The organism is Gorillibacterium sp. sgz306347, from assembly GCF_059735245.1.
The window spans coordinates 1-48096 of sequence record NZ_JCAPET010000035.1 but is presented as its reverse complement, the minus strand read 5'-3'; the positions used below and the strand labels follow the sequence as shown (position 1 = coordinate 48096).

The 48096-nt window shown below is 57.6% G+C and carries 21 protein-coding genes, 1 pseudogene and 2 riboswitches; of the genes and pseudogenes, 2 read left to right on the top strand and 20 right to left on the bottom strand.

Features of this window, described 5'->3' with window-relative positions; all coding sequences use genetic code 11:
- Positions 1-1165: 1165 nt before the first annotated feature.
- The 14 genes from AC6I6H_RS17025 to AC6I6H_RS16960 all read right to left on the bottom strand — a co-directional run bounded on the left by AC6I6H_RS17025 (position 1166) and on the right by AC6I6H_RS16960 (position 35794).
- Complete coding sequence (locus AC6I6H_RS17025; protein WP_497955180.1) at positions 1166-2518, bottom strand: hypothetical protein; 1353 nt, start codon at positions 2516-2518, stop codon at positions 1166-1168.
- A gap of 133 nt (positions 2519-2651) precedes the next feature.
- The gene (locus tag AC6I6H_RS17020) at positions 2652-2960 is read right to left on the bottom strand and encodes a NucA/NucB deoxyribonuclease domain-containing protein (RefSeq protein WP_497955179.1); all 309 of its coding nucleotides are present in this window, start codon (positions 2958-2960) and stop codon (positions 2652-2654) included.
- 791 nt (positions 2961-3751) lie between these two features.
- A complete protein-coding gene (locus tag AC6I6H_RS17015; RefSeq protein WP_497955178.1) occupies positions 3752-4207 on the bottom strand; it encodes a hypothetical protein in 456 nt (151 codons plus the stop codon).
- Between the two features lie 75 nt (positions 4208-4282).
- Positions 4283-14134, bottom strand: a complete 9852-nt coding sequence (locus tag AC6I6H_RS17010; RefSeq protein ID WP_497955177.1) for an RHS repeat-associated core domain-containing protein — start codon at positions 14132-14134, stop codon at positions 4283-4285.
- A gap of 42 nt (positions 14135-14176) precedes the next feature.
- Positions 14177-15073: a hypothetical protein gene (locus AC6I6H_RS17005; RefSeq protein WP_497955176.1), complete on the bottom strand. Its 897-nt coding sequence runs from the start codon at positions 15071-15073 to the stop codon at positions 14177-14179.
- Between the two features lie 15 nt (positions 15074-15088).
- A complete protein-coding gene (locus AC6I6H_RS17000; RefSeq protein ID WP_497955175.1) occupies positions 15089-16033 on the bottom strand; it encodes a hypothetical protein in 945 nt (314 codons plus the stop codon).
- Positions 16034-16061: 28 nt separating this feature from the next.
- Positions 16062-19439: a fibronectin type III domain-containing protein gene (locus AC6I6H_RS16995; RefSeq protein ID WP_497955174.1), complete on the bottom strand. Its 3378-nt coding sequence runs from the start codon at positions 19437-19439 to the stop codon at positions 16062-16064.
- An 18-nt stretch (positions 19440-19457) separates the two neighbouring features.
- A complete protein-coding gene (locus AC6I6H_RS16990; RefSeq protein WP_497955173.1) occupies positions 19458-23567 on the bottom strand; it encodes a fibronectin type III domain-containing protein in 4110 nt (1369 codons plus the stop codon).
- A gap of 45 nt (positions 23568-23612) precedes the next feature.
- Positions 23613-23710, bottom strand: a riboswitch (cyclic di-GMP riboswitch).
- A gap of 501 nt (positions 23711-24211) precedes the next feature.
- The gene (locus tag AC6I6H_RS16985; RefSeq protein ID WP_497955172.1) at positions 24212-24850 is read right to left on the bottom strand and encodes a Vat family streptogramin A O-acetyltransferase; all 639 of its coding nucleotides are present in this window, start codon (positions 24848-24850) and stop codon (positions 24212-24214) included.
- Positions 24851-25792: 942 nt separating this feature from the next.
- Positions 25793-26464: an ECF transporter S component gene (locus tag AC6I6H_RS16980; RefSeq protein WP_497955171.1), complete on the bottom strand. Its 672-nt coding sequence runs from the start codon at positions 26462-26464 to the stop codon at positions 25793-25795.
- Positions 26465-26499: 35 nt separating this feature from the next.
- Complete coding sequence (locus AC6I6H_RS16975; RefSeq protein WP_497955170.1) at positions 26500-28479, bottom strand: ABC transporter ATP-binding protein; 1980 nt, start codon at positions 28477-28479, stop codon at positions 26500-26502.
- Positions 28452-29342, bottom strand: a complete 891-nt coding sequence (locus AC6I6H_RS16970; RefSeq protein ID WP_497955169.1) for an energy-coupling factor transporter transmembrane component T — start codon at positions 29340-29342, stop codon at positions 28452-28454. The genes AC6I6H_RS16975 and AC6I6H_RS16970 overlap by 28 nt, the downstream gene beginning before the upstream one ends.
- A 4-nt stretch (positions 29343-29346) precedes the next feature.
- Positions 29347-30603: a DUF4430 domain-containing protein gene (locus tag AC6I6H_RS16965; protein ID WP_497955168.1), complete on the bottom strand. Its 1257-nt coding sequence runs from the start codon at positions 30601-30603 to the stop codon at positions 29347-29349.
- Between the two features lie 4 nt (positions 30604-30607).
- Positions 30608-35794, bottom strand: a complete 5187-nt coding sequence (locus tag AC6I6H_RS16960; RefSeq protein ID WP_497955167.1) for an S-layer homology domain-containing protein — start codon at positions 35792-35794, stop codon at positions 30608-30610.
- Between the two features lie 164 nt (positions 35795-35958).
- Positions 35959-36160: riboswitch (cobalamin riboswitch) on the bottom strand.
- 162 nt (positions 36161-36322) lie between these two features.
- On the opposite strand from AC6I6H_RS16960, the gene AC6I6H_RS16955 reads away from it, so the two are divergent.
- A complete protein-coding gene (locus AC6I6H_RS16955; RefSeq protein ID WP_497955166.1) occupies positions 36323-37591 on the top strand; it encodes an MFS transporter in 1269 nt (422 codons plus the stop codon).
- A 462-nt stretch (positions 37592-38053) separates the two neighbouring features.
- Here AC6I6H_RS16955 and AC6I6H_RS16950 read toward each other — a convergent pair whose 3' ends face one another.
- The 5 genes and pseudogenes from AC6I6H_RS16950 to AC6I6H_RS16930 all read right to left on the bottom strand — a co-directional run bounded on the left by AC6I6H_RS16950 (position 38054) and on the right by AC6I6H_RS16930 (position 44526).
- Positions 38054-39172: an SLC13 family permease gene (locus tag AC6I6H_RS16950; RefSeq protein WP_497955165.1), complete on the bottom strand. Its 1119-nt coding sequence runs from the start codon at positions 39170-39172 to the stop codon at positions 38054-38056.
- 117 nt (positions 39173-39289) lie between these two features.
- Positions 39290-39808 (bottom strand): annotated as a pseudogene (locus AC6I6H_RS16945) (DUF4872 domain-containing protein); the annotation flags it as partial.
- Positions 39809-40529: 721 nt separating this feature from the next.
- Entirely contained in the window at positions 40530-40910 is a 381-nt protein-coding gene (locus tag AC6I6H_RS16940) for an iron chaperone (protein WP_497955164.1), read from the bottom strand.
- A gap of 58 nt (positions 40911-40968) precedes the next feature.
- Positions 40969-42066, bottom strand: a complete 1098-nt coding sequence (locus tag AC6I6H_RS16935; RefSeq protein WP_497955163.1) for a suppressor of fused domain protein — start codon at positions 42064-42066, stop codon at positions 40969-40971.
- A gap of 66 nt (positions 42067-42132) precedes the next feature.
- Positions 42133-44526 carry a GH36-type glycosyl hydrolase domain-containing protein gene (locus AC6I6H_RS16930; RefSeq protein WP_497955162.1) on the bottom strand — a complete coding sequence of 798 codons (2394 nt, stop codon included), beginning with the start codon at positions 44524-44526 and terminating at the stop codon, positions 42133-42135.
- Between the two features lie 135 nt (positions 44527-44661).
- Between AC6I6H_RS16930 and AC6I6H_RS16925 the strand changes: the two genes are divergently transcribed.
- Positions 44662-46008 carry a hypothetical protein gene (locus AC6I6H_RS16925; protein WP_497955161.1) on the top strand — a complete coding sequence of 449 codons (1347 nt, stop codon included), beginning with the start codon at positions 44662-44664 and terminating at the stop codon, positions 46006-46008.
- A gap of 481 nt (positions 46009-46489) precedes the next feature.
- On the opposite strand, the gene AC6I6H_RS16920 is transcribed toward AC6I6H_RS16925, so the two are convergent.
- Entirely contained in the window at positions 46490-47539 is a 1050-nt protein-coding gene (locus tag AC6I6H_RS16920; RefSeq protein WP_497955160.1) for a glycoside hydrolase family 18 protein, read from the bottom strand.
- Between the last annotated feature and the right edge of the window lie 557 nt (positions 47540-48096).

The window sequence follows — 48096 nt, the reverse complement described above, 5'->3', positions numbered from 1 at the left end:
CGCTCGCTCAACCCGCCGATATTCTTCTGATCGCGCTTTACTAATTCGTTGAAGCATCTCACGATCCACATCGGAAAGCTGGAGTTTATCTTTTTTGGATTTAAAGGGCATGGTTTCTCTCCGTTCGAACTGGTCTACGAAGATTATACCACAATGTACTGGAATATAGTTACATTATTTAAGGATCATTATACTAGTGTATCTTTCGTTGCTTTTTTTTCAAGACATGCTCTTTTGCCATTTTCAGCTTAGCGTCATCGTATTTCTCCGTTAATCCGCCCCCTCCACATTCATCTGAGGATTCAAACGTCAGAAACGGGGGAGCCGATCCGGGCAATCCTGCCTTCACCAGAAAGTTCTTTGATTCCTGAGACAAATTCAAGGAATCTACTGCTTTCTTATCATATGCGACGAGACCGTAAGTTTCCTTATCCAACTGTCCAAAAACTCTTGTGGCGTTATCATCTCAACCTCCGCTTTTTTTGCTCCATGCTCTCGACAATTCCTTCAAATGAATGGCGTTTCAAATAGGTGCAAATCATTATTTATTTCCGGTGCTATTGGGGATTATCGCGAAATAATAACATACACGCAACTATTCCCGAGTAAAGAAGGGATAATCGGAGAAAACGGGATAAATAAGTGTTTCTGTGCATCTATTTGCCCAAAAACAGCGTATCTCGGTACCATTAGGTGTATTTTTGCACTTCCCGCCTACTCTCCGAACGGGAGAGCTCAAGAAAGGCCGGCATTTCGGTTTATACTGCCCTTTTGCCAACTAACGGCCACAACCGGGTTTCCTTCTTTTCCAGCCGGCGGTATCACCCCGATATATGACGTACACCGCCTGTCGTCAAATCTTTTTTGTTCTGGACCTACGAGATGGGGAATTTACTCTAAATTCTCGACCCATGCTTCTAAAGTTGCTTAAAATTTCTATCATGCTTTTTGTAACCATCTTACGGCGGTTCCACAAGCAATTAAAACATCGTGGTGGTTAAAGGACTCGATTTTCGCGGTCTGCTCAAGTTGCTATTTCATTCCCCTCATATGTCCTCCTGCTCTTAAGTGCGGGTCTTGGCTTCCCGGGGAGGCTGCAAACAAAAGCAGGTCAATCATAGTTTTTCCCACCACGATTGACCCGCTCCGTTCAGCACCAATCCTTTTACAGCTTGACAGATACCTGGTTATCGCCCTTCTTATTAATCAAAGAGACTTCCTCATCTGATAACCACTTCAATTCACCAAGGTGCTTTGCATAAGCAAACTCATCCGGCAGTTCGGACAATACTTGCTCCCTTCGCACCTCCGCCCCCTCTTTCTGCTTAACCAACAGAGAAATGTTCATGCTCTTCACTTCATGCTGCATGAGCACTTCTGCGCTAAGAAGCCCGGAGGGACTCTTCACCGCTTTTTTCCACACCCACTCGTTGACAAACCCCGCTTGTTCGATTCGCGAGAAGGTTTCCCGAAAGGGTTCCGGCGCCCAGCCTTTGTGGACGCATACCTTCTCAACCCCCTTCATCAGAAGTCCCAAAGCGGCTCTCTTTTTCTGCATGTCGCCGAGCGACTGGAAGTCGCCAAGACGAAACGCAGCTTGTACCGTAACAACACCGGAAAAATTCAAAATCTTTTCTTCGGTTACGGTTTCCACACACTCCACAAGAACCTTCCAGGCATCTTCCGTCTCCATCTTGCCGAAAAGTCGTTCGAACATCGCGGTCATACAACGGGTTTCCTGCCGAAAGGAACGGCGCTTTTCCTTCCAGTTCAGGTTATAATCCATGCGCGTTGCATCTTGCCGGACAACGCCATTGTTGCTCATGATCGAGTTTATCTTTTCTTCGTCCGGAACATAGGGCAAATCCAGATCAAACTCGATTAAATCCACGCTCCGCACTCCTTGCTCCTTGTAGACACGGTGAGAATCGCTGACCGACAACATACATGAGATTAACTCTTTGGAGTTCCAATAGGCAACGCCGGGATTTAGGCTTGATCCTATTGCCCCCTCTTTCTCAAAATCATAATCCAGGTAACCGTCAGAATCCAAAAAGTATACGGACTGCTTATAGAACTCTATAAGTGTTTCAAAGAACTTTTCCGAAGACTGAAATAATAATGAAAACTCACTATTTTCACGCGTAACTAAGTATATCCCATACTGCTCTTCCTTCTTCACATAACAAATATAATCACTTGAATAGTTGGACAAGAGCGGCAAAACCAGATCTACTTTCTGATCTGAGCCTATAAAGGTATTTAAAATATGTTGATTCTCTTTTAGCTCATCAATATGCACCAAGCGGTAGCCTGGTATAAAATCCATCAATTTTTGATCTTGAATATCTCTCTTGGTTCCTCGAACAGTACTATAGATTGTTTTAAACAATTCCGGAACTTCCATTCCTGAGAAAAAATTCCCCCAATCCCTTGCCGCTTTCCCGAGGCTCTCCGGATAAGCAGGTCTAAGTCTCCCGGACTGCTCAATAAATTCATGAAATTGCTCTTTACTCATTTTGCACCTTCTTTTTTCGCTGAAAGAAGGCTTAAAAGCCTTCTTTCAGCGAACTGGATTAATCTTTGATTTTCACGTTAAAGCTATCATTAGGTCCGATTCCGTGTTTCTTGTAAAATTGGCCTAAATCTCTTCAGACTGCCTGATTTTCTTGACTAGGAACAGGTTCTACATGAGCCCCGTTTCCTCCTTGTTTTGTTGAGGCATAAGGAAAACTCATCGTAATCGTATCCCTTCGGCGGTGTCCTTGGTCTTTTCTTATTTGCTTTTGCGCTTCATAGCGATTTTTTTGAGCGGCACGTGTTCCATCCCCCCTTGTTAGATTAGTGTACTTGGTGGTCTGCGCCTGATAATCGTTCTTGGATTGCTTGGCGGTTTTCTCGCGGAGCAGGCCGTCGCCGTCGTAGCGGTACTCGACCGTTGCCCGGGTGCTCGCCTTCACCCTCTGCACGCTCTTCAACCGGTTGAAGCCATCATAGGTGACGGGTAACCTTCTCAAGCAGGGCGGCGATTTCTCCTACGGCGGTGCCGCCGTTCACGGAGCCTCCGGTAGAAGGACGCGCGCTATTTTTGTGAGGCCGGGTATAACTGACCTTTTGACTGAGCTCGTTGCCGTTCGGATCGTACAGGTACGAGGTCGTCTACAGCAGGTATTCGATCGGCACGCCTCTTGGGGATCGCTGTACCCGCTCGGCTGCGCCGAAGTACACGTCTCCTACATCGAGAGCCTGTTGCTTGCGCCGTCGTAAGCATATACGGTCGTCTTGCCCGGCGTTTCGACTCGGGTGATCCTTCCGTCCGCATCGTAAGCCTAGCCCGTTTTGCCGTGCCCGTCCTTCTTCTCGGTCTGCCAACCGGCAGCTTCATAGGTAATGGAAGTCCGAAATCGTATCCCCATCCGGGCTCTTGTTGGTCAACTGGACGATCCGGTTGTTCTTGTCGTATGCGTATGCGGTTTTTACTCCGCATAGCAACCGTAGTCGGCGTAGATACAGTTGTGAAAAAAATAAAAAACCTGTGAGAAACTGATGGTAAAAAAAGCAGGTCAATCATGGCGGTATCTGACCATAATTAACCTGTTTCATGTAAGGGAATAGCGTTATTTAGGATATAAAACTTCGTGCTTTTCGTACGTACAAACGAAATGACGAAATCTATATACCGGTATCACATGGGTTATTCGTGTTATTGGTTGAATGATGGGTTCATTCGTCACTGGGTAGCCCCCTGTGATTATTCTGTCTCAAAAACAGTAATAAACATTGACTCCCATTCTTCATAAACTTCTACAGCAATATTCCTGGAAGGAAATCTCTGTTTGAAACTCATAGACCAAAATAATTTTATTACTTCGCCAAGGATTGGTATTTGCATTGAAATATCTTCATCATCGTTTACATTAATGTGAAAGAAATCTTTCAATTCGTACAGGTTCATCATCTTTTCAACGGAGCACTTATCACCTTGACAACTAACTTTCCACTTCTCTAATAATTCATCACTGTACTTATCTTTAAGTAAGAAGTATTTTCCCACCTCAATAACTTCAGGATAATAGAACTTCGCAAATGCTAGGGCTGTCTGTAGGTCAGCTTTGATATTTACATAATTCCACCAACTAAAATTTCGTGGGTTAGCTAACTTGTACTCCATGTATTCTTTTATAGTTTCATCAGTAAATAACTCCATAAGGAAATTTCAACCCTTTCTTAACTGGCTACGAGTCATCATAATTTACTTGATGACTCGCAGCAAGCTAAAATACTATTTTCTTGAACTTGGTATTTCATCAGGATTAGCAGGACGAACCTGATACCCATTTTGGAATTGCTCACCTGTCTTTGGATTGGTGTTAAATGTTGGCTCTTTCACATTTGGTCTAGGAATTGAGCCATGGTCTTTGCCATCAATCCTGACTTCTTTTACAATTTTTCCATCCGGCCCATACGTTGTGTATTTTGTAATGTTCCCGTTTGCATCTCTATCAATTTTTGTTGAATTAGGTGTGCCTGCATCGGCAGGATTACTGCGACTCTTTTTAGCCGCTGATGTAGCATCTCCCGTCCCATTATTCGGAGTACTGGAAGTGCTTGGCGTCTTGCCATCCGAACCCCCTCCGGATTTAAACTCCTGAATCAGACTCTTGGCATCGTCCAGGAAGCTCATGCCGCTTTTGACGCCGGTTGTGATTCCCGCCCCGGCGACGGCGACTCCGGCTGTAGCTATGGCTGGTGCGGCGACAACGGTCGGCCCTCCCGCGATGGTAAGCACAGATCCGCCAACCATGCCTGAGCCGCCTGTGAATTCGATGCCCCCCACGACAATTCCCAGAATATCACCGACCAAACGTCCGGCCAGGTACGTTTTCTGGTTCTTGTCCCTATACGTGTTATCCGGTTGGATGAGGCCCATGGACACATTTGCTACTGTCGCGTCCGCCGCCCCGGAGATGAACGAACCGGCGTACGAACCGGCGGTTTTCAACGCTTGCTTGACTTGGCCCGCAGCCGAGCTGATCGACTTGCCGGCGCTGACCGCCATCGTTTTGGCGCTGCTGACGGCCGCCTTGGCGGTGTTCGTGACATTCTTGGCCGTGCTGACTGCCACGTTCTTCACGGTGGTAATGGCCGATTTTGCCGTCGTTACCGCGCTTTTTGTCGCATTGGCTACGGTTTTGGCCGTACTCACCGCGGCTTTGACTGTGCTGGTGACGGCCTTCTTCGCCGCGGCTGCGGTTGTCTTCACCGCGGCTGTAGCTGTCTTGGCAACCGCCGCTGCGGTTTTCTTCACCGCTGCCGTTGTCGTCTTTACGGCGGCCGTGGCGGTCTTCGCCACCGTCGATGCGGTTTTCTTCACCGCAGCGGTTGTCGTCTTCACGGCGGCCGTGGCGGTCTTCGCCACCGTCGTCGCCGTTTTCTTCACGGCGGCGGTCGTCGTCTTCACCGCAGCCGTGGCGGTCTTCGCCACCGTCGTCGCCGCCTTTTTCACGGTGGTTGTCGCACTTTTCACCACGGAAGTCGTTGTCTTGACCACGTTGCTCACGGTCTTCGTTACGGTGGAGGTAACGGATTTTGCCGTGCTGGTAACGGCCTTAGTGACGTTAGAAACCGTTGACTTGGCAGCCGAAACCGTCTTGGATACCGCGCTGGTAAATTTGCTGAACACCGACCAATGTCCATTCGGATCCGCGAACAGGATCGGATTGTTCTCCGCATAGGTGTACAGGTTCAGACTAAGCGGATTCTTGGCGTTCCCCGCATAGGTATCCTCGGTAATGAAGCGGCCTACATAAGGATCATAATACCGGGCGCGGAGATAGTACAGCCCCGTGTCGGTGTCGAAGAACTCGCCGGCGTACCGGATGGACTCTTCCCGGGATTCGAGCGCCAGCGTCGTGTTTCCGAACGCGTCGTAATCGTATTGGTTTTCAATTTGGCCCTTGGAGGTGACCGTCTGCACGACGTCTCCGTGGCCGTTGTACAGGTAGTCGCTGATCTTCTCGCCCAAACCGATCCGCGCTATGTAATCGATGCCCCGGATGTAGCGCGTGACCGTTTTGCCCTCCCCGTTCGCCTCCAGGATGACATGCTGCCGGTCATAGGCGTACCGGGTCGTCTGCGCCTGATAACCATCCTTGGAGCGCTTGACGGTTTTCTCGCGCAGCAAACCGTCGCCGTCATAGCGGTACTCGACCGTTGCCCGGGTGCCGGCCTTCACCTTCTGCACGCTTTTCAACCGGTTGAAGCCGTCGTAGGTGCGGGTGACCTTCTCCAGAAGAGCCGCGATTTCGCCTGCTGCGGCATCGCCGTATACCGAGCCTCCGGTGGAAGGACGCGCTCCGTTTTTGTGCGGCCGGGTATAGCTGACCTTTTGACTCAGCTCGTTGCCGTTCGCATCGTACAGGTACAAGGTCGTCTTCAGCAGCAATTCCTTGCTGTCGGCGTCCAGCATCCGTTCCTCCAATTGAACCAGCTGGTTGGAGGCGGAGTAGACGTAATCGCTCTTCTTCAGCAGATACTCGAGCGCTGCGCCGGTTTGCGGATCGCTGTAGCCGCTTGGCTGTGCCGAGGTGTACGTCTCCTGCATCGACAGCCGGTTGCTTGCGCCGTCGTATGCATAGACGGTCGTCTTGCCGGGCGTTTCGATCCGGGTGATTCTTCCGTCCGCATCGTAGCCGTAGGCGGTCTTGCCATAGCCGTCCGTCTTGTCGGTCTGCTGGCCTGCGGCGTCATAGGTGTAGCGGAAGTCGGAGATCACTTCTCCGTCCGGGCTCTTGTTGGTCAACCGGACAACCCGGTTGTTTTTGTCGTAGGCGTATGCGGTTTTTACTCCGCCCTCGTACGTCAGCGAGATCCGGTTGCCGTTTAAATCGTACGCATACACCGCCGTTTTACCGTCGAATGCCACCTGCTCCATCCGGTCGGTTTTGTCGTACGTGTAGGACGTTTCGCGGTTTTGGCCGTCTGTCACGCGTGTGACATTGCCGACGGCGTCGTAGGCGTAAGCGAGCTCCGCCGCCCCGTCTTTTGTGATCCGGGTCAAGCGGTTCAGTTCATTGTAGCTGTAAGCACGGGACCCGCTTTCATCGGTCATGCCCGTCCGGTTGCCCGTTTCGTCATAGGTATACCGAATGCGGTCGCCGGTTTCCGCAACCCGGGTTTCGGTCAGCAAATTCCGCTCGTCGTAGACATACAGCGTTTGATTCCCCGCCCGGTCCGTCATGGACACCCGGTTCAAGGCCAAGTCGTACGAATAGCGCACGGTCTTGTTGTCCGCATTCGTCACGCTGCGCAGCACGCCGAAGGAACCGTAGCTGTACTGCGTTACCTTGCCCCGCCCGTCCTTCATGGCGATTTTGTTTCCGGCCCCGTCGTATTCATAGCGGGTAACGGTTTCCGTCGAGCTGGTGACGCTCAGCAGATGACCGGCCGGATCATAGCCGTATCGGGTCGTGTTGCCAAGCGCGTCCGTCTCCACGGACACGCGGCCGAGCGCGTCGTATTCATAACGCGTGGTAATTCCTTTTACCGCAGCCAGCTCCGGCTCCTGTACCGTCAGAACTTGGTTGGCCAGGTTGTAGGTGTACACCGTGCCGTACCGCGCTTCGTCGGTATCCGCCGAAGCGTACCCTTTGGCGTCGATGACCTTGATGACGTTTCCGTTTGCATCGTAGCTGTTTGTCTTCACCACGATGTCATGAGCGTTTCGGGTGGACAGATGGCGGTTCAGCTTGTCGTACGTATAAGACGTCCGGTTGCCGTTCCGGTCCGTTTCCGCCGTTTTGTTACCCGCCAGGTCGTATTCCGAAGAAGAGCTGCGGCCTGCGGCATCCGTTATAACCGACAACCGGTCCAGAACATCGTACGTGTAGCGCGTCGTGTTGCCTCGTTCATCGGTTGCCGTCAGCTTGTTTCCGTTCTCGTCATACGTATACTGCCGGGTCAGCTCCTTCCCGTTTGCACGCGTCACGATCTTCTCGACGCGTCCGAGCAAGTCGTAGCTGTACCGCGTCGTGTAGGCCGCACGGCCCGCTTCGTCCGGGGACGGCAAGCCGTAAGCCCGGGGATCCGTTTCGCTGATTTTATTGCCCATGGCGTCATAGGCAAAGCCCGTAATCAGCTGCACCTTGTCCGGGTATTCCGGGTCTTTCAACAGGTCCGGATCAGGCAAACCGGCCGCTTCGCTTAGATCCTCACGGTCCAGCAGGCGAATGCTGCGAACGAGCCGATTGGTAACATCGTAAGCGTACTTGCGGATATCGCTCCCGCTTGCATTTCGCACTTGCACAGTCCTGACCAGGTTGCCGTTCTTGTCGTATTCGTTGCGGATGTCGTAGCCGCTGTTATCGGCTACCGTTTTCACGAGATTGTTGTCATAGTACGTGTAGCCGGTTTCCAGGCGAACGGAGCTGTTCTTGGAACCCGTCACGATCTTCCGCAGAAGATTGCCGGCTTCATCGTACCGGTAGCTCTCGACCGTATAGAGTTTGTTCCCGCTGGCGTCCAGGTCGGCCGGCGTCCGTTTTTCGGCCAGGCGGTCGTTTGCGTCGTATTTGAATAGAGTAACGCTCCCCCGCTTGTCCTTTTCCGAGATCAGATTGCCCTTCCGGTCATAGCGGGACTCCACGGTAAAGCCATAGGCGTCTTTCACGAATTTCAGTTTGCCGAAGGCGTTATAGCCGTAAGCCGTCGTATTCCCGAGCGGGTCGGTTTCGGAAATTTTCCGGCCCAGCTTGTCGTAAACGAACGAAATGCTGCCTCCGTCGGCGAACGCCGTTTTTGTCAGGGCGCCGTCGGGCTGATACGTGAAAGCGGTCGAGTGGCCGCGCGCGTCCGTTTCCTTGACCGCGCGTCCGAGCACATCGTATTCAAACACGGTGGCGTTTCCGAGCGCATCGGTTTTGCGAAGCACATTGTCCACGGCGTCATACTCGTAAACCGTGCCTTTGGAATCCACAACGCTGCCTTTGAACTGGTTGCCGTCTACACTTTTGATCATGCGCCCGTTAAGGTCGTACGCATAGTAAGCAACGCCTTTGCCGTCCGGACCGGTTGTGGAGAGCAGCCGGTTCATCAAGTCGTACGCGTGTACGGTGGCCGGAAGCTCCGCCAAAGTTTCCGGCTTGTCCTTGGCGGCGTCGTATTGATTAGGCGCGATCTCCCGGACCAGGTTCCCCATGACATCGTACACATACCGGGTAATCGCGGCTTCGCTGCCCGCCGATGGAGCGGCCTTGCGGATCAGGCGGTTGACTTCATTGTAGTCGTAGCGGGTTTCCGCTCCTCTGGCGTTGATTTCCTTCACGAGATTCCCGGCATAATCGTATTCGTACCGGGTCGCGTTTTCCGCTGCATCGATCATCCTTACCTTGTTGCCGTCCAGGTCATACTCAAGGCGTATCGTATGCCCGTTGGCATCGGTTTCCCCAACCAGCTGATCACTCTTGTCGTACGCATAGCGCGTGTTGGAAAGCACCCGGTCGGCGTATTCCGAATCGAATTTCGCGCCGTTCAGGTATTCCGGGGCCAGATCGGCCGTTTTGACCAAAAGGGACTTGCCGACAAGGCGGTTCCGCGAATCGTATTCCATCCGCACGATTTCCGCGTCGTCGTCTCCCGTTTTACTCCATTCCGTGACGGGATTGCCGGCCCGGTCGTATTCCGTTCGGGTTTCCCGTCCGACCGGACCGGTTACGCGGATCAGACGGCCCGCCTTGTCGTAGGCGTTCTCCACCCGGTCCCCGGCGGACACCCGGTTGGTTTCCTTGCCGCCTTTTTCCGCGACAGAGAGAAAGGTTTCGCTGCCGGTCGGTTGCCCCGCTTCATTAAATTCCGTCCGGACAAGCCGGTAATAGTCGTTCGTGCCGTCCGACCGGATAAACGCCCGGCTTGCGGTCAGGTTGCCGGCGGCGTCGTATTCATGGAAGACGGACTGCCCAAGCGCATCCGTTTCTTCAAGCAGCTCTCCTTTAGCGGAATAACGGAACCGCTCCTTCGAGCCGTCCGGGTATTCCTTTAAATAAGGGTCGCCGTACACCGTATTGTACTGTTTGGTAACGCGGCCCGCCCGGTCGGTGGTTTGGACAAAAGCCTCCCCGGTCAAGTCATAATCGAACGATTCGCTGCTTCCGTCCGGGTACTCCGTTTTCCGCAGCTTCCCGCTCAGATCATACTCGTAGCGGGTTGTCCGGCCGAGCGCATCCGTTTCGCTCCGGACATTGCCCGATCCGTCGTAGGTTTTCACCGAAGTCGCGAGCGCCGTGCCCTGGCGGCCGTTGATCTCGGACAGCCGGGCGGAAACGACGGTAACCGGCAAATCCAACACATTGTACGTATATTCGGTGCCCGTCGAGGCCGCCGGGTCATCTGCGTTGTAGCCTTCTCCGTCGGCCTCCATGGCCACAAGCTCGCTGTTGTCCGCGTATTCCGCGTACCGGATTACCTCGCGGGTTTTGCCGTCAAAGGCGACCGACTTGACTAACCGGTTGAGCGCGTCATACTCATGCTCCGTTCCGGGCGCCGCTTCCAGATCGGTTCCGTAGTAGCGGGGATCGACCTCCTTCCGCAGGTTGCCCTCCGCGTCATAGGCGTACCGGGTTGTGTTGCCCAGCGGATCGGTCTCGGCGGTCAAGCGGTTCATTCCGTCATAAGCAAAGGAAGCGGTTTGCGGAACGCCCTGCACGACGGCCGTTTCCGAGGTTTTGTTTCCGGTTTTGTCATAAGCATATTCCGTTTTGCGCGTTGCCCCTTCATGAAAAGGGGCGGTTTCCGTCAGCAAAAGGTTCCGGTAGTCGTACGCATAGGTGGTCGTATCATAGCCAGCCCCGTTAAATTGATGCGAAGCGATCAGGTTACCGGCATAATCGTAGACGTATTTCTCGTCGGCCGCGCCGTGCTCGACCGCCGTCCCGTCGCTCCGAATCTCGCGGAGCAGCGACGTTTCCCTGGTTACGCGGTCGTCGAAGTCATACTCCATCGTGTGCACGCGCACAAGGCTGCCGTCGGCTTTGCCATACTCGAAAAGCTTCGTATTGTTGCCGTTGGCGTCGTATTCGTAATGCAAGCGGCCGGTTTGGCCGGCATCGATGGCAGGATACTCGTCCACTTTCTGGTTGTACGCGTCGTAGGCAAAGGAAACGCTGGAGGACTCGCGGCGCGCTCCGCCGCTGAACAGCCCTTCCGTTTGCTTGAGTACGTTCCCCGCTGCGTCATACTCGGTGGTTGAATAGAAATAGTCGGCTGATCCTTTCTCGTAAACCTTCTGGAACACTTCTCTGCCAAGCTCGTCATAGGTGTTTTCCGTGATTTTGTTTCCCGGCTCCTGCTGGACAAGAATGTCGTCTTCGGCGTTGTAGGTCCAGACGGTTTTATACCCGAGCGCATCGGTTTGGGCGACCGTCCGGCCCAAATGGTCGAACGCATAGCGGGTGGTGCGGTTCAGCGCGTCGGTTTCGCTGATCCGGTTGCCCGCGTAGTCGTAGGCGTACTGCGCTGCATAAAAGGTCTTGTTGTCCGGCGTCGTCTCCTGCTTCACAAGCCGGTCGAGGATGTCGTACGATTCCTTTTGCACATAGCCTTCTTCGTCCGTAATTGTGATGACCGTCGGAGCCGCTTTGTCGGCTGTCAGCTGATAAGCGACGGTCATCAAGCCTTTGGCGACCTTGTCAGCCTCATAGGCCGTTTTCTTCGTCAGCCGCTGGCTGCTGTCGTATTCGTAACGGACGCTATGCCCGTTGGCGTCGGTCTCCTTCGTCGTATTGCCGAAGGCGTCGTATTCCACCGCGCTGAGGGTATGCCAGGCGCCTTGGTCCCAAATGCTGTTTTTGACCATCGCCCCTTGAATGTCATATTCGTACAAGAACTTGTTTTTGCCCGGATCGGTCAATTGAACCCGGAAGTTACTGTACGGGTTGTCTTCATATACATAGTCAATAGTCCGGTCCGCCCCGGGCATCTTTTTCTTCACCCGGTAGAGCGCGTCGTATTCATAGGCGGTTTTAATGCCCCTGGCGTCGGTTTCAAACGCCACGTTCCCCGTGTTCATGTCGTACGCATAGGTTCTCGCGGCTTCTTTCCCGTTCCAGGCTTGATATTCCTTCGTAAGGTAAGCCCCTTTGGTGTCGCTGCCCGCTGCATCCGTTCCGTACTCGTAAAACGTCACCCGGTCGCGGTCGCTGTGCACCGTCGTCCGGATCATGTTTCCGTAGCTGTCGTAGGCATAGTCGGTGGTCTCCCACGGACGCTCCGGGTCGGAATTGGACCGGTCTTCCCGTATCACGTTCCCCAGGTCATCCAGCGTATACTTGATCTGGCAGGTCGTGTCCGCATCCTGCTTCCAGGTTTTTTGCGTCAGGGCGTGGAATTTGTCATAGGCGTACGAATAAACCACCAAATGCTCATTGTCCAGCGGATTGCCTTTGTCGTCGCGTTCCGCCTCCGGTCCGACGTAATTGATCAGATTCCCGTATTCGTCGTAGCGGAAATTGGTGATTTTGCGGACCGGCTCGCCCGACGGTTTCCCGTCCGCCACCGGATACTCATCGGTTTGCTGCTTCTTGACGAGCTTCAGTTCATCGTACTCGCTGGTCACGACCTCGCGGTGGTCCTTGCCCTGCTTTTCCGTCAGGATCAGTTCCTGCTTGCCGTTGTACGTGTATTTCACCGTGCTGCCGCCCGGGTCCGTGATCACCGTGTAATACCGGTACGTGTTCTTCAAGTAATCGTCGTCGTTCGGTTTATAATCGGCGGTGCCATAACCGTCGGCTTCATTCGTATAGGCATAGGTGTCTTTGTATTTTACATCGGCCTGAAACCGGTCCAGGAAGTTGGAGGCTGAGGCATCGTAGCCTTTTTTGGCCAAATCCTGCCGCTCGAAAATTTTCCGGTACTGCATGCTGCCGCCGTCATTCAGGCGTTTGGTGTAGCTGTTGTAAACGTAGCGCTTGACCTTGTTCGAGGCCACTTCGCTGATTTGCACCAAATTTTCGTACCGGTTGTATGCCGAATACTGTTTTCCGTTGAAATAGGTAAAGCCGAGGTCCGGCTGCTCGTACCAGAAGTGATATTTCGGCTTGGAATCCGTTCCGTAAACCCGTTGCAGCCGGGTCCGGACCACATGCTTGGAGGGCGAAAGCAGCACGGCGGACTTGTCGTACACCACCGTCTGCCCGCCCGGCAGACGGACCACCACCTGGTATTTCCCCTGCAGATCGCCCGAATCCGTGCTGTTCGGGTTTTGCGACGCGTTGTAATAGTCGTCCGGTCCGTAATGGGTTTGTTTGATCGGCCCCGCCGTGAAGGCGTGATCTTCGGGATATTCCATCGTGACCACCCGGCCGATGGTATCGGTGATTTTGGAAATCAGCCGTTTGGTGACGGCCTTGCCGTCGGTGGAATAACTGAGGGTGGAATATTCGAACTGGATTTTGTTCCCGTAGCGGTCGACAATCCCCAGAACCCGGCCGTCTTCGGCAAAATACGTCTTTTTGCCTTCCTTGTTGGTCATCAGGTATTTGGAGGTTCCGTCCGTCTGGCCGTTGGAGAAGGCCGACGATTCCCGGACCGTCACGTCCTTAACCGTCTGTCCTTCGGGCAGAAATACGGTGGCCCCATTCTCCCGGAACTCGCCGAGCGTGTAAATGTCCCCGCTTTCGGTATGCAGAAATTTATGGCTGGTGCCGTCATCGTTTTTGCGGATTTCCATGCCCGGAAACGCAAACCGCATGCCGATCCCCAGGTTGTACCGGTCTTCGTAAAAGGAGGAAGTGGCCGCGTCCGAGTATACATAGTCGACCCAGGCTCCGTCCACGTATTTGACCTTCATGTCCTGCACATTGGACGTTTCGTTCTTGTAGATCCGCTTGAGCTCCAGATCCAGCCCGTTGCGGCCGGGCAGCACATAATCCGTCTGGGTGACGGTCAAGGTGCCGCTCTGCGGGCTGATCTCTTCCTCGGTCGTATTCATCCGCAAATAGACCGGCGAAAGCATAGTGTTGTACTGTTCCTTTGGTCCGACCAGATTATTCAAACGCTCCTGCAGAGTTTCCGCGTACGCGGAAGGGAGAACCAGGAGAAATAAGAACATCGTAAGCAGCAACGCGCGAATGGATGTTTTCAAAGCTTGCACCTCCGGCAAAGTCGAAACTGACAAAGCAAGGCCCTATTTTTCATACTTTTTCACATACAAGTCCGCCAGTACGGCGTTTTCCGTTTGGCCCGCCTTCATTTTCTTGATGACTGTCTCCGGAGCTTGACCGACTTTTTGGGCGATGACAAACGCCTTCACGACTTGCTCTTCCGTAAATTTGCCGGGGACGGCATACTTGCCGAGGTCTTCTTCGGTGACCGAAACCCGCGGCAGCCGGACCGGATTCTGCAAAATTCCGTTCTTGACGCAGACCGCTCCCCACCCATCGGCGGTCAGCCGGTCGGCGACGACGGCATCGATGGACTTCCCGGTCACAAACGAAAGGCGATCGGCGATCATGATGTCGTCCGCGGTCAGCGCGGCGGAGTCCATCAGCTCCTCCAGCTTTTCCGGGTCAAAGCTGCGCGGCTCAAAAGCCTCATGGTCCTCACGGTAACGGTCAAACAGCTCCGCCCAGCCGCGTCCCGATTTTTTCTCGTCCAGCAGCGGCTTCCATTCGTTTTTGCGGCCGTAATTCTGATACAAAAAATCATAGGCGATCAGCACATCCTGCTTGGCATAGCCTTGAGCGAGCAGCGCGTCGGCCTCTTGCTTGTACACCTTTTGCATGCCTGTCTCGGAGATCAGCTTGTCGAACGCCGCGTCCCCGGTCCCGGCCTCCGCCGGTTCGGCGTCCTTCGGGGCGCTTTGCTGGGCGGGATCGACCGCCGCTGCGGCACCCTTCTCTCCGGCAGGCGGAGAAGAAGGAGCCGGCACCACCGGGTCCGTCCGGTCCAGGCTGGCCACGGACGCTTCCTTGCGGCTGATGAGCCGGGCCACGCCGGAATAGGCGAGAACGCCGGTCTGCACGATGAACACCGCCGCCAAAGCCAGGATGAGCGACCTCTTTGACAACCGTCGTTTCCTCATAGATAAGCTCCTTCGCTATCGTTGATTGGGATTCACCGCGTCCAATTCCCGCCTGATTTCGTCGGCCGGGTTTGCCGGCTTCACCTGAACCGCGTCCGGCTTTGGAACATCCGGAAGGGCGGATTTCGTTTCTTCATCCAAACCGGCCGCACCCGCGGGCTTGGAGCCGGGCACTGCTTTGCTTTCCTCTTCCGCCCGGCTTTGCAGCTTTTCCAGCATGTCGGATTCGAGCTTGTCCAGCGTGATGATGGCGTCGGGGTTCAGCGCGGCTTTGCGCGATTCCTTCTCCTTCCGGTAGCTGTCCGGGTCATTGCGATAGTCCTCCAGGTTCATATCAAGCTGTAGGGAGAGCAGGTATTCGTCCAGTACCGCTTGCACCGATCCGAGCTCGTTCTCCAGCTCCAGTGCAAAAACCAGGGCGGAATCCGCCTCGAAGCCGTCCAGCAGCTTGCGGTAGGCCTCCTGCCGCTCCGCCTTGTCTTCGTCTGTCGAAAGCGCGGACACGACCGGCTTGACAGCGGGCGCGGGCGCGTCGCCGCTTCCCGCCACCTCCCCCAATTGTTGCGCCGTCCGCTCCACCAATAGCTTGGCGTCAGCGACTTCTTCCTTTGTGAAGCCTTCATTCTCCAGCAGGGTCTGTGTTTCCTCAGCGATGCCGGAATCGGCCAGCCGGCCGCTCCGGTTTTCTTTGTTGGCCTCTAGCTTAACGGGCGTCATCCGTTTGAGCGTCTCGGATACCTGGAGCCAGCTTTGGCCGGACTGTTTCATGTCCAGAATGGCGCTTACCGGCTGCCCTGTCAGGTTGGACAGTTCCGCCGCCGCCTGGCGGTCTTCGGCTGTGATCGGCATGCCCCCGCGGTCTTTTCCGGTCAGCAGCGGTATAAAGCTCAGCGAAAGCTGCGCCATAAGCGCCAAGCCGGCCGCGATGGCGATGGCCTTCGTGACGGTTTTTCGTTTCACGTTTTGTTCATCCTCCCGTTTCCGGTCTTTATTCCGCCTGCACATTTACGGTAGCCGTTCCGTCGAATTTGCCTTTAAACAAAACGGTTGTGATTTCACCGGACCAGGAGGTGCCGGGTACTACATTCTGGTTCATGCGGAACGTGATTTTCCCGGGCGTATAGGTCACGCTCAAGGGAGATCCCTCGATAGAACCGTTTGCCAAATCCAGTTTTGGCGTAAAGTCATACAGATCCACGACCTCCAATTGGGCCGGATCGTATGTCACCGTAAAGGTCAGCTCGCTGAAATCCTGCACATTCGAAGCCAGGAGAGACACGTCCAAGAGCTGGCCGGCCTTCACTTGAGTTTGAAATGCCGGACTGGTCGTGCTTTTCTCCACGGACGGACTCCAGGCAGTCACGCCTGTGACGTTCTTGGCGCGGACCCGGTAAATGTGGCTGGTCCCGGAAGGAAGCGATCCGTGCAGGTACGTTGTGTTGCTGCCGACGTCAATGGTTTTCCCGTCGATTTCCAGTTCGTAGCCTGTCGCACCCTCGATTTTCTCCCAGCGCAGCTCGATCTGCTTATCGTAGGCGTAAGCTTCTACCTGGGCCGGTGCATCCGGCAGGTCTGGCAGAGTGGACAGGGACAGCACGGCCACCCAATCCCCGGTTCCGGTCGAATCCTTGGCCCGGATTTTGTAGACATGGAATTCCTCTGCCTTGAGGCCGCTGTGCTGGTAGACGGTGTTTTTTCCGTTGTCCTGCAGCACCCCGTCCACTTCGACGTCATACCGGGCGTCGGGGGCGACCGCATCCCAGGAAAGCAAAATCGATTTGTTGGTAACAACGGCGACAATGTTTGTCAGGGACAAGGCGCTAGCTTCCTGCGGCATCGTAAGGATGGTTACCGGCTTGGACCAGTCGCTGTCTCCACTGATGTTTTTCGCGCGAATCCGGTAAACGTGTTTCGTATCCGGAAGCAGCTCGTCCTGCACGAACGAATTGCCCGGCACATTGACGATGGTTTTGCCGTCGATTTCGATGTCGTAGCTCTCGGCGTTCGGTACGAGATACCACATCGCCTGGACTTTGGTATCCGTCGACGTGGTGATGATGTTCGTCGGAACAACCGGCTTTTCGGGATGGGTGGTTATATCGAGCGGCGCGCTCCAAGGGCTCTTGCCCCCGATGTTTTTGGCGCGCACGCGGTAGGTATGGCCCGTGAGCGGCTCCAATCCCTCATGCGTGTATTCGGTCTTGCCGCCAGTGTCCACAATGGCGCCGTCGGCTTCGATTTCATAACCCGTCGCTCTGTCCATCTCATCCCAGCGGACCGTAACGGTATGGATCAATGGAGCGGCGCTTACCCGGGTAGGCGTTTCCGGCGGGTCGGGCAGCGTCTTCTGAGTGAACGGAGCGCTCCATTCGCCGCTTCCGCCCGCGTTGACGCCGCGTACGCGGAAGCTGTGCTCGGTGTCGGCCGTAAGCCCGGGCAAGGTGAAGCGGTTTTGGGTTCCCGCGTCATGTACCGCGCCGTCCGCTTCCACTTCGTAGCGGTCGGCGCGCGCCACCAGATCCCAGGTTAACGCGATTTCCGTTTGGGTCGGGACGGCCGACAGATGGACCGGCCTGTCCGGCGGATACGGGAGGGTCTGCCGCGTCATCAGCGGACCCCATTTTCCCGTTCCGCCTTCATTGATCACCCGCACCCGGTAAGTATGGGAGGTGGCGGGTGTCAGCCCTTCGTGAAGATAAGAGACGGATTGTCCGTTCGGAAGCACAACGCCGTCCGCTTCAACGTCGTATCCCGTCGCCCCCGGCACCGCCGCCCAATGTATCCGGATCGACTCCTGGCCCGGCTCTGCGGCCAGTTCGGCGGGCGGCAGCGCAAGCGTGGTTGCGGCCAGCGCCGGACCGGCGCCCGTTAGCTCGCCCGCGCTGTTCTGGGCTTTGCCTGTAAATTCGTAACGGACGCCGGGCGCGAGCGAACCGACCGTCACCGTTTTGCCCGACGGTGTAATCCAGACCGGCGCGTCCACAAGCGTTCCCGCCGCTCCGACATACTTCGAGCCGACGGAGATCAAATACTTGGTCCCGGCCGGGTTGCGGTCGGTGAGCGCCAGCTGAATGGACGTTTCCGCAATCTGTTGGGCGGCGAAAACCGGCGGCTGAGCTTTCGTGTGCACGGTATGATCGGAAACCGCTGCGTTGCCCAGCCGGTCGCGCGCTTCCAGCCGGACGGCATATGCGGTGTTCGGCAGAAGCGATCCGGCGGTATAGGAAGGAGCGGCGCTCCACCCGCTGGACGCGGAACCAATCGTAATCCGGTACGGGCTGGCGTCAAGTCCGGCCGGACTGTCCGTTGCCGACAACGAAGCCGTGATCGATGTATCGGTCGAGGCGAGCTGCCGGCTGCCGATGACGGGCGGCTGCTGGTCGACCTGGAAGCCGACCGATCTCGTCACCGGATTCGCCCAGTTATCCGTGACCTCAATCCGCAGCGTATGATTCCCTTGAGCCAGTCCCGCCAAGGAAAGCGTCTGGAAGGACAATACCTGCGGCGACAGCGTGTTGGTCACCGTGCGGGTATCGCGCGGCGACGTTTCTCCGTCCACGTAATACCTGGCGACTAGCGTATCGCCGTTTGCATCGGAGAGACTGATCCGCGGAATCAGTGAAACGCCGGCCTGTCCGAAAAGCTGGTCCTGTACCGGGAACTGGATGGACATCTCCGGCGGCGTATTCGTGTTGATCATGTTGGTCAGAGCCGTCAAATTGGAGGAAAACGCGGACGAAATGTCGCTGTAAATCCCTCCGTTCGACTGGTAAAGGCTGCTGTACAGCCCTTGATAGGAACTGCCCGTTACAACCGAAGTGACGATATTCAAATTTTTCAGCCGCGCAATTTCCTTTTGCATCGTAATCGCGTCGCCCGGTACATCGTAGCGGGTGCCTTCTTTGTAATCCGCATCCGTTATCAGGATCACGAACTTTTTGGCGAGCTGCTGATAGCTCATCCGCCGCGCTTCCTCCAGCCCGTCCACCGCGGATTCGGGCGTGTCTCCGCCGCCGTCGATGCTGACGCCGTTGAGCGCGTTTTTGAAGGAGTTCGGATCGGCGTACCAGCCGTAATTGACGGTCGAGCCCGTGCCGTCCGAATAAATGTCCTTGAAGGTGACCAGTCCCAGACGCGCATTGATGTTGTTGGCCCCCAGAATGTCGACAAACGTTCCGATGTTTTGCTTTACGTTGTTGATCACCCCGCCCATGGAACCGGTCGTGTCAATAACGAACACGATGTCCGCTTTGCGCTCCGGCTGGGCATGCGCCTGACCGGCGAACGGGCCGAAAAACAGGCTGCTTTGCAGCAGTATGAGAAAAGCAAGGAAGAAGAATTTCGCCTTGCGTAATCCGCTTTTCATCCGATGGCCTCCCGCCCATTATTGAATGGTATACGTTACTTTGGAATTGTCGCCCGTTTTGGCGATCAGCCGGATGATGTTCATCACGGTCTTGTTCGCGTCGGCAATCCGGTACTGAATCTTTCCGGGCGAGAAGGACACCACTGCAATCGAGGTTCCTTCAACCGGCCCCGGCGCAAGCTCCGCCCGGGGGGTTAACGCGCAGAGGTCCGCGACTTCCAGCTCCTCGGGGTTATAGGCGACGGTAACCTCACGCTCGGTTACGCCGGCCTTCACGGGAATCACCATAACGAAGTTAAACGCGGCGTCCTTTTCAACTTGAATGGTGAGCTCGGGCGTCGTGATTTTCTTCGCCAGCTCCGTAAAGCCGCTTTTGCCTCCCAGGTTGACGGCCCTTACCCGGTAGCTGTGCATGGTGTTCGGCTCCAGCTTGTCGTGCATGTAGCGGGTTTCCTTCATCCCGCTGATCAGCACGCCGTCCACCTCCAGCTCGTACGTCCCGGCGCCCTCTACCGGCGACCAGCTTACGGCAATGGAGGTTGTCGTTGCGTCTGCCAGCAGGTTCTTGGGCACGGCCGGCGGCGTCACGCCGGTCACAAGCTCCGACCACTCGCTCCACTCGCTTACCGTCAGGTCATTCTTGGCCCGGATGCGGTACACGTGCTTCGTATTCGGCATGAGTCCCGCATGGGTGTACGCGGTATCCGCGCCGTTGTCAACCAGAACGCCGTCCACCTCCAGCTCGTATCCGGTCGCTCCCGTTACCGGCTCCCAGCTCAGCTTGATTTGCGTGCTGAGCGCATTCAACTGAATATGGCCGGGAACGCCAAGCAGCGTCGATACGGTGACCGGCTCGCTCCATTCGCCCGCCGCCGATCCGAACAGACCGCGCACCCGGTACACATGCCAGGAGTACGGTTCCAGTCCTTCATGAACATAATGAGGGGCTCCGCCGAGCTTGACCGGTTCTCCGTCCACCAGCAGCTCGTATCCGTCCGCTCCCTCGACCGGCGTCCAGGACAGATCAATGGAAGTCAGATGCGGAACCGCCGTCAGCTTTTCCGTTTGCCCCATGGCGGTTTGTCTTTCGATTGGCGCGCTCCATGCGCCCGCGCCGCTCTTGTTGCGGGCCCGAACCCGATAAGCATGCTCCGTAAAAGGCTTCAAGCTTCGGTGCGTGTAAGCCGTTTGCAGCCCGACGGACACCACTTTGCCGTCCGCCTCCACATCATAGCCGACCGCCCCTGCAACGACGTCCCAGGTGAGCTGCACCTCCGTGCTGGTGGCCTCGGCCCGTAGGTTCCCCGGAACGCCGGGCCGGGTGGAAACGCTGATGGATTCGGACCAGGCGCCGACGGCAGCGCTGCTTTTGGCGCGGACCCGGTAACTGTGCTCGGAATTGAGGGCCAGGCCGGAATGGACATAAACGGGCGTTTCCCCGATTTCCACAACTTCGCCATCCGCCTCGAGCTCATAGCCGATGGCTCCCGGAACCACCTCCCACGAAAGCGTCACTTGGCTGCCGGAAGGATCGCCGCTCAAATGCTTCGGCGTTTCCGGCGGGGTCACGACTGTGACGGCTTCGCTCCAGCCGCTTACGCCATCCCCGTTTTCGCCGCGCACGCGGTACGTATGGCTGCTGTTGGGCGCAAGCTCCGTATGGTAAAACGATGTCCCGGTGATGTTCTCGTACAGAAGGCCGTCCGCCTCCAGGTCGTAAGAAACCGCACCGGAAACGGCGTCCCAGGTCAGCTTCACCGAATCCGGCAGGGCGGCGCCTTTTAAATGCTTGGGCGAAGCGATAACGGTCGACTTAACCAGCAGCTTGCTCCATTTACCGGGACCGCTGCTGTTTTTGGCCCGCACCCGGAACGTCTTCTGCATGTTGGCGTTCAAATTGCTTTCCGTATAAGACGTGTTCTCGCCCACATCGACAACGGAATCGTTGACTTCGACTTCATATCCCGTAGCTCCGGTGACTTCCTGCCAATTGACCGTGATGCTGTCGGTCGTAGACTTGAGCTGAATCTTTTCCGGAATCTCGGGAAGGGTCCAGAATTCGGAGACAGGCGACCACGGCCCCTTCAGGTCTTCGCTGAAGGCGCGGATCCGATAGCGGTGATTCGTCCCCGGTTCAAGGCTGTCAAAGCGGAAGGTCATCTCCTGTCCGAGCACGGTGATCCGGCCGTCAAATTCAATCTCATAGCCGTCCGCGTTCAATACCGGCACCCAAACCAGCACCGCCTGCGTTTCGGTTACGCTGTGCGAGCCGGCTGGCGCCGCGAAAGGCTCCAGTTGACCCCGCGGGACAAGCTCCCGCGCCTGTTCTTCGCTCTGCCAGTAAAGCTTTGCTTGCGGGGCGCCTTGTTTATGGATGTATTCCATACGCAAATCGTACGCTTTGCCCGCTTCCAGCTGCAGAACCCCTTCCCGCTGCCCTTGTCCGGTATCGGCGAGCAGGACCTGGTTGACCCACAGCTTTACGCTTTCCCCGGAGACGGCTTCAAAACGGTACGTGCCGGAATAACGCGGCTCTACCCGACCGGACCAGACTACTGAAAAATCGTTGTCGCCAAAGCCGGGACCGGTTAACCGGGGAACCGATTCCAGGTCGATATTGCGGTCAAGGCGCACAATGCGGGTTCCCGAAAAATCCGGGTTGCTGTAATACTCCGCCTTTAGCCCGTACAGCGTGTATTTGAGTTGCGTTTCGCCCGCCCCTGCGTCCCCGGTTACGATAATCGGCGTCCGGTTGGAGATCAGATTTCCGCCCGCCGCAAACACCCCGCCAGTATGAATTTCCAAATGGTTATTTACGCTTATGTTATCCCGCACCAATAAGTCCGCCCGGCGAATAATCAAACGGGCCGTCTGGTTGTTTGAGACAATCTCCCCAACCGTCATTTCATTGGCAATTTCCATCCGAACCGTTGTATTGATGTCGAGTTGGCCGGAAACCGCAAGCTCGCCGGCATTTACGGTCAAGCTCCCGTTGTTATAGGTCAGTTTGCCGGCATAAAGCTTTCCGGCCACCTCGACGGCGGAATCCTGATTCAAGTGAAACGCGCCGCCCACCGTCAAATCGCCCGATGCGCCGCTGACCGAAGGCACCGCGTGAAGGGACAGCCGCAGCGGAGCATTTGCGTTCAGGTCCGATTTCAGTTGCAGCGAGCCGTAAACAACCAGGTCAAGACTCCGGTTGGTGTTGATGCTGTCCAGAATAAGGTGGACCGGCTTCTCCGGGCTGCCGAAGGTCGCTCCTTTGTCCAGGTTCAATTGTCCCGCTTTGACAGCCGCCACCGGTCCTTTTGCCGCTGCAATCGCTGCCTGAATCGACGCGATGTCGTTCCCGCCGGCCGGAACGGCGGTCTGCTCCAGCGCTTGGCGCGCGGCTGCCGCCGCCTCCGCTTTCCCGGTCAAGTACCGGGCGATTTCCTCCCGCAATCCGTCCACTTCTATGTATGCCGGCGCAAAATGTTCATTGATGACGGAGCCGGACAACAGAAGGTGGTTTCCCTGCACCTTGTTCTCAACCGCGGGGAGCGAAATCTGCGGTTTTTGCAGCTTTTTGTCCACGCGCACCGCTTTGGCTAGGGTCAGACAGTTCAGGACGGTTCGCGCTTCGCTGTCCGTTCCCTGGTTAAGAGTCAAAACCCCGTCGGAAACGGCAACGGTTTTTTTGACCGTAGCATGCTGGCCGGCCTCCAGAGGAAAACCTTCCAGCAGGGCGAAGCCTTCGGCAAAGAGCGTGTTGCGGCTTTCGTAAACCGCATCTCCCACCGTGACGCTGATCTCATAGCTGCCATTCTCCACCTGGATGCCCCATTCGCCTCCCGGCAGCAGCCGCACACTGTTGTCGATGCCGGGATCGCCGTACGTGCTGGTTGTTACGGTCTGCTCCTCGTGCGGCATATTCCACCCGTACACATGGCCGTTCTGCTCTCCGTAAAGCTTCCCGTAATCGGGAAGGTAGCCGGTATAGGCCGGGATTTCGCCGGGCTGAAAGCTGACGCGAAGAAGGCTTCCCCCTGTAGCCTCCGCATAGGCCCCCTGCACCGATGGAAGCACGAGGGAGAAAATCAACAACAAACTGACGAGCCTTGCCATAATCCTGCCTCTGTTCGACATAAGTCCCCTCCATCTCTCCACTAAAAAAAAGCAAGCCAAAGAGACTGCGGCAACCCGGCTGTCATCCCTTCTTTCCAAAGGAAAAAGGATTAGACCCGTGGCTTTGCGTCCCCGACTTTCGTGCGGGTTTGCCTTTATCGATCACTTGACTTGCTTCCAACTGCCTATATATGGCAGAAATAGCTAGTAGGATAATTCCATATTCCTATTTCGATTTCCTTCATAAAATTAGGTATAAATTGTGAACGTGTAAAATTATGTCGTTTTTTAGGATTACTTTAGTCATATAGAGATTATCAGGAGAAAAAGGGAGCAATATGGGCGTCCGAACGTTGCCTCGGCATGAAAAGGCCGCTCCCTATACGGCGGGAACGGCTTATCAATGCTATGAACGTTCGTTGGAAGCGATAAGCGGGTTCCACGATGAGCTTCCTGATAAAGCGGTCTATTTCACGAGTGCAGCGTGGCTGAGCAAGGATTTCGGCAACAATTTGAGTTGGACAAAGCACCAACTTATTTTCAGAGCCTCCCCGAGTCGGGACAAACGGTGCTGCTGTGGAACTTCGCACTGCTCCCGAAAGGGGGCTTGCCAAACGAAGGCTGCGCCGACTGCCAGAACGTCTTTAACGTCCAGAAGCTCTCCGTCAGCCATTCAAGCTCCGAATCCGGTCTAGGTCGCCGCTGCACAGAACCTCCAGATGCGCATAAATCTTTTCCGGCGGCCAATCCCACCACGCCAGCTTCAGCAAATGGGCGATGAGCTCGTCGTCGAACCGCTTGCGGATGATCCGGCCCGGATTCCCGCCTGCGATGTGATAGGGCGGAACGTCACGGGTCACGACGGCGTTCGCCGCAATAATGGCCCCGTCGCCGATGTGGACCCCCGGCATAATGGTGACGTTTTGCCCGATCCAGACATCGTTGCCGACAATCGTATCTCCCTTAAACGGAAGATCGTCCAGCGCCGGCATCGCTTTTTCCCAGCCCCCGCCCATGATGTTGAAAGGGTACGTGGTCGCCGAATTCATCCGGTGATTCGCCCCGTTCATTACAAATTCCACTCCTGCGGCGATCGCGCAAAACTTGCCGATGATCAGCTTGTCTCCGAGGAACTCGTAGTGATGCGTCACATGCTCTTCAAACCTTTCCGGGCCTTCCGGGTCGTCGTAGTACGTGTAATCCCCCACTTGGATGTTCGGGCGGGTGATGATGTTTTTGACAAAACAGATCCGGTTCAGTCCCTCCACGGGGTGAACCGCATTCGGATCCGGTCCGTATGGCATGGTCGTTTCCTCCTCCGCATTTTTAGTGACCGCTTTTCAAGCAAATAATTGCGACAGCCGCCAGGCACTTCCATTCTACCTGAAACCGTCCTCCCGCCTGCCGGAAAAAACCGTTATAACGAAACCGGTCAAAAAAAGAGAGGCGCCCGCGCCCCTCTCATTCAAACGGCGTGCTGCGGACCCGGCCCGTTTTGCGGTCCACCTCCAGCCGCATCCGCCCTTGCGGTATGCAATTTCCTGCCGCCATCGTCCAGCATTTCATCAGTAGAAATCACCGCTGTCTGATTGCCCAAATGATCTGCTTCCAGATTGTGCGCGAAGAGCCGCCATCATCGTTATTCCGGTCCTCGTAGAAACCTTCATTCGGCTCATTGCCGATTCCTTCCGTTTTCCAATAGCTCCACGTTTCGTGTATTAGCAGATTAGGAGAGGAGAGGTTGGAAGGCCCCCCATGTAGGCGCTCTCTTAGGCGTTCCGGTTTGCTTGTCCGCCGTCTTTTTCTAATCCTCTCCGGGCAAAAAAAGGCAAGCGTCGGGGAGGGGGATGAGATGCAACCGGTCCAGCAAATGATAACCAGGGAACGGTGATGCGAATAGCTGCAAAACGGCATTTATTTCCTATCATTTCCTGTCCCCGTCGTAATATAAGAACGTATTCGCACTTATGTCCGCTAAAAGAAACGATAGTTAGAGAAAATTGAAGAATTAATTGCCTTTCTGCATCTATTCGGTCTAAAATAGCGGAAAACGGCAGGATGAGGTGCTTTTTTGCACTTCCTATCCATCCCCATGAGCGGGAGCCCTCTGGAAAGTTGAAGTTCGGGTCTTCATGCCCGTTCGCCGGGAGACGACCGCAGCTTTCTTTTCCAATCTCCGATATCGATGGGGCACTCTGGCGGAGGCAATAAGGATTAGACCGATTGGAGAATCGTTTCCCGTCCCGTCACTCCATGAGCCCGTACTTCCGCTTCACCCGCTCCAGCTTCTCGATCATCGGACGGGAAAGCACGAGCAAAAACACCACCGTGGCGGTCGCATGCACAAGATCGAACCAGAAGCCCGACGCATAGGCGGCCAGAAGCGCGCCCCAGGTGAAGCGGGGCGTGAACATCATCAGCGCGCTCAGGTTCATGATGCCGCCGTAGATAAAAAAAGTCGCCAGGCCGCCGAACAGGCAGAGCGGAAGCCGTTTTTTGGCGAGCAGGCCTTTGCGGTACAAAAGCCCGGCCAGAAAGCCGATAATGCCGAAGCAGAACATCTGCCAAGGCGTCCACGGCCCCTGTCCGAAAAAGAAATTGGACACAAAGCCCGTCACCGCCCCGACCAGAAAACCCGCCTCCGCCCCCAGACTGACGCCAGCAACAATCACGATTGCGACCACCGGCTTGAACTGGGGCAGCATGAAAAAGGCGCCCCGCCCCGCCACCGCAATGCCCGCCAGCACCGCGATCAGAATCAGCTCCCGGGCCTGCGGCTTCCGTTTTTCAAAGACAAGCGCAAACGGAAGCAGTGTATACAGCACGATCAGCAGGCTGATGAAGTAATATTTCCGGTCCTGGAGGACGAACACGCCGAACAGGATGGTGGCCGGAATCGCCGCAAGAATCAGCAGCATGGATACCATTGTCCGCCGGGAAAAGCTCCGGCCGGCTACCGGGCCGCGCAGCATAAGTCCACCACGCTTTCCGCCGTGACGGCATCCCGCCACACATGCCGCGCCATCCGGTTCGCGGCAGTCGTATAAAAGCTGTTGCCGGCGAAGAAGCGCTTCGCCTCGTTCGACGTAATGATGCTCCCGTCAAAAAACATCGCGCACACCTCCGCGTGCCTCGCGCAAAACTCGATGTCGTGCGACACCATTACAATCGTCACCCCCGACGCGTTGAGCCTTTTCAGGAACACGGCCAGCTTCTCTTTAAAAAAACCGTCCAGCCCCTTCGTCGGCTCGTCGAGCAGCAGCACCTTCGGCTCCAGAAGCAGCACCTTGGCGAGTGCAGCCCGCTGCTGCTCGCCGCCGCTCAGATCGTACGGATGCATGGAAAGAAGCCCCTCCAGCTCCGCGAATTGAACCGCCGCGTCCACCAGCGCCGCTTTTTCATCCCGGCTTCGCTTGTCCTCCGCCAGAACTTCGTACAGGTCCTCTTCCACTGTCTTTTTGACAAAAAGCGTTTGCGGGTTTTGCGGCAGAACCGCCAAATGACGTCGGAACAGCTCGCCCGCTTTGAATTTGGCCGGGTTTTGGCCGCCTACCCGAACCGTTCCCCGGTAAGGTTGGAGAAGACCGGCGATCAGGGAAAGCGTGGACGTCTTTCCGGTGCCGTTGCCCCCGACCAGGCAATAAAACTGCCCTTCCTCGACCCGGAGGGTAAGGTCTTTGATGACGTCCTCCCCGTTCTTTTCGTAGCGGAACCAGACATCCTTGAACTCGACGGCGAAGGCGCGCCGCCGGTTCCGTGCTCCCTCGAAGGCGGCCGCCGCACTCCGTTCCCCCGCCAGCCAGCCGGCGTTGCCGCTTGCCTCGCCCGGCCCTTCGGTCAACCAGTCGGCACTACCGTTCCTCCCGCCTGCCCCTCCGGCCAGCAGGCCCGCGTTACCGTTCGCCCCGCCCGACTCTCCGGTCGGCCAATCGGCCTTACCTTCCATCGCCGTTTGTTCCTCCGCCGAAAGTTGCCGACGACCCTGCAAATAAGCGTCCAGCCATTGACGGCCTTCCTTTACCGTGACCGGGAGAACGGAAGGCTTCGGCTCGGCGCCCGGTCCTCCGGGCGACTCGTCTTCATACGCCCCGCAAACCCGACTTTCTTCGGCCTTTCTTCCGGACTCAGGACTCCCGGCGATCTCAAAAATGCCCGCCTCCCCCGCTTCCGACACCTCCGCGCAAATCCGCATCGCGGTCGGCATCGACGCGAACATCGGATGCCGGAGCTCCGCCAGCCGCCGTCCCGCCTCGCGGGGAGCTCCGTCCGCCAGCACCCGGCCTTCGTCCATGACAATCAGGCGGTCCGCCAGCGGAAGCACCTCCTCCAGGCGATGCTCGCTCAGCAGGATGGTCGTGCCAAGCTCGCGGTTGATCTTTTTCAGCGTCTCCAGAAAATCGCCCGCCGCAATCGGGTCCAGCTGGGAAGCGGGCTCGTCCAGAATCAGCACGGACGGGCTCATCGCCATGACGGAGGCCAGGTTCAGCAGCTGCTTTTGACCGCCGGACAGATCGGACACCTTGCGGTGAAACCAGGTTTGAATCCCGAAAAAGCTCGCCATCTCCGCCACCCGCAAACGGATGGCCGCCGGCTCGCAGCCCAGGCTTTCCAGACCGAACGCCAGCTCATGCCAAACCTTGTCGGTCACCAGCTGGTTGTCCGGGTTTTGCAGCACAAAGCCGATATCCGCCGCCTGCGTGCGGGCATCCGCATTTTCCAGCGGGCGTCCTTGGAAAGAAACCGTCCCGCTCCTTTCGCCATGCGGCGTCAACACCGGCTTGAGATGACGCAGGAGCGTGCTTTTGCCGCTGCCCGATTGACCGCACAGCACGACAAATTCGCCGCTGCCAATGCTCAGGCTGATCTGCGACAGCGCCGCGCGCGGCTGCCCGGGAAACGAAAAGCTCAAGTCCTCGATGCGATAGATTTCCATTTCAGCGCCTCCACCAGATGCAAAATCGCGGGCAGCAGGCACAACCCGGCATAGGCAAATGCAGCCAGCATGCCAAGCGGGGCCGCGTCCGAAGCTTTAATTGAAGGAAAAAAACGAATCGTGTTCAGCCCCCGCGCTGCGCCCAGCAGCACGAGCAGAGTCAGTCCCGTCAGGGCAAGCAGCGCCATTTTGTCGCGGAAGGTCCACCGGTAAACGGAAAAGCTGGTCCGGCCGGGCAAGCCGTAGCCCCGGGCCTTCATCGAATCCGCCGTTTCGATGGCGTTTTCGAGCGCCCACGTGGTCATGATGGATAAGATCGTCAGGCCGCGTTTCGCTTTTTGCAGCGCATTTCCCTGGGAAAGGTCGCGCCCGATGCATTTTTGCCCCCGGGAGATTACCTTGAGCTGGGCTGCATACCGCGGCACAAACCGCAGCACCATCGACAGAATCAGGGAAAGCGCCGGAAGCAGCCGGCCGAACAGATGGATGAACTTATCCGAGGTCATCACCGCGTTGTAACAGGAAAACCAAAGGATGACCGTCCCGAACATGAAAGCGGAGGCCGCCCCGTACAGGATCGATTCCAAGGTCACCGGATTGCCATTCCGCAAATAGAACAGGATGGTGACTCCGGCATGATTGAACAGCGGGTTCAGCACCGCCGCCGCCAAAAGCAGCGGAAGCACGTAAAGCAGCGCGAAGCCCGCCGCTTTTCGACCTTTCAGCAGGATCGAATAAAGCAGCGCGCTTCCGAGCGCGATCGCCTGAAAGAGCGGGTGCATAAAAAACATGCTGCACACAATCACAACAGCAAAATAAAGAAAATTCACCGCCGGGTGATAGGAGGAAAAGCTGTCCTTCATCGCTTCATTGTCCTCCTGCGGCCATGCCGCCGCCGACGTCGCGCCCCAAATCGCAGGTGTACACCCATTCGATCACATCGCCGTCCTTCAGCTTGTAGCGGCTGCTGCCGTAATTCGGAAACCAGCCGTTTACCTTGTACATCCATCCGCTCAGCTCGCCGCAGTCAAACTCGTACAGGTTGTGAATGCCCTCCACGTAATTGCTGTTGTAGAGCGGCGTCATCTCGAATTCGAGATGGATTTTGTGCGTTTTCATTTCCCGGAGCAGGACATCGAACACCGACTCCCCTTCATAAAAGATCACCGCCTGCGCTTTGAAAATCACTCCGTCCTGCGGCAGCACCTCCAGCTTGTCCTTGTCCAGTTGGTCCAGGTTGTCCAGAATGGTTTTGGCGCTGACGGACAACGTGGCGGTCAGCGGCTTCTTTTTGTCGACGGCCGCGTCCTGCCATTCAACCGGCTTCGGTTTGCCGGTAGGCACCGGGTCCGTCAGGTAGGCGTCCTTGGCGGGCGACGCCGAAGGACGCGGCTTGGCGGACGGCGCGGCGGGGGCCGGGGCGGAGCCGGCTATGGCGCCATTGCCGGGCGCGGCCGCGCCGCCTTTGCCGCCGGGCGAGCCGGGGCTGCTGACGGCGGAAGACCCGGCGGCGGCGCCTCCCGGCGCGGCGCTTGCGGCTGGCGCGCCGGGGCCGGCTGAGGGCACCGGCGCAGCCGGGCCGGCGGAGCCGCCAGCGGCCGACGGCGGGCCGGCTGTGCCCGGCGGCGCGGTGCTTGCGGCGGTGTTGTCCGGCCCGCCGGCAGGCTGCCCGCCGTCGGCCGGCAAAGCGCCGCCGTTCCCGCCGCCGGCCGGCGCACTCGCGGCCGCCCCCGGCGGGGCTGCGGCTGTGTCGCCACTTGCGCCCGCTCCCGCGCCGCTGCCTTCCGCCTCGCCGCCGTTTGCGCCCGCTCCCGGACCGCTGCCTTCCGCCCCGCCGCCGCTCGCGCCCGCTTCGGCGCCGTTTGCGCCCGCTTCGGCGCCGTTTGCGCCCGCTGCCGCGCCGTTTGCCGCGCCCGCGTCTTCTCCTCCGGCGGCTCCCCCGCCGGAGGGCAACCCGGCCTGCCCGCCGGACGGCTCCAGCACCTCGAGCGAGGTGCCCCCGGCGGCGGGGCCGGGTGACGGCGGCCGAAGCTCGCCGCCCATCAGAAACGCGCCCGTCAGAAGCAGCGCGATAACCAGCGCCGCCAGCAGCTTTTTCTTGTTTTTATCGTACCAGCTTCTCATCGCATTACTTCACATCCGTCATGTTGTATAGAGAAGATTGACCGGCCGTAAACCGCTCATAGGCGGCCAGCGCGTACAAAGCCTGATCGGTCGCCATCAGGTCGACCTCGCCGGGTTTGGCCCCGCCGTTGTCCTGGCCGCCGGAACGGATGTGATAAAAGCCTCCGTTCGGAGCCGCATAGCCGAGCAGGGCGTCGATGACCGTACGCCCCTGCTTGATAAACCGGGAATCGGATGCCGGGTCGATTCCCAGTCCCGTCAGTGCGACCACCACTTGGGCGATGCTTTCCGAATTAGCCGACCCCCAGCTCGAAAACCCGCCATCCTTGTCCTGCGCCTTCGACAGCCAGCCCAGCCCCCGGTCGACGGCGGCCTTGACGGCCGCGTCGGTGCGGTAATAGGGCGTCAAACTTTGAAGGACCATGGCCGTGATATCGGGGTCCGGTTCTGAGGCGTCGGACGCAAGCGCCCAACCGCCTCCTTTGATTTCCCGCTGCAGAATAAACCAGATCAGCTTCTCGCGGGTCGTCTGCGTCCGTCCTTCTTCGGCAGCGGGGATGGCGTAATTTTTGCTGTCCAGGGCGATCAAGGCGAAGACCGGGCCGTTGATCCCCTGCTTCACGACCGTGTCAAAGTCAGCGAGCAGCTTCAGCAGGTCGTATCCGGCGGCATTGCGGACATCCTTGCCGAGCGCGGTCAGCGCCAGAATGACCCGGTCGTATTCCGTATATTTCACGCGGTGCAGCTTGCCGCCCGTTTCCTTCAGCGTCTTTTCCACAGCGGCGTAATAGCTTTCGTAGTAAGCCGCCGGAACCTTTGCCTGCGATCGGAGAAGCGCCAGCACCGTCCAGTCGCCGCCAATGCTGGCGACGCCCGGCTCGGTTACCGTCTTCTGCAAAAATGCGGCCGCTTGCTCCATCGCCTCAGAGGCCTTTTTCTGCAAAACTTGAGCATTCGGTGCTTCCGTTCCGCCGGGCGCACTTCCGGCGGTGCCGCTGCCCGCCGCACTGTTCTCGCCTGCCGCAGCACCCGTGCCGGTTTCGCCGCTTCCCGGCGTCTCCTGCTGCCCTCCGTTCGGCTGTTCCGCGGAGCCCGGACCGGCCCCGTTTTGCAGGGACTCCCGATATACGAAAAGCTTTACCGCGATGACGGCGGCCATTTCCCGCGTCATCGTGCCTTTCGGCTCAAAGCGTCCGCCGCTGCCGACCATCAGCTCCAGCTTGGCGGTCGTCTCCACTGCGTTCCGGGCCCACGACGACACGTTGTTCATGTCGCCGAAGGCGGTGTCCGGTTTGGACGGCTTAACCTCCAAGGCCTGGAAGATTGTTGTGGCGGCCTGCTCCCTGTTGATCGGAGCGTTCGGACGGAATTCATTTCCGAACCCGGAGGCAATGCCTTGATGATAAGCCGCCGTGACGTACGGATAATACCAGTCATCCGGCTGCACATCGGCAAACGGGCTATCGCCTGCGCTGCCCTGCTCCAGGCCGCCGACCGAAACGAGCACTTTGATGAATTCGGCGCGCGTGATCGTTTGCTTCGGATGGAACACGCCGTTCGAGCCGATCATCAGCCCTTTTTCCCCGGCTTGCCGGACCGCTTCACGCGCCCAAGGGGCAATCGCGGCCGCGTCGGCATACTGCTTGCCCAGGTCGAAGGACGGTTCGGCCGCCGGCTCCGCAGCTTTCACCGCATAAGCGACAAAGGACGCCGTTTCATTCGTGCGGATCACCAGGTCGCTGCCGTATGAATAGGCGTAGGCGGAAGGAGCTTGTCCGGATTGGGCCTTTTCCGCCTCATCCAGACTCGCATAACCCGGCATTCCCGCAAATTTCCCGTCCGCCCCAAGCCGGCCGGCCGACAAGGCTTTGCCCCCGGCAATCGTGAGCTCAAGAGGACGGTCGAACGCCGCCGGACCGGATGCCTCGCCTACCCGGAATACCCGGGCGACATCGGCTTGCGAGTTCTCCGGCAATCCGGCTTCGATTTGCTTCCGAAGAAGCTCTTGCCCGGCTGAATCAAGCGCCGTCAAAAGCTCCAGCTTCGCGCCGCCGGTTTTGAGCTTGGTTCCTTTTTCGATCCGGAGCGTCAGGTTCCCCCGCTGCGCCGTTATGGCGGGAAGCCCGGCGCTTGCCACTTCCGACAAGTCCAGAACCACTTTTGCCGGGGCCTTTTCCGGAATGACAATGTTGAAGCCCGCCGGCGACTGCGCGGCCATTTTGGAAGTCAGCTTCACGGTATAATCCTCGGCGGTTCCAGCCGGAACCCCGATCAGCTCGGGCTCGTCTTTCCCTTCCGTTCCGCCGGGCGGCGGGCCCCACTGGCTCAGGTCCTGCCCCAAATCGGCGCCCAGGTTGGTCGTGTACCGCCACTGCACACGGTCGCCTTTCCGCAGCGTATATTGGCTCGCGCCGTAATTGGGGAACGCCCCGTTGACGCTGTACATCCAGCCGCTGCCGCTGCCGTGATCGAACTCCCCGTCCCCCGCGATGGAGGAGACGTACACGCTGTTAAACTCGGCCGTCCAGCTGTAATCGTAGGCGATGCCCTTGGTGTCCAAGGTCCGCTGCAGCACGCTCCAGGCGGTGTCCCCGGCCTGCAGCTCGACGCTGAGCGCCGGAACAACCTCTCCCTTGCCGATCGTGCGTTTGTCCACCGACAACGTTGCGTATTGCTTGGCTTCCGGAACTTGCGGAACATTCGGAACACCCGGTCCCTCCGGATTCTCCGGAACCTCCGGAACGTTTCCGCCGCCTTCTCCCGGTGCCTCGTTCTTGCTTGCTGCATAAGCGACAAAATCGGTAAAATGCGTGGTTTTGACGATCAGGTCGTCTCCGCTTTCGTAGGCATAAACAAGCTCGCCGCTTGCCGCGCCTTCCGGCTCGCCGGCGTATTTGGGTATTGCATGAGCTTCACCGTTTTCGAGGTACGCGGCACTGTGTCCGCCCAGGCCCGAAAATGTCAACGAAACCGCGCCGCTGAAGGTAATCCGCTCCGTGCCGCCCATCGCGACCGCGCGGGAGATTCCGTCCAGCTTGTAGCCTTCGGGAAGCGTCGGCGTGATTTTTTCGCGCAGTCCGGCATCCGTTAGTCCAGCCGTGGAAAACAAAGCCGCGCTGTAAACCGCATCGCCAACCGTTTGGGTGCCCGTCGGAATGGAGAGCGAAACGTTCCCCTTGGATGCGTAGATCGCCGGCAGGCTGCCCGCAGGCAGCCTTACGCTTACCTTGCCTGCCTTGTCCGCCGGAATAGCAATCGAAATTTGTTTGCCATCTGCCCCAGCGGGAATGGCGACGAAGTAGTCATGCTCGTTGTCGGGAACCTCTACAACCGGCTGGTCGCCTTCCGGCAGCGGAAGGCCAATCTCCGCACCCGGTCCTTCCCCTTCGCCCGGCTGCTGTGGCTGTCCTGGCTGCCCGCCCTCTCCCGGCTCTCCGGGCTGCCCCGGTCCGCCCGGAGCGGATACGTCCGACATGTCGTACAGACTGGGTTTCCCATTTACCAAACGGTCATAAGCGACGAGCGCATAAACGCTTTGGTCCGTGGCCATTCCGTTGGCCGCGCCCGATTTTATGTGGGAGAAGCCTCCGGAGGGCAAAGCAAAGCTCAAAAGCGCGTCAACAGCCGAAACGCCGTTTTTGACAAAACGCGGATCCGTATGCGGATCAATGCCAAGCTCCGTCAGCGCAACGATAACCTGCGCGATGCTTTCGGCGTTAACCGTCCCCCAGCTTGCAAAGCTGCCGTCCGCCTTCTGCGCGCCGGACAGCCACGCCACCGCCCGGTCGACCGCGCCGCGCACCGGCTCCTGCGTGTCATAGTAAGGCGCGAGGCTTTGGAGCGCCATTGCCGTGATGTCGGGGTCCGGGTTTGTGACCGACAAGGCCCAGCCGCCGGCGGCTTCCGTCCCCTTCTTGATCTCCTTGCTCACTATGTAGTCGATCAGCTTTTCCCGCGTTGTCTGGCTTGCAACGACGCTTACCTCGGGAATCTCATACGGCTTGCTGTTCAGCGCCAACAGCGCGTAAATCGGCCCGTTAATTCCCTGCTTTTGCACCGACGCGAAATCAGCCAGCTTCTCCAGCTGGTTGTACCCGCCGACATCGGCAACCTCCCGGTTCAGCGCGGTTAACGCCAGGATAAGCCGGGAGTATTCGGTATATTTATTGGTTCCGCCCAGATTGCCCTGCCTGGCCTGCACTTCCTGGACCACCTTGTCGTAATACCCGTCATAATACCCTTCCGGAACGGGATACCCCGCCCTCGCCAGCGCCAGCACCGTCCATTCCCCGTTGCCGGTGCCGAACTTGGGGGCGCTGACGGTCGAAACCAGATAGGCCAGGCTGCGGTCCAGCTGCTCCTTGGCCTGTCCATTCGCCGCTGCGGTACTCACGGCAAAAGAAGCCGCCGAAGCGGCTCCTCCTGCTTGGAATGCGGCCGAAGACAAGGCCGTGTTCAGATCGGTCAATGCTTGATCTACGCTCGTCTGGCTGCTTTCCATGTTGGATAAAGCGCTGTAGGCTTGCTGGTATGCGGCGTAAATGTCCGGATCGGCCAAAAGCGCCGCCTTGTTCGGACTGCTGTTGATTTCCGCCACCTTGGCGGTCAAAGCGTCTTTGTCGGCGGGGTCGATAACGGGCGGGCCCCAGTCCGCGCCCAGGTCCACGCCGTAGCCATATACGGTAAACTGGGTGCGGAACACGTCGCCGTCCGCCGGGTAGTAGTCCGCCATGCCGAAATTCGGGAAGGCGTCGTCGACGGTGTACATCCACCCTGCCATGCTGGTGTAGTCGAATTCGCCGAGCCAGTCCGGATCGGCCTTCGTGCCGATCGTGTCTCCGCCGCCCGTCACCATCGTCTGTATGTAGGCGGGGATTGCGAGCGAAGCCGTGGAGCTGTCGCGAATCTTGGAGAGATAAAAGCCGCTTGTGACCGTGCCGTAGTTCTGATAATTCCCGGTGCCCAGGACGCGCGTCAGAACGGCAGCCCCGTTTTCACCGGCATAAAAAGGAACGTTCACCGGTTCTACGGCGTACCCTTGTCCAAGCGTAAACTTTTCAACGGTAACGGTGATGTAACCGGCCGGCGTCGTCCGCGCCGTCTCTGCAAAAGCTTTGCTGACGGGAGCGGGGAGTACAGTGAAGAGAAGTCCGAGAATCAAAAGTAAGGCTGTCCAGCGTTTTCGGTTCATGCTTGATCGATTCCTCCTTTGGAAATTGCGCATTGGGTTGAAGCAGTCGGTTCGCGGAAGCTAGACTTCCGGCAAATCGGGCGGACTGTCAAACGCGCGCGGAGGATCGTCCCTCGAGAAGCAAAATTTCCGCATGCCAAATACACCTCTCCTATCCTTCGTAGAATGGTGAAAAGAAACAGGCAGGTATTCTGGCTTAAGGATCGTCACCCGTTGCAGCCTTCCCGGTTGTCCAGTGGCATGTTTGCAAGGATTCCCCTCTTACAGCGGCGGGACCGCGCGGGATTTGCACCCGGCTTCCCTTTTAACCAATTCCGGTTCAGTTTAGAAAACTGAATAATTGGCACCCGTTTCCTATTGGTCCTATCATAACCAATTATTTTCCATTTGTCATGCTTTTTCTTAAAAGAGTTCCGGGAACGGGGTCGCGAAGAGAGAGCAAACGTCGAAAAAAGGCCGGTTTCGCATGGCCTGGGCGATATGGTACGATAGGAAAACCAGCCGGCAAGGCAAGGAGGAAAAAAGCGAATGGCACCCCCTTGGAAGAAAAACATCGTGCTGTTTCTGGCCAGTCAAACCATTTCTTTGTTTGGCTCGTCGCTCGTTCAGTATGCTATCCTTTGGCACATCACGCTGACCACCAAATCCGGCTCCATGATGACCGTGATGATTCTGTGCGGCTTTTTGCCGACGCTGCTGCTTTCCCCTTTCGCCGGGGTTTGGGCGGACCGCTTCAACCGCAAGGTTTTGATCATGACGGCGGACACCGCGATCGCGCTCTCCACGCTGGTGCTTGCGGTTTTGTTCCTGCTCGGGTATGACGCGCTCTGGCTGCTTTTTCTGATTTCCGCTATCCGGGCGCTTGGAACGGGCGTGCAAACGCCGGCGGTCGGAGCCTTTGTGCCGCAGCTCGTTCCGGAAGACAAACTGCCCCGCGTGAACGGCGCGAATGGCAGCATTCAGGCGATGGTGACCCTGCTCGCCCCGATGGCAAGCGGGGCGCTGATGAACGCGGTGCCGATGGCGGTTATTCTGCTTATCGACGTGGCGACCGCCGCCGTGGGCGTGCTGACGCTGCTTTTGTTCCTCCGCGTTCCGGCCCACGCCAAGGCCGGGCAGCCGCAGGAGGCCGGCTATTTCGCCGACTTCCGCCTCGGCCTGCGGTACATTGCCTCCCACGCCTACATCAAGGCATTTTTCGTGTTCAGCGGGATCTTCTTTGTAATGGCGGCCCCGGTCTCCTTTTTGACGCCGCTTCAGGTTGCCCGGACCTTCGGAGAAGAGGTGTGGCGGCTGACCGCGATTGAAATCGCCTTTTCGATCGGCATGATGGGCGGCGGGCTGCTTTTTACGGTCTGGACGGGGTTCCGCAACAAAATCCACACCATGGCCGCCGCTTGCATGATCATGGGCGCGGGTACGCTGGCGCTCGGCGTGGCGCCGGTTTTCTGGCTTTACCTGCTGATCATGGGAGTCGTGGGAGTGGCGCTGCCGTTTTACAACACGCCCGCCAACGTGCTGCTGCAGCAAAGGGTGGAGCCCGATTTCATGGGCCGCGTGTTCGGCATCCTCGGGATGATCTCCAGCTCCATGATGCCCCTCGGCATGCTGGTGTTTGGACCGGCGGCCGACTATGTGGCGATCGAGTGGCTGCTGATCGGCACCGGCGCCGTGATGGCGGCGCTCGCCTTCCTGTTGATGGGCAACAAGCCGCTGCTGGAAGCGGGCATGCCCATGGGTGAGCCGACCGGAGAACGGTCAACGGAGGCCGAGGCGGACGCAGGAACGGAGCGCTGAAAGGGGCACGTAAAAAAGAGACTTGGTGCCGGCTTTGCCGGTTCAAGTCTCTTTTGTTTTGCTGTGTTCCTCATAGTCCTGTAATTCTCCCATAAAACTAAACGGACCGCTTAATATAAATATTGCTATATTCTCCGTAGACGAAATACCAGGTTATGCTAAGCTATCGGAGAAAAGGCATTGGAAAGTCAGCGGCAGTACAAGCGTTTACTCTTTGCAAAGCGGATTGGAAGGTTGTCCAGATGGGTGAAAATCGTCCGGCAACATCCTTTTGGCGGGATGTATGTTGAGAAGGATTATACTTCGAGGCACTATACGGAAACCTACCGCGAAGATCTGAACAAATATATCCAAACCTTCAACAATAGGAACTTTTAGCGACATCTTTTTTGCCTCCGTAGAAGCGGGCACGAACTCCTATGATGATTGGCTGTAACGATATTTGTCGGCGGCCCGGCTCCTTTACAAGAAAGCCAACACCGCAAGCAGCGGCAGCAGCAAAGCGAAGTTCAGCAGCGTAAAAACGCGAAGAAACCGCCCGGGCGCAAACTCCCGGCTGTAGAGCCGGTAGGAGATCAGGCTGGCCAAAGAGGCGACGAGCGTGCCGAGACCGCCGGCGGATACGCCGTACAGCAGCTCGCGATAATCAGCAGTGAACCCCGACAGCAGCACGGCGGCAGGCACGTTGCTGATGATTTGCGACAGCCCGGCGGACACAAGAAGCACCGCTCCGTCCTCTTGGAGCAAGGCGTCCAGCGCCGAACGGATTGCCCCGATGCCGGTCATGCTGTCCGCGAAAAGAAAGAAGAGCATAAAGGTGGCGAGCAGCAGGTAATCGGCCTTTTTCAATAGCCGGGGAGCCATCGCCGCAATGACGGCGGCGGTTACGGCCGTGCTGATCCGCCAGTCGAGCACCCGAAACACGGAAAGCAGCGTCAGCACAAAAGCGGCGCTTGCCCCGGCAAGCAGAAGCGGACGGCGGAGCTGCGGCTTTTCCCGGGCGGCCCGGTACGGCTCGCCTTTGTTGCCGAAATGGTTGATCGCGAGAAGCAGCCCCGCGCCAAGCGCGCCAAACGGCGCCATGATGCCGAAAAACTCGGAAGCGGACAGATGATAATAGGCGTAGAGAAACAAGTTTTGCGGGTTCCCGAACGGCGTGAGCGCCGAAAAAAGGTTGGCTGCCAGCGTTTCGAGAATGATGAGCAGATAAGGGTCTCTTCCGCTCATCCGCGCCATGAGCAGGGTAAGCGGCACCACGGTCAGCAGCGCGACATCGTTGGTCACGAACATGGAAAGCACACCCGTCGCCGCGATCATGGCTAGCCCGAGCCGGCGGGGCGTCGAGAAGGCTCCAAGCGCCAGATTGGCAAGCGACTTGAGAAGCAGGCATTCCTCAAAGGCGAGGCAAACCAGCATCAGCGAAAACAAGGTGCCGATGACGTTCCAGTGAATAGCATCCGCGTGCGGCGGCGAGAAAAAACCCGCGGCCAGCGCCGCGAGCAAGGAAATCAGAAACACCGGTTCTCTGCGACAAAATGCGGCGGCGCGAGGAACGGCGGTGCGGATTGAGTAAGCGTTCATGAGGACTCCTGATGATGGGACTCTCTTATTTCATTCGAGAGGCGCGAAGAGCGAGGCGATTCTCCGGCTGCTGCCTCTATTATAGCGAATGGGCTTCGTGCGGACGACAGCTTTTTTTCACATTGCGGCGCAAGCTTCACTCGCGCAAACCAACAGCGCTCCCATGGCCTGCTTCTCCAGCTCGGCAATCTCCAGCAGCAGCTCGGAAGCTTCCCGCAGAGGCACGGCGGCTTCCGTTTGCGCGGCTAAAACGATCCGGTCCGAAACCCCAGTCCAAAGCGGGGCGAGGGCCGCAAATTGCCGCGCCGGTTCGGCCAGGCCGCTGCCGGGGTAACGCATGTCGCATTCCTGCAGGAAATCCCGGTACAAGTTACGAAAAAGCCCTCCGCCGGTGCCGCCTTTTTCCATCAGCGTACCCATACGGTTCAGCAGTTCGGGCGTGATGTCGGGTCTTGCCGGAAGACTTGGGAGCAGCTTGGCCGTTTTGCGCATCCCCAAAAAAGACAAATTTTGAATCGGCGGGTTCAGATAGCCCGCCGCGTTGCTGCGAATGGCCCGAAAGACAACCGGCTTTAACTCCGTTTGCGGAATTTCACCGGTTATCGTAAAGGACTTGTTGCGGGAAGCCATCGGCCCTTTGGCGCTTCTCCCTTCAGGCGATTCCGGAAAGCCGTGTCTTCACCCGTTCGCCTTGCCCCGCCGTATCGCAAACATAGCCGTACAAGGTGGTCCGGAAATAGTCAAATAGCAAAAAAAAAGAAGCGCTTCAATAGGAGGAACTATTGAAGCTGCTTCTGCCGGCGGACAGGACTTCCGCCGGTTTCCTTCCGCTTTTGCGGCGCTTTGACTTGCTAGGACTCCTTCCAATATTGTCGTTTGAAAAGGGAGGTTGCGGTTATCCCCGCTAAACGGGCGGCGCCCCCCCCCCCCCGAATTCCCGACATTTCAGAGAGGCCCCCACTTAAAAGAAGGTGCAGTAAGTTCGAAAAAGCAACTAATTATACCTTTATCCACTATTTTGGGCTGAATACATGCAATAAAGCAACTATTTCTTCTGTTTTCTCTTGTTTTCGCTGTTTTTTTTAGAGAATAGGTGCGAGTACGTCCTTATTTCACGATAGGGGCAGGTAATCCTAGGAAATAAGTGCCGCTTTGCACCTATTCACTTCTTCGTTCTCTGGTTCCCTATTCACTTCTTCGTTCTCTGGTTACCATTCGCTTGATCGGCCCAACCGCCCCATCCCGCTACTCTCTTTCCCGGCCATGAAAACAGTTGCAAAAGGAAACAGTTGGTGCGAAAGGAATGGCGGGACAACCAAACGGCACCATCAAAAGAGACAACTTTCATAAATGAGCCCTAGCTTCGCTTCTTGCCGGCTTTCGCCCGGTTTTCTTCCGCCCGGAAGAGCACGATGCGGCGGATCAGCTCCAGCGGCAGCGGACGGTCCAGCGGAAACTGAACGGAGCCCTTGGCCTTTTTGTACCCGGCCAGCTCCTGCTCAAAGGCGGCAATGCCGCTCGGATCGGGGTAGAAGCCGATATGCTTTTGAAAAGCCGCAAAATGCACCAGGTTTCCGTTCACCGCAAATGTCGGCATCTGGTAGCTGATCTTTTCCGCGGCGTCGGGCGCCGCTTCCCGGATCGTTTCTCTTACGGTTTGCAGTTTATCCCGGACATCCGCAGGGAAGGCGGCGATATACTCGTCTATTGTCGCGAATTGCGGCTTTGCTTGGTCCATTTGGAACCCTCCCGTTGATGAATGATCCGCCCGCCTGATCCTAGCCGGGGCGATCTCCCTACCTCGCCAAAAACTTCGGCTCTCCTGTAAAAACCGCAAGCTGCTCCGGCGCTCTCCGGTAGAGGGCCAGAAGCGCTTCGCTGCCGTTTTCCCGCGCGTAGCCGTATTCCGCCTCCGTGACCGGAACGGCCCACAGCACGGTGGTCCGCTCTCCTTCAAAAGCCGGAAGCTCCGGGGAAGGCAGACGCTCCCGCAAAGCGCCGTTTACCAAAAGCACGGCGGGAAAGCCTTCGATTTGATCGCAAGGCAGGGTATGGCCGTGGCCGAGCCAAGTCAGCAAGCCCCAAGGCAGCTCCGTCTGGCCGGAAAGGTAACCCAGGACGGGCATGAAGTCGGCGAGCGCTCCTTCCCGGGCCGCAAACGCCAGCTCGAACCGCCGGAAATCCCCGGCCTCCTCGCCGTGATACTGTTCGACCTTCGGCTGCGGAATCATGCTTACGCCTATGGTAAACGCGTAGTGGACCTCCTCCTTGCGGGCCGTAATCAGCGCCTTCGGGGGCCAGTTTCCCCCGTCAATGGCAAAATACTGTTCGTGCGGACCGCCGCAGAATGTCTCCAGAGCGGCCAACTGCCCCTCCTGCACCCGGCTCCACGTTTCCTGCCCAAGGGAAGCCCAGCACCGGCGGCTTCGTTCGACCCGTTCGGCCAGCACCGGCTCCGCACCGTCAAGCGCCCAGGCGAAAGGGCCGTTGTCCACGCCATAGCGGGCATAGCCGTGAAAACCGTTTTCCCCCGACCAGCCGGGGATCACCGCCAGCAGCTTGCCGTTTTCCAGCAAAGCCGCGCCGTCGCCCTCTTCAAACCAGACGATTTCGAGCGTATCTTCCTTGGGCGGTATTATTCCGTTCGGATGACTGCAATGGGCGGCGGGCATCATCGGCGGCCGCCCTTTTTCCATGGCGTCCGTATCCGGTGCTGGAGGCGCTTTGCGCTTGTTGCACACCCAACAGCTTCGCACAAAAGCCTGCTCGCTCCCCGGGTTGCCCCAGAGGTAGAAATAAACGCAATCTTCGGTTTCTTCGGCAAACGCCTGAATGTTGCAAACGGGCGACCAGCTTTCCGCCAGCACCCTGGGTTTCTGTTTTTTCCAGAACATGACGATCTCCTCCCTGCTGTCTGTTTTTTCCGGTCCAATCGCTGTCCGCCAGACAGCAGACAAGCGCTACTTCTCTTCAATCGGCAGCTTCACCAGCACCTCATAGGCCGCGCCGGGCTTCAAGTCTCTTAATATGCCGTCTTCGACAAGCTCGTCTCCGGCGTACACCTCGGGTGCCTTCACGCCCGGCTCCCGCCGGATCGCGATGCGCAGCTCCGCGCCCCGGAACCGCCGCGAGAGGGAAGCTTCCCGCCAAGCCGCCGGAAGCTGCGGCCGGATCATCAGCCCCGCCCGCGTGCCCTGAACGCCGAACAGGCCGTCGACCAGGCAGCGGTACACCCAGGGGACCGTGCCGGTGTTGAACAGATGGCTGGACCGTCCGGCGGTATGCGGATACTGTCGGTAAGCGCCTCGGTAATAGTTCGGAATAAAGACCGGCAGCTGGCCGCGCCGCTTGATGTCCTCCGGGTCCGGGCCGGGAATCATTTTGCGGAGCAGCCGGTAGGCGTTCTCTTTTTCTCCGACCAGGTAAAGCGCATAGATATAAAACGCCGCCGCGTGGTTATAGACCGCACCGTTCTCCGCCGTGCCCGGATGCTTCTGGGTCACCCGCCCGACGTCCTCTCGCATGGCCGTGTACGCGGGAGCCAGCTTTTCCACCCCGTACGGGGTTTCCAGCTGCTCCTCGACTGAACGGATCAGGCGCGCCCGTTTGTCTTCGTCCGCCGCGCCGCTCATGAGCGCCCAGCCCTGCGGGTTGATGTAAATGCGCCCTTCTTTGTCCTCTTTTACGCCGAACACTACGTTGTCGTCGGTAATTCCCCGCGCGTACCAGTCGCCGTCCCACAGGTAGGCGTTGACCACCGCGTTCGTTTCCTCCGCCGCCCGCCGGAACTCGCCGGCAATGGCCGCCCGCCCGGCCTCCTCGCAAATGTCGGCCCAGACGCGGAACGCATAAGCCGAAGCCATGGTGAGCCAGCCGGAAACCCCGATGCCCTTGTAGCCGACCATGTTCATCGGGTCGCACCAGTCGCCCTGATCGATGTAATTCAGCCCGCGCGCATCGCGGTTTTTTTTGAGCCAATGCATCGCCCGGTTGATGTGCTCGAAAACCGTCGCCGGTTCCTCCGGGTCCGTATCCGCAAAAGGCACCTCGTCCTCGAGAAGCCCGAAGTCGCCCGTTTCGTCCAGATAAGTGCTCAGGCAGACCGGCAGCCAGACGCAGTGATCCGTATGCGGCACCTGGTTGATGTACTTCAGCTCGGCCTCGGGATGCAGGATGATGCCGTCCGGCATTTCGCCGCTCGCTTTTTGCTGGCTCAACGCGGTCCGGAACGCGGCCCGCGCAACCTCCGGCTGCAGGTAGCTCATGCCCATGTTGTCCTGCAAGTAATTGCGGGTTTGCGGGTCGGTCGTCAGCCGGTTGGTTTTGCCGTGGTAATAAAGCTGGCGCGGCAGCCAATGATTGACCATGTTGTCCAGCCCGGCGTCCGGGGTGCGGATTTCGAGGCAGCCCCGGCCGGCCCCTATGTATGCGGCGTACGCTTGTTCCGCCCGTTCAAATCCGTCCAGCCCGTCCGAATCCCGTCCGCCAAAATAAGTCTCGCGGAGCCCGCGAATCTCATCCCCGGTGCGCGCCGGCCCGAACAGAAACCGGAACTCCCGCTCTTCGCCCGGATTCAGCTCGACGCGGTATTGAAGCACGCAGGCCGGCGTTTCATAGCGGGCGTCTCCCCTCGCCAGCATTTCGCCGCGCACCGCCGACGGGAACGTTAGGCCGCCTTCTCCCTCGAACCGTTCCTGGCTAGCCTCCCAAGCATCGGGCGCCGTGTCCGCCAGCAGAAACGTTTTGTCCTTCAACCGTTTGATTTTGGCGTAGTCCTGATATTTCTGGTAGGGGGTCACCGAGGAGCACACGATGCCCTGCAGCTCTTCGGAATATTCGCCGGACTGGTTCATCCAGGACATGTACCCGACCGTAAAATAAGGATAAATGCTCAGCTTCCGCCTCACCGGAGAGAGCGTTTTCACTTTCAGCCGCCAAAGCTCCAGCGGGCCCTCCGCCGGCAAACGCAGGCTCAGCTCCACTTGAACGCCCAGGCTTTCCGTCTTCCATTCGATCGAATCCTTGCCCGCCCGAAACAGAAAGCGCTCCGCCTCCCGGCGAACCGGCTCATACGGCGCCGAAAACACCTCGCCCGTCTCCTCGTCTTTCAGGTACACAAAACGGCCCGGGTGATGCGCATAATAGGGCTGCTCGGGCTGCATGAACGTTTTCAGCTCCAGGTTGGGCGCATGGGAATACTTGGCCGGCTCCGGCTGCATAAACTGGGCGACGGCATACCCGCGGCAGTTCATATGGATCATCATGGAGTCGTTCCACAAAAAACCCGAAGCTTTGGGAAGCGCGGTTGGACTGGTCAGCTCGTAAAACGCGTTGTTTTCCGATGGTCGGATCATGAGAGCACCTCGTTTTCGCTGATTTGGATTCCGGCGGTTCATGGTATATTATACCTTTATCGGGGGATTCGGAAAAATCGAAATCTTCCAGCGACCAAATAGATACCGAAAGCTGCATGAGAGAGGGACGTTGTCATGAAAAAAATGCTGCTGGCTCTCCTGTGCGCCGCGCTGCTCGCGGCGGGCTGCTCCCGTCCGGAGAGCGAAGCTGCGAAGAAACGGGAGCTTCGCGGGCTGGCCGAAGCCTATGTAAAGGAAAAATATCAAATCGACGCGGAGGCTTCCGGCGTTTCGCTGAGCCATTCGCCATCCGGGCCGATACCCGAATTCAAACGGCGGACGTCTTCAAGCGGCGTGGTGTATTTTGCCTATAACGGCAGGGAGTTCGAAGTGGTGGTCAGCACCGCCAAGCTCTCGCTCAGCGAAACGGGCGAGCCGCTCATCGCGGACGACTACCAGAGCGAAGAGATCAAAGAGGCCGTCATCAAAGACATCATCGAGCCGAACCGCGCCGCGGAGGACTATCATATCCGGTCCTTTGAGCTATCGAGCACGCTGAAGACGGAACAGGAAGCGAATTCCAGCTGGCTGTACCGGTATATTTTCCACCCCGATTACGGGGGACCGGTGAGTTATTTTACAAAAAAGCAGAAATTCGAGGGGGATATCGGCGAGTTTCTGCGCGCGCATACATACAGCTTGAAGCTGGATATTCTTTTCCGGGGGGAAGAAAAAGACAAGGCTCTGTACGCCGAACGCGGCAGAACGCTTTTTGGCCGGCTGGAGGAGTATTTCGGTAAAGGCGAAAGCGACATTGCGCTTTATGTAAACCGGGAAGGCATGTTCCTGGATAACCGGATGAAGGAAATCTTCGACAAAGAAAAGAACGGCTGGGCGGTTGATCCGGTGATTTTCGGGCCTGCGTACAACTACTTCCGGATCATAGGAGAGTTTCACTCGCCCGATCACGTCGCCGCGTATAAACGGGAGAACCCGGAAAGCCGGCTGACGGAACGGACCGTGGAGGAAAACCGGTATGTGTTTGCGGAGGTGGATACGGGAATACGAGCGGCTTCGATGCTCGCGAACGCTGAATTCGACGCCCCCGGCCAGCTCGTTTTTACCAGCCATCCGCTTTCGGAGGATGCCGGCTTCCAGGCTCCCGATTATGCAAAGCTGGACCTCGAAGGCGAGGAAGGAGGCGAATACGGGATGATTGGGGAAACGGTCTACCGGCTTTCTTACGCCCCCAAATTCACCGGAAGGGAGGCGGAGCGGACGGACTCGATTGCGGTGGAGCTCGACCCGGATCGGATTCCGCCTGACGCCGAGAAGGTATTCGCGGTACAGAAGCTCGCAACCGGCGATCTGGTCTACAACCTCATTGAACCGTATTTCACGAAAACCGGGAGCACCTGGATCGGCCAGGTCAGCAAAGACACCGATTTTGTGATCGCGTACCGGAAGGCGGCTGCGGACTGACCGCTGCCCGCTGTACGCTAACCGCTGCCCTTTAACAGCTGTCCGCTGTTCGCTAACCGTTGTTCGCTGCCCCATTAACAGCTGTCCGCTGTCCGTTAACCGCTGTACACTGCCCGCTGTTCGCTAACCGCTGTCCGGCCGTCCACTTTGCGCGGATACCTTAGGCAGAACCTTTGTGGAATGGGTTTATACCGTGTGATAAAACGCCGCCAGACGGGCAAAAAACAACTCCAAAGCACCAATAGAAGGAGGATCGACCGGCCGCCGCCATGCAGCGCAACACCGCGCGCTGGAGGCTGCGCGCGGCGTGTAGGGAGTGAAGCGTCTTTTTGCGCTGCATGCGTTGGAGCTCAACTCTTTTTGAGTTGCGTGCGTTGGAGTTCAACTCTTTTCGCGTTGCGTGCGTTGAAATCCTAGCTCTTTTTGGCCGGTGGGCTTTCGAAGTTTTGCAGTATTGAAAGCTTTATTTTACCGGAACGGTTTACTCGCCTTCTTGAATCTCATGCCCCATGCCTTCGGCTATCGCCCGAAGCAGCCGGAGCGTCCGGTCGCTATTGTATTCCCAAAACATCACGCCGGCAAGGCCCCGGCTCCGGGCATACGCACACTTGTGGCGGATTGATTCTTCGTCGTCGTAGCTGATGAAAGTGCTGCCGTTGAACAGATAAGGCGCCTTGGCCTCCTCGTCCCAATAACGCGTATAGCCGTTCCGGTTGATGTAATCGGCGGCAAGCTCGGTAAACGGAGGCCCGTAATCGCCTGCGCCGGGCGTCATCTGATGCAGCCCGCCGTTCCGGTCAGGCACGTTGTTCCACAGCCGGGTATAAAACGCGACGCCGACCGCCAGCTTTTCACGGGGCACGCCCGCCTGCTCAAACAGGCGCACTGCGGCATCCGCGCTGATGCGGAACAGGTCGCCGGCCGGCGTATACAGGTTGGTGTGATGACCCGTTAACGAGTGGAACGGCCCCCGCAAATCATAGGTCATCAGCTGGACATAGTCCAGATAAGCTTGCGCCTGGTCCATTTCGGTGCCATCGATGTAAAATTGATCCGCTCCGGCGGCAATGGTCAGCAAATAGCGCCGGCCGTCCTCCGCTCCTTTGCGGTCAAGCGTTTCCCGAAACTCCTTTAGAAGCAGGGTAAAGTTCCGCTTGTCGGCGGGAGAGGCCGCAACGCCGGTCACCGCGTAGCACGGATATTCCCAATCGAGGTCGATGCCGTCAAACGGGAAGCGGTCCAAAACCGACAGCGACGATTGCGCCAAACGGGTTCGCCCCTCCGCCGTCGAAGCCGCCTGCGAAAAACCGTCCGCTCCCCAGCCGCCCACGGAAAGCATCACCTTCAGCTTGGGATTTTCAACCTTCAACCGCTCCAGTTCGTTCAGGTTCTCCAGATGGCCGACCGCCAGCTCCCCGTCCTCGATATGACCGAACGCCACGTTCAGATGCGTCAGCATCCGCGCTCCTTCAGCCGTGATATCGGGCAGCGTTCGCCCGACCGCGTATCCGATAATCCTATTTCGACTCATTTCCGGTTTCCTCCCTTGTTTGCTGAAAGCGCGAGCCGGGCCGGTCTTCGAGCCGGTCTCCCGCGCCTTCTTCCATGCTGCTGCCGCTATCTTACACCATAACGGAGAGCATAGGCATCCTTTGGCCGAATATTTTCCGATCCGTTTCGGCAGCATGAATGCTCAACGGCCGAATTACTCATCGCTCGAATGCCGGCCGTAAGGGCCGGTGCCTGTCTTTTGTTTCTCTCATTATCTTTTGTTAACCTATGTACCTCTGCCCACGCCTCTCCAAAGACGAGCAGTTAACCAACTGACCAGCCAACCGGCCGCATATGTACAGCTATCCCCGCCCAATCGGACCGATACCGGAGGGCCACAAAAAAACACAATAAAGCGACTAAAAGCGGCAAAACGTTAAAACCTGCTCAACACGAAGGTTATGCTGCAATGGTTCTCGCCGTTGACGCCGGTTTTCGGTTATTTCGATCGCAATTCAGCAGCTTAGTATTTCTACCCTGAAAAAAACGCAACTTCATAGTCTGTGGTGCCCGCCAGGGCATGGGCGGCTAACGGTT

Bases quoted from the DNA above. Each gene is read 5' to 3' on its own strand.
- AC6I6H_RS16925 (WP_497955161.1), top strand. From the start codon at position 44,662: ATGAAAAAAATGCTGCTGGCTCTCCTGTGCGCCGCGCTGCTCGCGGCG.
- AC6I6H_RS17025 (WP_497955180.1), bottom strand. From the start codon at position 2,518: ATGAGTAAAGAGCAATTTCATGAATTTATTGAGCAGTCCGGGAGACTT.
- AC6I6H_RS16935 (WP_497955163.1), bottom strand. From the start codon at position 42,066: ATGTTCTGGAAAAAACAGAAACCCAGGGTGCTGGCGGAAAGCTGGTCG.
- AC6I6H_RS16970 (WP_497955169.1), bottom strand. From the start codon at position 29,342: ATGAAGGACAGCTTTTCCTCCTATCACCCGGCGGTGAATTTTCTTTAT.
- AC6I6H_RS16960 (WP_497955167.1), bottom strand. From the start codon at position 35,794: ATGAACCGAAAACGCTGGACAGCCTTACTTTTGATTCTCGGACTTCTC.
- AC6I6H_RS16990 (WP_497955173.1), bottom strand. From the start codon at position 23,567: ATGTCGAACAGAGGCAGGATTATGGCAAGGCTCGTCAGTTTGTTGTTG.
- AC6I6H_RS16965 (WP_497955168.1), bottom strand. From the start codon at position 30,603: ATGAGAAGCTGGTACGATAAAAACAAGAAAAAGCTGCTGGCGGCGCTG.
- AC6I6H_RS16930 (WP_497955162.1), bottom strand. From the start codon at position 44,526: ATGATCCGACCATCGGAAAACAACGCGTTTTACGAGCTGACCAGTCCA.
- AC6I6H_RS16985 (WP_497955172.1), bottom strand. From the start codon at position 24,850: ATGCCATACGGACCGGATCCGAATGCGGTTCACCCCGTGGAGGGACTG.
- AC6I6H_RS16980 (WP_497955171.1), bottom strand. From the start codon at position 26,464: ATGCTGCTGATTCTTGCGGCGATTCCGGCCACCATCCTGTTCGGCGTG.
- AC6I6H_RS16975 (WP_497955170.1), bottom strand. From the start codon at position 28,479: ATGGAAATCTATCGCATCGAGGACTTGAGCTTTTCGTTTCCCGGGCAG.
- AC6I6H_RS16940 (WP_497955164.1), bottom strand. From the start codon at position 40,910: ATGGACCAAGCAAAGCCGCAATTCGCGACAATAGACGAGTATATCGCC.
- AC6I6H_RS16955 (WP_497955166.1), top strand. From the start codon at position 36,323: ATGGCACCCCCTTGGAAGAAAAACATCGTGCTGTTTCTGGCCAGTCAA.
- AC6I6H_RS17005 (WP_497955176.1), bottom strand. From the start codon at position 15,073: ATGAGGAAACGACGGTTGTCAAAGAGGTCGCTCATCCTGGCTTTGGCG.
- AC6I6H_RS16950 (WP_497955165.1), bottom strand. From the start codon at position 39,172: ATGAACGCTTACTCAATCCGCACCGCCGTTCCTCGCGCCGCCGCATTT.
- AC6I6H_RS17015 (WP_497955178.1), bottom strand. From the start codon at position 4,207: ATGGAGTTATTTACTGATGAAACTATAAAAGAATACATGGAGTACAAG.
- AC6I6H_RS16920 (WP_497955160.1), bottom strand. From the start codon at position 47,539: ATGAGTCGAAATAGGATTATCGGATACGCGGTCGGGCGAACGCTGCCC.
- AC6I6H_RS16995 (WP_497955174.1), bottom strand. From the start codon at position 19,439: ATGAAAAGCGGATTACGCAAGGCGAAATTCTTCTTCCTTGCTTTTCTC.